This window comes from Rhizobium sp. 16-488-2b (assembly GCF_017741815.1).
GTDB lineage: Bacteria > Pseudomonadota > Alphaproteobacteria > Rhizobiales > Rhizobiaceae > Rhizobium.
This window is the reverse complement of record NZ_JAGHMF010000003.1, coordinates 557,957-613,906: the sequence shown is the minus strand read 5'-3', so window position 1 is coordinate 613,906 and position 55,950 is coordinate 557,957. Positions and strand designations below refer to the sequence as shown.

55 protein-coding genes (2 of these 55 only partly in view) are annotated in these 55,950 nt (G+C 63.1%); 23 read left to right on the top strand and 32 right to left on the bottom strand.

Going from position 1 to position 55,950, the window contains the following annotated elements; translation table 11 throughout:
• The 4 genes from J5286_RS04640 to moaB form a co-directional block, all read left to right on the top strand.
• A protein-coding gene (locus J5286_RS04640) for a polyprenyl synthetase family protein (protein ID WP_209189338.1) crosses the window boundary here: on the top strand, positions 1–568 show its 3' portion. 449 nt of this gene lie to the left of the window's left edge; the window shows 568 of its 1,017 coding nt (coding positions 450–1,017); its start codon lies off the left edge, out of view; its stop codon occupies positions 566–568.
• Between the two features lie 129 nt (positions 569–697).
• Positions 698–2,530: a tetratricopeptide repeat protein gene (locus J5286_RS04635; protein WP_209189336.1), complete on the top strand. Its 1,833-nt coding sequence runs from the start codon at positions 698–700 to the stop codon at positions 2,528–2,530.
• 6 nt (positions 2,531–2,536) lie between these two features.
• A complete protein-coding gene (locus J5286_RS04630; protein WP_209189335.1) occupies positions 2,537–3,442 on the top strand; it encodes a 4-(cytidine 5'-diphospho)-2-C-methyl-D-erythritol kinase in 906 nt (301 codons plus the stop codon).
• Positions 3,429–3,974 carry a molybdenum cofactor biosynthesis protein B gene (moaB, locus tag J5286_RS04625; RefSeq protein ID WP_209189333.1) on the top strand — a complete coding sequence of 182 codons (546 nt, stop codon included), beginning with the start codon at positions 3,429–3,431 and terminating at the stop codon, positions 3,972–3,974. Before J5286_RS04630 ends, moaB begins: the two co-directional genes overlap by 14 nt.
• A gap of 4 nt (positions 3,975–3,978) precedes the next feature.
• Here moaB and J5286_RS04620 read toward each other — a convergent pair whose 3' ends face one another.
• Positions 3,979–4,497, bottom strand: a complete 519-nt coding sequence (locus tag J5286_RS04620; RefSeq protein WP_047508072.1) for a glycosyl transferase — start codon at positions 4,495–4,497, stop codon at positions 3,979–3,981.
• Between the two features lie 141 nt (positions 4,498–4,638).
• Between J5286_RS04620 and J5286_RS04615 the strand changes: the two genes are divergently transcribed.
• Both J5286_RS04615 and rnhB read left to right on the top strand, forming a co-directional pair.
• Entirely contained in the window at positions 4,639–5,796 is a 1,158-nt protein-coding gene (locus J5286_RS04615; protein ID WP_209189331.1) for a PA0069 family radical SAM protein, read from the top strand.
• 165 nt (positions 5,797–5,961) lie between these two features.
• Positions 5,962–6,633: a ribonuclease HII gene (gene rnhB, locus J5286_RS04610; protein WP_209189329.1), complete on the top strand. Its 672-nt coding sequence runs from the start codon at positions 5,962–5,964 to the stop codon at positions 6,631–6,633.
• 98 nt (positions 6,634–6,731) lie between these two features.
• Here rnhB and J5286_RS04605 read toward each other — a convergent pair whose 3' ends face one another.
• From J5286_RS04605 to J5286_RS04555, 11 genes are all read right to left on the bottom strand, one after another.
• Complete coding sequence (locus J5286_RS04605) at positions 6,732–7,223, bottom strand: F0F1 ATP synthase subunit B (RefSeq protein WP_018898619.1); 492 nt, start codon at positions 7,221–7,223, stop codon at positions 6,732–6,734.
• A 3-nt stretch (positions 7,224–7,226) separates the two neighbouring features.
• A complete protein-coding gene (locus J5286_RS04600; RefSeq protein WP_018898618.1) occupies positions 7,227–7,865 on the bottom strand; it encodes a F0F1 ATP synthase subunit B in 639 nt (212 codons plus the stop codon).
• A 78-nt stretch (positions 7,866–7,943) separates the two neighbouring features.
• On the bottom strand, positions 7,944–8,171 hold the full coding sequence (locus J5286_RS04595; RefSeq protein WP_015338972.1) for a F0F1 ATP synthase subunit C: 228 nt from the start codon (positions 8,169–8,171) through the stop codon (positions 7,944–7,946).
• Between the two features lie 69 nt (positions 8,172–8,240).
• Positions 8,241–8,993 carry a F0F1 ATP synthase subunit A gene (locus tag J5286_RS04590; RefSeq protein WP_018898617.1) on the bottom strand — a complete coding sequence of 251 codons (753 nt, stop codon included), beginning with the start codon at positions 8,991–8,993 and terminating at the stop codon, positions 8,241–8,243.
• Between the two features lie 75 nt (positions 8,994–9,068).
• Positions 9,069–9,413, bottom strand: a complete 345-nt coding sequence (locus J5286_RS04585) for an AtpZ/AtpI family protein (RefSeq protein WP_018898616.1) — start codon at positions 9,411–9,413, stop codon at positions 9,069–9,071.
• A 282-nt stretch (positions 9,414–9,695) separates the two neighbouring features.
• A complete protein-coding gene (locus J5286_RS04580; protein WP_245205350.1) occupies positions 9,696–10,772 on the bottom strand; it encodes a cell wall hydrolase in 1,077 nt (358 codons plus the stop codon).
• A gap of 303 nt (positions 10,773–11,075) precedes the next feature.
• Positions 11,076–12,974, bottom strand: a complete 1,899-nt coding sequence (locus tag J5286_RS04575) for a potassium transporter Kup (protein WP_018898614.1) — start codon at positions 12,972–12,974, stop codon at positions 11,076–11,078.
• Between the two features lie 18 nt (positions 12,975–12,992).
• Positions 12,993–13,970 carry a magnesium/cobalt transporter CorA gene (gene corA, locus J5286_RS04570; protein WP_018898613.1) on the bottom strand — a complete coding sequence of 326 codons (978 nt, stop codon included), beginning with the start codon at positions 13,968–13,970 and terminating at the stop codon, positions 12,993–12,995.
• A gap of 417 nt (positions 13,971–14,387) precedes the next feature.
• Positions 14,388–15,554 (bottom strand): iron-sulfur cluster carrier protein ApbC, encoded by a 1,167-nt coding sequence (gene apbC, locus J5286_RS04565; protein WP_209189327.1) that lies wholly within the window; start codon positions 15,552–15,554, stop codon positions 14,388–14,390.
• A 514-nt stretch (positions 15,555–16,068) separates the two neighbouring features.
• Complete coding sequence (locus J5286_RS04560) at positions 16,069–16,800, bottom strand: helix-turn-helix transcriptional regulator (protein ID WP_209189325.1); 732 nt, start codon at positions 16,798–16,800, stop codon at positions 16,069–16,071.
• Positions 16,801–17,040: 240 nt separating this feature from the next.
• Complete coding sequence (locus tag J5286_RS04555; RefSeq protein ID WP_209189616.1) at positions 17,041–17,829, bottom strand: IclR family transcriptional regulator; 789 nt, start codon at positions 17,827–17,829, stop codon at positions 17,041–17,043.
• Positions 17,830–17,949: 120 nt separating this feature from the next.
• On the opposite strand from J5286_RS04555, the gene J5286_RS04550 reads away from it, so the two are divergent.
• The 5 genes from J5286_RS04550 (at position 17,950) to J5286_RS04530 (ending at position 22,048) form a co-directional block, all read left to right on the top strand.
• Complete coding sequence (locus J5286_RS04550; protein ID WP_209189323.1) at positions 17,950–18,720, top strand: SDR family NAD(P)-dependent oxidoreductase; 771 nt, start codon at positions 17,950–17,952, stop codon at positions 18,718–18,720.
• Positions 18,720–19,637 (top strand): 2-dehydro-3-deoxygalactonokinase, encoded by a 918-nt coding sequence (locus J5286_RS04545; protein ID WP_209189321.1) that lies wholly within the window; start codon positions 18,720–18,722, stop codon positions 19,635–19,637. Before J5286_RS04550 ends, J5286_RS04545 begins: the two co-directional genes overlap by 1 nt.
• A 24-nt stretch (positions 19,638–19,661) precedes the next feature.
• Complete coding sequence (locus J5286_RS04540; protein ID WP_111561825.1) at positions 19,662–20,294, top strand: 2-dehydro-3-deoxy-6-phosphogalactonate aldolase; 633 nt, start codon at positions 19,662–19,664, stop codon at positions 20,292–20,294.
• 4 nt (positions 20,295–20,298) lie between these two features.
• The gene (locus tag J5286_RS04535) at positions 20,299–21,186 is read left to right on the top strand and encodes an SMP-30/gluconolactonase/LRE family protein (protein ID WP_209189319.1); all 888 of its coding nucleotides are present in this window, start codon (positions 20,299–20,301) and stop codon (positions 21,184–21,186) included.
• A gap of 256 nt (positions 21,187–21,442) precedes the next feature.
• Positions 21,443–22,048 carry a PRC-barrel domain-containing protein gene (locus J5286_RS04530; RefSeq protein WP_209189315.1) on the top strand — a complete coding sequence of 202 codons (606 nt, stop codon included), beginning with the start codon at positions 21,443–21,445 and terminating at the stop codon, positions 22,046–22,048.
• Positions 22,049–22,140: 92 nt separating this feature from the next.
• Here the strand turns inward: J5286_RS04530 and J5286_RS04525 are convergent, their stop codons facing one another.
• Together J5286_RS04525 and J5286_RS04520 are read right to left on the bottom strand one after the other, a co-directional pair.
• Entirely contained in the window at positions 22,141–23,499 is a 1,359-nt protein-coding gene (locus J5286_RS04525; RefSeq protein ID WP_018898601.1) for a putative bifunctional diguanylate cyclase/phosphodiesterase, read from the bottom strand.
• 124 nt (positions 23,500–23,623) lie between these two features.
• On the bottom strand, positions 23,624–25,342 hold the full coding sequence (locus J5286_RS04520) for a response regulator (RefSeq protein ID WP_209189313.1): 1,719 nt from the start codon (positions 25,340–25,342) through the stop codon (positions 23,624–23,626).
• A 180-nt stretch (positions 25,343–25,522) separates the two neighbouring features.
• On the opposite strand from J5286_RS04520, the gene mutL reads away from it, so the two are divergent.
• From mutL to J5286_RS04500, 4 genes are all read left to right on the top strand, one after another.
• Positions 25,523–27,403, top strand: a complete 1,881-nt coding sequence (mutL, locus tag J5286_RS04515) for a DNA mismatch repair endonuclease MutL (protein WP_209189310.1) — start codon at positions 25,523–25,525, stop codon at positions 27,401–27,403.
• An 84-nt stretch (positions 27,404–27,487) separates the two neighbouring features.
• Positions 27,488–27,718, top strand: a complete 231-nt coding sequence (locus J5286_RS04510) for a DUF2093 domain-containing protein (protein WP_047508114.1) — start codon at positions 27,488–27,490, stop codon at positions 27,716–27,718.
• A 60-nt stretch (positions 27,719–27,778) separates the two neighbouring features.
• Complete coding sequence (locus tag J5286_RS04505; RefSeq protein ID WP_018898597.1) at positions 27,779–27,991, top strand: hypothetical protein; 213 nt, start codon at positions 27,779–27,781, stop codon at positions 27,989–27,991.
• A gap of 91 nt (positions 27,992–28,082) precedes the next feature.
• Positions 28,083–28,829 (top strand): phosphodiester glycosidase family protein, encoded by a 747-nt coding sequence (locus J5286_RS04500; protein WP_245205522.1) that lies wholly within the window; start codon positions 28,083–28,085, stop codon positions 28,827–28,829.
• A gap of 226 nt (positions 28,830–29,055) precedes the next feature.
• Here the strand turns inward: J5286_RS04500 and J5286_RS04495 are convergent, their stop codons facing one another.
• The 7 genes from J5286_RS04495 to J5286_RS04465 all read right to left on the bottom strand — a co-directional run bounded on the left by J5286_RS04495 (position 29,056) and on the right by J5286_RS04465 (position 35,764).
• Entirely contained in the window at positions 29,056–29,397 is a 342-nt protein-coding gene (locus tag J5286_RS04495; protein ID WP_209189306.1) for a YciI family protein, read from the bottom strand.
• A 317-nt stretch (positions 29,398–29,714) separates the two neighbouring features.
• On the bottom strand, positions 29,715–30,755 hold the full coding sequence (gene lpxK / locus J5286_RS04490) for a tetraacyldisaccharide 4'-kinase (protein WP_209189304.1): 1,041 nt from the start codon (positions 30,753–30,755) through the stop codon (positions 29,715–29,717).
• A 106-nt stretch (positions 30,756–30,861) separates the two neighbouring features.
• On the bottom strand, positions 30,862–31,575 hold the full coding sequence (locus J5286_RS04485; protein ID WP_209189302.1) for an HAD family hydrolase: 714 nt from the start codon (positions 31,573–31,575) through the stop codon (positions 30,862–30,864).
• A gap of 118 nt (positions 31,576–31,693) precedes the next feature.
• Positions 31,694–33,013, bottom strand: a complete 1,320-nt coding sequence (waaA, locus tag J5286_RS04480; protein WP_209189300.1) for a lipid IV(A) 3-deoxy-D-manno-octulosonic acid transferase — start codon at positions 33,011–33,013, stop codon at positions 31,694–31,696.
• 157 nt (positions 33,014–33,170) lie between these two features.
• On the bottom strand, positions 33,171–33,416 hold the full coding sequence (locus J5286_RS04475; RefSeq protein WP_026283020.1) for a DUF4170 domain-containing protein: 246 nt from the start codon (positions 33,414–33,416) through the stop codon (positions 33,171–33,173).
• A gap of 68 nt (positions 33,417–33,484) precedes the next feature.
• On the bottom strand, positions 33,485–34,279 hold the full coding sequence (locus tag J5286_RS04470) for a 3'(2'),5'-bisphosphate nucleotidase CysQ (RefSeq protein ID WP_113200540.1): 795 nt from the start codon (positions 34,277–34,279) through the stop codon (positions 33,485–33,487).
• A 138-nt stretch (positions 34,280–34,417) separates the two neighbouring features.
• The gene (locus J5286_RS04465) at positions 34,418–35,764 is read right to left on the bottom strand and encodes a TldD/PmbA family protein (RefSeq protein WP_209189299.1); all 1,347 of its coding nucleotides are present in this window, start codon (positions 35,762–35,764) and stop codon (positions 34,418–34,420) included.
• Between the two features lie 118 nt (positions 35,765–35,882).
• Between J5286_RS04465 and J5286_RS04460 the strand changes: the two genes are divergently transcribed.
• Positions 35,883–37,691 (top strand): monovalent cation:proton antiporter-2 (CPA2) family protein, encoded by a 1,809-nt coding sequence (locus tag J5286_RS04460; RefSeq protein WP_209189298.1) that lies wholly within the window; start codon positions 35,883–35,885, stop codon positions 37,689–37,691.
• On the opposite strand, the gene J5286_RS04455 is transcribed toward J5286_RS04460, so the two are convergent.
• The 4 genes from J5286_RS04455 to J5286_RS04440 are packed head-to-tail and all read right to left on the bottom strand — an operon-like array spanning position 37,688 to position 41,580.
• Complete coding sequence (locus J5286_RS04455; protein ID WP_209189297.1) at positions 37,688–37,963, bottom strand: type II toxin-antitoxin system TacA family antitoxin; 276 nt, start codon at positions 37,961–37,963, stop codon at positions 37,688–37,690. The two genes, J5286_RS04460 and J5286_RS04455, sit on opposite strands and share 4 nt — an antisense overlap.
• A gap of 23 nt (positions 37,964–37,986) precedes the next feature.
• On the bottom strand, positions 37,987–38,895 hold the full coding sequence (locus J5286_RS04450; RefSeq protein ID WP_112944549.1) for a patatin-like phospholipase family protein: 909 nt from the start codon (positions 38,893–38,895) through the stop codon (positions 37,987–37,989).
• Between the two features lie 23 nt (positions 38,896–38,918).
• Entirely contained in the window at positions 38,919–39,479 is a 561-nt protein-coding gene (rsmD, locus tag J5286_RS04445) for a 16S rRNA (guanine(966)-N(2))-methyltransferase RsmD (RefSeq protein WP_112944550.1), read from the bottom strand.
• Entirely contained in the window at positions 39,460–41,580 is a 2,121-nt protein-coding gene (locus J5286_RS04440) for a pseudouridine synthase (protein WP_209189296.1), read from the bottom strand. Before J5286_RS04440 ends, rsmD begins: the two co-directional genes overlap by 20 nt.
• 89 nt (positions 41,581–41,669) lie before the next feature.
• Here J5286_RS04440 and J5286_RS04435 point away from each other — a divergent pair, with 89 nt between their 5' ends.
• A complete protein-coding gene (locus J5286_RS04435) occupies positions 41,670–42,101 on the top strand; it encodes a nucleoside deaminase (RefSeq protein ID WP_209189615.1) in 432 nt (143 codons plus the stop codon).
• Between the two features lie 262 nt (positions 42,102–42,363).
• Here J5286_RS04435 and J5286_RS04430 read toward each other — a convergent pair whose 3' ends face one another.
• Positions 42,364–42,993: a hypothetical protein gene (locus tag J5286_RS04430; protein ID WP_209189295.1), complete on the bottom strand. Its 630-nt coding sequence runs from the start codon at positions 42,991–42,993 to the stop codon at positions 42,364–42,366.
• 137 nt (positions 42,994–43,130) lie between these two features.
• Positions 43,131–46,031: an isoleucine--tRNA ligase gene (gene ileS, locus J5286_RS04425; RefSeq protein WP_209189294.1), complete on the bottom strand. Its 2,901-nt coding sequence runs from the start codon at positions 46,029–46,031 to the stop codon at positions 43,131–43,133.
• 309 nt (positions 46,032–46,340) lie between these two features.
• Between ileS and J5286_RS04420 the strand changes: the two genes are divergently transcribed.
• Entirely contained in the window at positions 46,341–46,751 is a 411-nt protein-coding gene (locus J5286_RS04420; protein WP_209189293.1) for an Xre family toxin-antitoxin system antitoxin, read from the top strand.
• Positions 46,752–46,753: 2 nt separating this feature from the next.
• Positions 46,754–47,191 carry an RES family NAD+ phosphorylase gene (locus J5286_RS04415; RefSeq protein ID WP_209189292.1) on the top strand — a complete coding sequence of 146 codons (438 nt, stop codon included), beginning with the start codon at positions 46,754–46,756 and terminating at the stop codon, positions 47,189–47,191.
• A 53-nt stretch (positions 47,192–47,244) separates the two neighbouring features.
• On the opposite strand, the gene mctP is transcribed toward J5286_RS04415, so the two are convergent.
• Together mctP and J5286_RS04405 are read right to left on the bottom strand one after the other, a co-directional pair.
• Positions 47,245–48,720 (bottom strand): monocarboxylate uptake permease MctP, encoded by a 1,476-nt coding sequence (gene mctP / locus J5286_RS04410; RefSeq protein ID WP_209189291.1) that lies wholly within the window; start codon positions 48,718–48,720, stop codon positions 47,245–47,247.
• Positions 48,710–48,907, bottom strand: a complete 198-nt coding sequence (locus J5286_RS04405) for a DUF3311 domain-containing protein (RefSeq protein ID WP_018898575.1) — start codon at positions 48,905–48,907, stop codon at positions 48,710–48,712. Before J5286_RS04405 ends, mctP begins: the two co-directional genes overlap by 11 nt.
• A 308-nt stretch (positions 48,908–49,215) precedes the next feature.
• On the opposite strand from J5286_RS04405, the gene J5286_RS04400 reads away from it, so the two are divergent.
• The 3 genes from J5286_RS04400 to J5286_RS04390 all read left to right on the top strand — a co-directional run bounded on the left by J5286_RS04400 (position 49,216) and on the right by J5286_RS04390 (position 51,953).
• Positions 49,216–50,223 (top strand): helix-turn-helix domain-containing protein, encoded by a 1,008-nt coding sequence (locus J5286_RS04400; protein WP_209189290.1) that lies wholly within the window; start codon positions 49,216–49,218, stop codon positions 50,221–50,223.
• A 170-nt stretch (positions 50,224–50,393) separates the two neighbouring features.
• A complete protein-coding gene (locus J5286_RS04395; protein ID WP_209189289.1) occupies positions 50,394–51,038 on the top strand; it encodes a LysE/ArgO family amino acid transporter in 645 nt (214 codons plus the stop codon).
• A 6-nt stretch (positions 51,039–51,044) separates the two neighbouring features.
• Positions 51,045–51,953: a DMT family transporter gene (locus J5286_RS04390; protein ID WP_209189288.1), complete on the top strand. Its 909-nt coding sequence runs from the start codon at positions 51,045–51,047 to the stop codon at positions 51,951–51,953.
• Positions 51,954–51,957: 4 nt separating this feature from the next.
• Here J5286_RS04390 and J5286_RS04385 read toward each other — a convergent pair whose 3' ends face one another.
• The 3 genes from J5286_RS04385 to chrA form a co-directional block, all read right to left on the bottom strand.
• Complete coding sequence (locus J5286_RS04385) at positions 51,958–52,944, bottom strand: bifunctional riboflavin kinase/FAD synthetase (RefSeq protein ID WP_245205344.1); 987 nt, start codon at positions 52,942–52,944, stop codon at positions 51,958–51,960.
• 58 nt (positions 52,945–53,002) lie between these two features.
• On the bottom strand, positions 53,003–53,851 hold the full coding sequence (locus tag J5286_RS04380; RefSeq protein ID WP_209189287.1) for a TIGR01459 family HAD-type hydrolase: 849 nt from the start codon (positions 53,849–53,851) through the stop codon (positions 53,003–53,005).
• 118 nt (positions 53,852–53,969) lie between these two features.
• Positions 53,970–55,385, bottom strand: coding sequence for a chromate efflux transporter (chrA, locus tag J5286_RS04375; protein WP_209189286.1), 1,416 nt, complete (start codon positions 55,383–55,385; stop codon positions 53,970–53,972).
• A 418-nt stretch (positions 55,386–55,803) separates the two neighbouring features.
• Between chrA and groES the strand changes: the two genes are divergently transcribed.
• Positions 55,804–55,950, top strand: partial view of a co-chaperone GroES gene (groES, locus tag J5286_RS04370; RefSeq protein ID WP_018898571.1) — the beginning only. It continues 150 nt past the right edge of the window; 147 of the gene's 297 nt are visible here — the first part of the coding sequence; its start codon is at positions 55,804–55,806; its stop codon lies off the right edge, out of view.

Sequence of the window (55,950 nt, the reverse complement as noted above, 5' to 3'; positions counted from 1 at the left end):
GTCGGCGGCCTGCGTGATCGCCGAAGGCGAAGTGCTGCAGCTTTCCGTCGCCAAGAACATGGAAACCACCGAGGACGACTATCTCTCGGTCATCCGCGCCAAGACGGCGGCGCTGTTTGCGGCCGCTGCCGAAGTCGGCCCGATCGTGGCGGATGCCGGCAAGGCCGGGCGCAACGCGATGAAATCCTACGGCATGAACCTTGGGCTGGCCTTCCAGCTGGTCGACGACGTGCTCGATTACGGCGGCAAGGCTGCCGATCTCGGCAAGAATGTCGGCGACGACTTCCGCGAAGGCAAGATCACGCTTCCCGTCATCCTCGCCTACCGGCGCGGCACCGAGGAAGAACGCGCCTTCTGGCGCAAGGCGATCGAGGGTGGCGAAAGCAACGATCAGAACCTCGAAAAGGCACTTGGCCTGATCACCAAGTACGGAACGCTGAACGATACCATTGGTCGGGCGATCCATTATGGCACGATTGCACGCGATGCACTGGCGCCGCTTCCCGATACGGCATGGAAATCCGCACTGATGGAAGTCATCGACTTCTGCATCGAGCGCGTCAATTAACCGACGATCATTGGTCCAAGGCTGATTTTCTTGCGGGGTCGCTTCAAAAAAGCCATCCTGTCGTGAATCAGTCTTTTCAACTGATTTTGCAGTCGACGCTGGTGGGCTGTTCTCACGAAAGGTTTTCTAATGCGGCGGAAATTTGCCATACGTCTTCTTTCGAGCGCGTCGCTTGCGGCAGTTCTGTCGCTGAGCGTGCTCGGCGGCGCCAATGCCGAAGACGCGGCCAAGAAGGACGACGCCAGCGCGACCGTGATCTTCGATCCTGACAGCGTCAACACCTTCTCCGGCGCATTGCTTGCTGCCCGCACCGCCGATGTCGACCACGACTACGAAACGGCGATCGAGCTTTACAAGAAGGCCTTGCAGATCGAGCCCGGCAATCCGGAGATCCGCCAGCGCCTGATGATCTCGCTGCTGCTCAATGGCGACATCAAGGACAGTGTGCGCTACGCCAACGAGTTGAAGAACGATCCGAGCATCGAGCGGCTGTCGACCATCGTGCGCGGCGCCGACGCGATCCGCCGCGGCGAATACAAGACGGCCGAGAGCGCGCTGAAGACCACCGGCCCGACCGATCTCGACCGCGTCATGAACGACCTGATGGCCGCCTGGGCGCGACTTGGCGCCGGCAAGGGCAAGGATGCACTGTCGCAGGTCGAGAAGCTGAAGGGGCCGGAATGGCTCGCCATCTTCCAGAATTACAATGCCGGCGCAATCGCCATCGTCAACGGTGACGTGCGCTCTGCCCGCAAGCACCTGAACGACGCCGTGCTCGACAAGGATGGCGCCGCCACTGCGCCCGACACCTTCATGCGTGCCATCATGGCGCTCGCTCGCCTGGAAGCGACGCAGGGCAACAAGCAGAAGGCGCTCGACACGGTTTCGGTCGGCGACAACCTGCTGCCCAACTACGCGCCGCTCAACGCGCTGCGCCAGAGCATCACCAATGACGAAAAGCAGGTGCAGCAGATCACCACCGCCAAGCAGGGTGCGGCCGGCGTGCTGTTCTCCTTTGCCGGTGCGCTGAACCGCGATGGGGCGGAAGACATCGTCTCGCTCTACCTGCAGATCGCCCGCGCGCTCGATCCTGACAGCGCCGACGCGCTGGTCATGCTCGGCGGCCTCGCCGAGAAGCAGAACCAGCTGGATCGCGCCATCGCGCTCTACAAGGAAGTGCCCGACAATTCGCCGATGAGCCGCATCTCCGAACTGCAGCTCGGTCTGGCTCTTGCCGAAGGCGGCAAGGTCGAGGAAGCCCGCACGCATCTGCGTGGTCTGATCCAATCGGATCCGAAGGATATTCGCAGCTACCTCGCCTATGGCAGCGTTCTCTCCGACGCCAAGGACTACAAGGCGATGGCCGAGAACTACGACAAGGCTGTCGAGGTTATCGGGCCGCTGCCGGGCAAAAACACCTGGACTGTCTTCTTCCAGCGCGGCATCGCCTATGAGCGGCTGAAGCAGTGGGACAAGGCCGAGCCGAGCTTCCGCAAGGCGCTTGAGCTGAACCCGAACCAGCCGCAGGTCTTGAACTATCTCGGCTATTCCTGGATCGACATGAACAGGAACCTCGACGAGGGCCTGGAGATGATCAAGAAGGCCGTGGATCTGCGCCCCGACGATGGCTACATCATCGATTCGCTCGGCTGGGCCTATTTCCGCCTCGGCAAGTTCGATGACGCCACCGAGGAGCTGGAGCGCGCGGCACAGATCAAGGCCGGCGACGCGACGATCAACGACCATCTGGGCGATGCCTACTGGCGCGTCGGGCGCAAGCTTGAGGCCGTCTACCAGTGGAACAGGGCGCTGGGCTCGGAGCCCGAGGCCGCCGAGATCCCGAAGATCAAGGACAAGATCGCCAACGGCCTGCCTGCCGTGACCGACGACGCCAAGACCGTCGACAAGAAGATGCCCGATCCGGCGCCAGTCGGCCCGAAGCCGGCCGACAAGAAGACCTGATCATCCATGGCTGACACAGGCTTCGCCGACGGCGTTGCGATCAGCGAGCATGCCTTTGCCAAGATCAATCTGGCCCTTCATGTCACGGGCCAGAAAAGTCACGGTTATCATCTGCTCGAAATGCTGGTGACTTTTACCCGCTGCGGCGACCAGCTTGAATTTGCAGCCGCCGCGCATGACGAATTTCGCATTTCCGGACGCTTCGGCGACGCGCTCACGGGCGACGGCGGCACCAATCTGGTGCTGAAGGCGCGCGATGCGCTGCGCCTGGCTGTTCTCGACGCCGGCGGAACGGCGCCACCAGTGATGATCCATCTGCGCAAGGACCTACCGATCGCCTCCGGCATCGGAGGAGGCTCTGCGGATGCTGCCGCCACGCTGCGCGGGTTGATGCGGCTCTGGAGTATGCCCCTGCCCGCCGCGACGCTCGACGCGATCGCCATCGAGCTCGGTGCCGACGTGCCGATGTGTCTGGCGAGCCGACCGCTGATTGCACGTGGGATCGGCGAGCGGATCGAGACGGTGCGCGACATGCCCGTTTTCCCGATGGTGCTTGCCAATCCTCTGAAGGCGGTTTCGACACCGGATGTGTTCCGCAGGCTGGATCGCAAGACCAATGGCGCGCTTGCCATCGCGTCGGGAATATCATGGCTTGAGGCGCTGCGCGCCATGCGCAATGATCTCGAACGGCCGGCACGCGCAATACTGCCTGAAATCGCCGAGATCTCGGATATGCTGCGCGATCAGGGCGCGCTCTTCGTGCGGATGTCGGGATCGGGCGCGACGTGCTTCGGCATATTCGCCAACATGGACGAAGCGGAAGCCGCGGCGCGTGCGCTTCACGGCAAGCGGCCGGACTGGTATTTCGAGGCAACCGAAACATTGGCGGGAGACGATGATGACAGGCGTTGACGACACGCGTCCGTTCATTCCGGTGGGATTTGCCGTGCTGACGGTTTCAGACACGCGCACCCCCGCCGACGACCGCTCCGGCGATACGCTGGCGGCGCGCATTTCAGAGGCCGGACACAGGCTGATCGCGCGGGCGATTGCGCCCGACGACAGACAAGTGATCGCCGCGCAGGTGCAGGCCTGGACGGCGCAATCGGATGTCGACGTGATCATTACCACCGGCGGAACCGGCTTTACCGGCCGCGACGTGACGCCGGAGGCGCTGGAGCCACTGTTCGACAAGCGCATGGACGGCTTTTCGGCCGTCTTCCACCGCATTTCGCAGGACAAGATCGGTACATCCACCGTGCAGTCGCGCGCGACGGCTGGGCTGATCGGCACCACCTTCGTCTTCGTGCTGCCGGGATCGCCCGGCGCCTGCAAGGACGCGTGGGACGGCATCTTGAAGGCGCAGTTCGATTATCGCCACATGCCGTGCAATTTCGTGGAGATCATGCCCAGGCTCGACGAGCACCTGAAGCGCGGCGCTTAAAAAACTAGTTCCGCGCCGAACGCGCGACCCAGGACGGGATAAGCTCGGCCGATAGCTTGCGCAGCTTCTGCCCCTTAACGAATTCCGCCAGCTGCATGCCGCTGCGCGCCGTCGCCAGCGCATGTTTCTTCGGCAGCAGCAGGCCAAGTTCCAGCGGCGCCAGACGGCGCAGGCGCTGATAGAAAGGCCGGCGATAACCGCGCGACGCGGTGAAGCGGGCGGGCAGCTTGTTCAGCGCCACATATTCGGCGATCTCGTCGATCCAGCCGCTTTGCGGGCGGGCGCCTGGCTCGACGAATAACAGCCATTCGCCGCGCGCCGAGCGCAGTATGTCCTTGATATCCCAATGCTGATGGAAGCGGCAGCCGGCGGCGTCCGCGACCTTGGACGAGCCATCGCGCGAGCCGTGGTCGAGCACCACCACATCGCTCACCAGCCCCTCCACGGCACCAGCAACCAACACCGATAATGTCTGCGCCAGCTCAGGTTCCTGATCCCGGCATTCCAATACGACAGTCAACATTGCTCATTTATAGTGCGACGCACAAAACATTACCAGCGACAGTTTTCCAAATTTGTTCTTGCATTGTTCTCATTTCGGCGATAGGAATTTAATCACCAGAACGGATGGGGACGACGAGTCTTCCATCGACGGAGAAACCCGATGAACGAACAGTCCCTTGCAGGGCAGGCCGCATTCGCGCCTGCCAATACGGCGGATATTGCCGACGCGATGATCGTTTCTTCCGGCCTCAGAATCGAGGTCGACCGCCGGCGTGGCCGTGGTGCGGGGCTGAACCCGAGCGGGCGCTTCGAACCGCAGCGCCGCGAAGGCTTCGACGATGGCTGGCAGACGCTGGAAGAGCTGCCGCCGTTCAAGACCGAGGTACAGATCGAAAAGCCGCGTACGGCAATCACCCGCAATGAATCGCCGGATATTCCCTTCGACCGTTCGATCAACCCCTATCGCGGCTGCGAGCACGGCTGCATCTATTGCTTCGCACGGCCCACACACGCCTATATGGGCCTGTCGGCGGGGCTGGATTTCGAAGCGCGGCTGTTTGCCAAGCCGGATGCGGCCAAGCTTTTAGAGCGCGAACTCGCCAAGCCCGGCTACAAGCCGCGAGTGATCGCCATCGGCACCAATACGGACCCGTACCAGCCGATCGAGAAGGAGTGGCGGATCATGCGGGATATCCTTGAGGTGCTGGAGCGGGCGAACCATCCTGTCTCGATCGTCACCAAGTCGGCACTCATCCTGCGCGATCTCGATATCCTGCAGCGCATGGCGGAGAAAAACCTGGTGCGCGCCTCGCTGTCGGTGACGACGCTGGACCGCAAGCTGGCGCGGACGATGGAGCCGCGCGCCTCAACCCCGTCGAAGCGGCTCGATGCGCTGAAGGCGCTGAGCGACGCCGGCATTCGCACATCTGTGATGATGGCGCCGGTCATTCCAGCGCTGAACGACCACGAGATCGAGCGCGTGCTCGATGCGGCGCATGCCGCCGGCGCCACGGAAGCCGGGTATGTGATCCTGCGTCTTCCATTGGAGGTCTCGCCGCTGTTTCGCGACTGGCTGCTGCAGCACTATCCCGACCGCTACCGGCACGTCATGTCGCTGGTGCGCTCGATGCGCGGCGGCAAGGATTACGACGCCGATTTCAGCAAGCGCATGAAGGGCGCCGGTCCCTATGCCTGGCAGATCGCCCGGCGCTTCGAGATGGCCACGAAGCGGCTCGGCATGACCCGCCGGAGCATGCCGCTGCGCGACGACCTCTTCGTGCCGCCAAACGGCAGCGGCGTGCAGCTGTCGCTGCTCTAGTTTTGTAGCATGTCGTTGTCGCAAAACCGCTGCACACTTTTGCGCGACATGCTCTGACATTCCCTTACGGACGGCTGACCCTGGCCTTCCGTTCTCAAGTCCCCGGCCCGCCGCCCTGATCCGGGGACTTGCAGGAAATCGGGTTGGCGTGCGAAGTTCAGCCGCATGAAACGTCGCACGCCACCCGATTCTCCCATGCTTTTCGAAGATGTCCCGCTGCTTCCGGATTTCCGGCTGGAGCTGAAGGCGCGCAAGGCCGGCCACTGGCCGGTCGCCGGCGCCGACGAGGCGGGGCGCGGGCCGCTGGCGGGGCCAGTCGTTGCCGCCGCCGTCATTCTCGATCCCAAGCGTATTCCCGATGGCCTGAACGATTCCAAGCAGCTTTCCGCGCAGAGACGAGAAGAGCTGTTCGAGCAGATCCTTGCCACCGCGACCGTCGCGATCGCCTCATCCAGCTCGCGCCGCATCGACGAGACGGATATCCGCAAGGCGAGCCTGGATGCCATGCGCCGCGCGATCCTGAGCCTCTCCATCCCGGCAAGTTATGTACTGACTGACGGGCTGGACGTGCCCCCGGGACTCGATTGCCCCGGCCAGGCCGTCGTCAAGGGCGATGCCCGCTCCGTGTCGATCGCCGCCGCGTCCATCGTCGCCAAGGTCACGCGCGACCGGATGATGACGCGCGCCGACCTCATCTTCCCCGCCTATGGTTTCGCCGCGCATGCGGGCTACGGCACGGCACGCCACCGCGCCGGCATCGACAGCCATGGCCCCTGCCCGCTGCACCGCATGAGCTTCGGGCGGCTCAAACAGTTCCTGGTCACCGACGGCGAGTAGGCGACACCTCGCACGTCGTTTCAGCGTTACCGCGACAACATCTCCAAAACGCAAAAAGCCCCGGCGAACCGGGGCTTTGAAATGCGACAGGACCGATCTCAGTTGAGGCGGGTCTTTACCTGGCCGAGGGCGTTGCCGAAGAGTTCGGACTGAACCTTGGCATCGGCCTTCTTGACGAGAACCGTTTCAGCGGCGGCGATGGCGAGGTCGACGGCTGCGGAACGAACCGCCTTCATCGCATCGGCTTCGGCCTGCTTGATCTTCGCTTCCGAAACCGCGGTGCGGTTGGCGACGAATTCCTCGGTCTTCTTCTTGGCTTCGGCGGTGAACATTTCCGCTTCGCGCTCGGCGGCTGCCAGGATATGGGCAGCTTCCGCTTCGGCTTCCTTGCGCTTGCGCTGATATTCGGCCAGCAGGTGCTGGGCCTCTTCACGCAGACGCTTGGCTTCCGACAGCTCGTTACGGATCTGATCGGCGCGGTCGTCGAGCGACGTCGCCATCATGCCGGGAACCTTGAGGTAGACGACCAACGCCAGGAACAGGACGAGACCGACGAATGCGAAGAATGTTGCGTCCAGTGCAAATTCCATCGATCAAGCTCCCTTCTTGGCCGCGGTAACGGCGGACGTGACTTCAGCCTTGGTGGCGGTGCCACCGATCAGCTGCTCGACGACGGCCTTTGCCGTTTCCTCGGCGATCGTGCCGACGTCTGCAAATGCCTTCGCCTTGATATCGGCGATGTGGCCTTCCGCAGCCTTCAATTTTTCGCCCAGAGCGGCTTCAACCGCGCGGCGGTCGGCCTCGGCCTTGAGCTTGGCGGCGTCGCGCGCTGCCGTGCCGATTGCGTTCGACTTGGCGCGGGCTTCTGCGAGTTCGGCTTCGTAGGCAGCGACGTCTGCGTCTGCCTGCGCCTTCAGGCGTGCAGCCTCATCGAGGTCCTGGGCAATGCGCGTGTGGCGCTGCTCGAGGATACCGCCGATGCGCGGTGCAATGACCTTTTGCATGAGCACGAAGAAAATGACGAAGGTAATCGCCAGCCAGAGCAGCTGGGACGCATACGTCGAAGTATCGAAAGGCGGGAAAACACCGCCATGGTGTTCGGCTGGCACGCCGGTCTCGGTATGAACCTCGCCTGCGGCCGGGGCAGCATGCGCGTCTGTACCGGTCGCTGCACCAGTTTCTGCGGTTCCCGCCGGGGCTTCTTCAGCGTAAGCCGGGGTCACAAAAAACATGCTCACCTCCAGGTGTACTGCAAATACAAAGGATCACGGCTCGCTGTTCGCAGGCCGTGATCCCTCAGTGCGCCGAAATTAAACGGCGAACAGCAGAAGGAGAGCGACGAGCAGCGAGAAGATGCCCAGAGCTTCCGTAACGGCGAAGCCGAATACCAGACGGCCGAACTGGCTGTCAGCGGCAGACGGGTTGCGCAGGGCGCCCGACAGGTAGCTGCCGAAGATGTTGCCGAGGCCGAGAGCCGTACCGGCCATACCAAAGCAAGCGAGGCCTGCACCGATGAATTTTGCTGCTTCCGCGTCCATGTTGTACTCCTTTGAAATGGTTGTTGCGGCGAATTGACTGACGCCCGCGGGCGTCAATGTCGGTATCCCTTAGTGGCCACCCGGATGGATCGCGTCGTTGAGGTACATGCAAGTCAGCACCGCAAAGACGTAAGCCTGGAGGAAGGCGACGAGGAACTCGAGACCCGTCAGGGCGACGGTCATGATGAGGGGAAGAACGGCGCCACCGATACCAACAGCACCCATGGCTCCAAGCGAGGCAACGAAGCCCGCGAACACTTTAAGGGTGATGTGACCGGCCAGCATGTTGGCGAAGAGACGAACGGAGAGCGAAATCGGACGCGACAGGAACGAGATGATTTCGATGGCGACGACCAGCGGCAGCAAGATGCCGGGAACGCCCTGAGGCACGAAGACATTCAGGAAGTGGAAGCCGTGCTTGTAGAAGCCGTAGACCAGAACCGTGCCGATGACGAGCAGAGCAAGAGCAAAGGTGACGATGATCTGGCTGGTGATGGTGAAGAAGTATGGGAACATGCCGAGCAGGTTTGCGGTCAGCACGAACATGAAGAGCGAGAAGACCAGCGGGAAGAACTTCATCCCCTTGGATCCGGCGCCTTCCTTCAGCATGCCCGCGATGAACTCGTAGGACATTTCGGCGACCGACTGCGAGCGGCCCGGCACGATGGCGCGGTTCGACGTCGAGAAATAGAGGAAGCCGGCGGCCACGGCAGCGGACGCCGCCATGAACAGCGAGGCGTTCGTAAACGAGAAATCAATCCCGCCGATTTCGATCGGCACAATCTTCTGGATCAGGAACTGATGAGTCGGATCGTTAGACACCGCTTGTTCTCTCTATATCTTATACCCGCACGAGACGGGATTATTGCACTGGATCGAACGCCTGAACGTTCCGCCCTATTTCCGGTCGCTTTCGCGCATATCGAGATCAGGTTTCGCAACCTTGCCCGCAGCGCGCATCACGTTCAGCACGCCGGCACCAAATCCAAGAAGAAGAAGTACGATCAATCCCCAAGGCGCAGTGCCGACAAAACGGTCGAAGAGATAGCCCAGGACAGCGCCGACCACGACTGCGGAAATGAACTCGCTCGAAAGCTTCATCGCCTGGGCGTAGCCCTTGCGGCTTACCTCGGCGCGGGCCTCGTCGGCCTCGTCCTTCCCCGCCTCGATGCGCTTGGTCGCGAGTTCCGCTCCCAGTTGCGCACGGCGCTTTTCCAGACTCTCCTCGCGGTCATCCGCCATCGTGCTCTCCTCCGCCTGCCGCCGTCCGCTACGCCGCTACCCCGGTTTACCGGACAACGACCCCAAGGCTGAAGAACCTTCCGGCCCGCTTTGAAGTCGCGCGCAACATAGTTTTAGCAAAATCCATAGTCAAGGCGTAGCAGGCCGATGTCCAGCCATAAAATAAGCGATCAAAAACATATGGTTAGATCGATACGGGCGGGTTGTGGCGGAATCGGGGGAAAGAATCCGCGGGCAGACGCGGCAATAAGGCGCGAAAACGCGCCTTTTACCGGGTTTTTGTCAGCTCCAGCCGCCGCCATAGGTGCGGTAGAAGACGTGCAGACCGATGCGGCCGACCTTTTCCATGGTCTTTGCCCATTTCGGGCGGACGTAGACGGCGTGGTAATGGGTTGCGGAGCCAACCTGGGGCAACCAGATGCGGCCGGCGGTGACCGCCATCGCCACATCGCGGGCGATTCTCCAATGGGCCTGCGAGTTCACGCGGTCCTTGATGTTGTCGCAGGCGAAGGAGAACTGGCAGCGGTTGCGCCAATCCTCGTTCTGATAGACGACGCCGCAGATGGTCTTCGGATAGGCCGGGTTGCGCACGCGGTTGAGGATAACCTGGGCGACGGCCGCCTGACCCTTCACGGTCTCACCACGCGCCTCGAAATAGATGCCTGACGCCAGACACTGCTGCTCGGCGGGAGAAAAGACGCTGGCCGGCAGGATGCTGGCCGCCCAGGCGTGATCCTTAGGCCCGATCTGCGGCACGAAGCGGCCATTGTCGGCTTTCTCCGTCAGGATCGAATCGAAGGGGGACTGGCGGGCGTAATCGGGAGCGGCAGGCGCAAACGCGGTGGCGAGCACGTCGGACTTGTTGCTGGTGACGAGATCGGCCAGCATCGGCGAGATGTCGGCTGCGGGCTTCGGCGGCTGCTTGCGATAGAAATTGGTGGCGATCTCGATTTCCTTGCCGCGGATCTTCGGCTTCACGAAGGCCGACTTGTCCTTCAGATTGAAGGTCGGCTGAAACAGAAGACGGGTCCGCTGCAGGATCGAGCCGGCGGAGAAATCCTTCGGCGGCTGCACTTGCTCGACGGCGACCACCCTGCCCTTCTTGGTGGCACGGTTGACGCGGTCCTCATCGGGCGTGTCTTCGTGGCCCTTGTTCTCGGCGGTGAAGGCGACCTTGCGGCCATCGGGCAGCACCATGCCCGCGCCGGATGCGATGGCACCGGTGACAGCTGGATCGGCAAATGCGAGCTCGGCCTGGTGGATGGAGCCGGCGGGCGAGTTTGTCAGCACCATGCGCCAGTTCTCGCGGCCCTGGTCGAGGCCGGCCAGAAGGGCCGCCAGATCGGCATGCGAGGCCATGGTGGGAAATGCCAGCCACGCGCAGACGCCGAAGAGCGCGGGGGAACTCCATCTTTGCAGCAAGGGGCGCAGCTTATCAAAGCGGCGCGGCGCACCAGGGGTGCGTGATTTGCCAGGGACACGACTATTTCGACGCAACACCAGACTCCGGCATGGGACGCATGAACATGCCGATAAAAATGTCTCATTAACCTTGATGCTTGGTTAATGCAGTGCTCCGAATTCATACAGCGAATGCTTATAGAGCCTGAAACGCAAAAGCCCGGCGCGAGGCCGGGCTTTCGAGGGGATGGGCGGGCACCGTCAGATGATGACGTGCGAGCCGAGCTCGACCACGCGGTTGGCCGGCAGGCGGAAATAGTCCGACGGGTTGGCGGCGGCGTTGGCGAGCGCGATGTAGAGGCGGTCCTGCCAATAGGGCATACCCGACTTCGCATCCGGCACCAGCTTGCGGCGGCCGAGATAGAAGGAGGTCGACATGATGTCGAACTTCAGCCCGGTCTTGCGCAAGGTCGCCAGCGCCTGCGAGACGTTCTGCGATTCCATGAAGCCGAACAGAAGCTCGACGCGCGAGAAGCGCTCGGAGATCTGCTCGACCTTGTAACGATCGGCGCTCGGCACGCGCGGCTTGTTGACCGTGCGGATCGTCAGGATCACGTTCTTGTCGTGCAGGACGTGGTTGTGCTTCAGATTGTGAAGCAGTGCCGCGGGTGCGGATTCCGGATCGCTTGTGAGGAAGATCGCGGTACCGGGCACATGGGCGGGCGAGTGGTCGCTCTTGCGCTCGATCGAGGAGATGAACGAGGCCAGCGGAATATCCGTGTGCCGGGTCTTTTCCATCAAAAGCGCCGAGCCGCGGCGCCATGTCCACATGACGACGACGAAGGCGGTGGCGATCAAGACAGGGATGTAGCCGCCATCGTGGATCTTGATGAGGTTGGCGCCGAGGAAGATCATTTCCAGCACGAAGAGCGGGGCCAGCACGGCGGTTGCCGTCAGCACCGACCAGTTCCAGCGGACGCGGACGAACTCGAAGGCCATGATCGACGTCACGACCATGGCGCCGGTGACGGAGATACCATAGGCCGTCGACAGCGAATCCGACGAGCCGAAGGAGATGACCAGGAAGATCACGCCAAGGAACAGCAACAGATTGACCGACGGCACGAAGATCTGCCCGGTATTGGTTTCCGAGGTGAAGAGGATTTCCATGCGCGGCAGGAAGCCGAGGTTGATCGCCTGGCGGATCAGCGAAAACGCGCCGGTGATGACCGCCTGGCTGGCGATGATGGTGGCGGCGGTGGCGAGGATAACGGCCGGCAGCAGCGCCCACTTTGGGAACATCAGGTAGAAGGGGTCCGACATGGCATGCGGGTTGCCGAGCACCAGTGCGCCCTGGCCGAGATAGTTGAGCGTCAGCGCCGGGAAGACCAGCACGAACCACGCCCACTGGATCGGGCGGCGGCCGAAATGGCCGAGGTCGGCATAAAGCGCTTCGGCGCCGGTCAGCGTCAGGAACACGGCGCCGAGCACGATCACACCGAAGAAGCCCTCATGCATGAGGAAGCTCACGGCATAATAGGGATTGAAGGCGGCGAGGATGCCGAAATCGTCTGAGATATGCGAGATGCCGACGACGGCGAGCACGATGAACCAGAGCGCGGTGATCGGCCCGAAATAGCGCGCCATCGTTCCCGTGCCGCGCGATTGCACGGCAAAGAGCACGGCAAGGATGGCGACCGAGATCGGCACGATATAGCTGCTCAGCTGCGGCGCGACGAGCTTCAGACCTTCGACGGCCGAGAGAACCGACAGCGCCGGCGTAATCATCGCATCGCCCAAAAAGAGTGCGGCGCCGACGAGGCCGAGCATCATCAGAAGCGCGGTGTGGCCATTGGCGGTCTTCAACAGAAGCGCCAGCAGCGACAGCGTGCCGCCCTCGCCTTCGTTGTCGGCGCGCAAGAGAAGCAGGACGTATTTGATCGTGACGATGATGGTCAGCGCCCAGATCATCAGCGAGACGACACTGATGACCTCGAAACGGGTGAGACCATCGGCGGCGACGGGCTTCAGCGCTTCGCGGAACGCGTAGAGCGGGCTGGTACCGATGTCACCGTAGACGACGCCGACAGAACCCAGCGCAAGATAGAAGAGCTTGCGCGGGCTCATATTCTGGTCGTGTGAATGGCTGTCTGCGGACATGAAACAAAAACAGGCTCTTCAGAGCCAGCCTTTCCAACGGAAGAAGAAGAAGGGAATAACGGCGGAAACCAGCATCAGCCCGAGCGAATAGGGATAGCCCTGGGCGAAATGCAGTTCCGGCATGAATTCAAAATTCATACCATAGATGGAGGCGACCAGCGTCGGCGGCAAGAAGACCACCGATGCGATCGAGAAAATCTTGATGATCGAGTTCTGTTCGATATTGATCAGACCCAGCGATGCATCGAGAAGGAAGGTGATGTTGCCGGCGATATAGGACGAGTGCTCGTTCAGCGACTGGATATCGCGCGAGACGGTGCGGCAGAGTTCCTTCGTCGCCCGGTCCTGCTGCACGGCCGGAACGTTGTAGAAGAAAGTCATCAGCCGCGACATGGAGGCCAGGCTGTCACGCACCTTGCTGACGAGGCGCTGATGGGCGGCGATATCGCGCAGTTTCTCCTCGAGATAGTTCGAGGGCTTGCGGACCTTCTTGGCGCGATCGCCGAAGACGTGGGTCGAGAGGATATCGATGCGGGCGACCGAGATTTCGAGAATTTCCGCCGTGCGATCGATGATGGTCTCAAACAGCTTGGCCAGCAGCGAGGCGCCGTTGCGCCAGTGGGCTGGAATGCGATGAAGGGCTGCGATGAAGAGCGCGAAGGACTTGGGCTGGGCGTAGCGGATGGTGATCAGGCGCTTGCCGGCAAGGATGAAGGCGACATCGGTCAGGACGGGGGCATCGGTCTCGGCCTTCCAGACCAGGGAGGCGGTCATGAATACCGCGTCGCCTTCGGTATAGAGACGGGCTGAGGGCTCGATGTCCTTCAGGTCCTCGCGGGTCGGCACTTCGATGCCGAGCGCCTTCTCGACATAGGCCTCTTCCTCGCGCGTCGGCTCGATCATGTCGATCCAGACGATATCGTCGCGCATGGTCTCGACCTTGGTGAGATCACCGAGCTCGACCGATTGGCAATTGGAGCAATAGGCAGTGATCACCGGGCGCGTCTCCCGTGATCCAGGGCTGTAAGGGCCATTGCCGTTCGCATCAAAAAACCTTCCGCGAAGCGCCAGAAAAAGCGGCGCTCAAGCTGCAAGTCTTCGAGATTAACGAAAGCGGCTGAAGAATGTTCATCAATATCCCGTCATAGCCGGCCGAAGCTCGGGTATGCACTATGCTCAACCGCATCGCAGTCACCAATCCTTCGATCGACAAGAGAACTCCGAACATGCAGCTGGCATTCGCCGCTGCAGGGCTGGCTATCATCGAGCATTCGCACACGCCGCCCTCATGGCGACGGCGCGCCATATGACGGAAACCCACGCAAGAATCAAGACATCTTACGTGAACTGCGTTGTTTGATCACATTTTGCCCGCAATTGGGAGTCTAGCCGCACGCCCTGAAACGGCACACTTTACTCGAATACGATCGCGGGAGCGGCACGCTGCGGCTTCTGCTCGAGCTGCGCCCAGACCTTGGCGGCGATGTCGCGATAGATGCCGGCGACAATGCCGTTCGGCTCGCTGGCGACCAGCGGGGTGCCGGCGTCGGAGGCTTCGCGGATGTTGATCGTCAGCGGCACTTCGCCGAGGAAGGGCACGCCGATGCGGTCGGCTTCGGCGCGGGCGCCGCCATGGCCGAAAATGTCGTAGCGCGCGCCGGTATCGGGGGCGATGAAGTAGCTCATATTCTCGACGATGCCGAGAACCGGCACTTCCACCTTCTTGAACATGTTCAGCCCCTTGCGGGCATCGATGAGTGCCAGGTCCTGAGGTGTCGAGACGATGACGGCGCCGGCGAGCGGCACCTGCTGGGCCATGGTGAGCTGCGCGTCGCCGGTGCCGGGCGGCATGTCGACGACGAGAACGTCGAGCTCGCCCCAGGCGACTTCGCGCAGCATCTGCATCAGCGCCGACTGCACCATCGGGCCGCGCCAGATCATCGCGGTTTCCTCATCGACGAGGAAGCCCATCGACATGACCTTGAGACCGTAATTCTCCATGGGATTGATAATACGGCCATCGGTCTGCGTCGGGCGGCCGGAGATCTGCAGGAGGCGCGGCATGGACGGGCCGTAAATATCGGCGTCGAGAATGCCGACGCGCAGGCCGTTTGCCTGCAGGCCGAGCGCAAGGTTGACCGATGTGGTGGACTTGCCGACGCCGCCCTTGCCGGAGGCGACGGCGACGATGGCACCGATCCCGGGCACGCCGATCTTGCCGGCACGCTGCTGCGGCTGCGCGTGTGCGTGGCCTTCATGCCCATGGCCGGCATGGCCGTGACCAGCCTGGGGTGGCGTGCGGGCGGTGGCAGCGCCCGATGGCGCGCCCTTCTTGTCGGCGGTCAGCGCGACCAGCGCGCCCTTGACGCCGGGCATTTCCTTGATGACGCGCTCGGCGGCGAGCCGCAGCGGCTCCAGCTCCTTGGCGCGCTCGGCGGGGACGGTAATCGAGAAGTAGACCTTGCCATCCGAGATGAACACATCGGAGACCATGCCGAGCTCGACAATATTATGTTCGAGATCGGGGCCGCGCACCGTTGCCAGCGTTTCCAGCACCTGTTCCTTGGTGACTTCAGTCATATCGTCCTCACACCCTTATCTGGCTCTGTAGATAGAGGAGCGCGAAGTGATCGCCAAACAAAATCGGTGCTAGGCAAAAACCTGGGAAGAAGGGGGGAATCTCCAAAGGAGACCGCTGAGCCATCAAGTCCGCCGGGCTTTCGCCCTGATAGCACAACGGTCACCCAAGTGGATAAGGGGTTTCTAGGGCGTCAGATCTGAAAGACCAGTCAGAATTAAGGGAAAAATGCATCAGCTCGCGCTTATAGGCCGGGAGGCGTATCCCAAAAACAACAACCCGCCGCTCGATGTCCAGCGCACAGGGCTGCCGGGATCGAGCGGCGGGTGAAGGTCGCGCCTTTACTATGGCGTCGTTGCCAAGTCCCCTCTGGACCGCTGACAATTAGGAAGCAGGAAGCGTGCCAACTCGAAATAGGGCGAATTCGGCGGAAACCTCAGCGAAAGAGCCAGCATTCGCCGATGCCCCGGCGCATTTTTTGGGCTGGTGCGACAATAGCGCACACTATTTGGGCAGCTACTTGATCAAGCCGATGCGCAATGCCTTGGCAACCGCCTGGGTGCGATTGACGGTGTCGAGCTTCTTCGTGGCACGGTTGAGGTAGTGATTGACCGTGTGTTCGGACAGGCCAAGAATATCGGCGATCTCGACGCTGGTCTTGCCGGCGGCGGTCCAGTTGAGGCAATCGATCTCGCGGTCTGTCAGGGCATCGACCACCCTGTTGTCGAGCGCGCGAATCTCGGCCAGCCTGTCGAAGACATGCGTCGAGATATAATGAAGCTCCAGCATCTCCTCCGGCGCGAAGGGCTCGCGATCGCCGGAGAAGGAGACTGCGCCGCGGGCGCCCGAGGGATCGTGCGTCGGGAAATACGCGCAGCGCATCATCCGGAAGCGCTCGAATAGAGCCGTGACGATGCCCGACTTGCCGTCCGATCGATCCAGCTTCGCCTTCGACAGGTCGTTGAAGAAAGGCACGGTCGACGAGCGCAGCTTGCCCATGACAGGACTGTTGGTCAGCAGCGCCTCATGATCATAGGCCGAGAGCAGTTCGGCCGGCCAGTTGGTGATGACGGTGTTGCTCTGCAGGTCGCGCGCCGTGGCCGAAGGCAGATTGAGCACCATGAAGGCGCGAACCCGGTAGGCTTCCGTCAGCCTTTTCATGAAACGAAAGATATCGAACTGGGTGTTTAATCCCGATACCTCATTTACGTATACGTTCACGGAAGTCTGGTGCGGCAAAGGGTTCATGGTGTCATCAGCTCAAAAAATCAGGAACGTCGTAAGTGGCCTGCTCAAATCGCATGCCGACGGCGGCATCGCCGTCAATATAGCCTACGGCACTACACCCCAAGACTGGGGATTGACAACTGCCAATTGTGACGATTCTTCACAAAATCACAATATGCCCAAGCACTGAAAATGAGCATATTTCTGTACGAAAGGTGACGAAACGCCTCTGGATTTGACGATTGTCAAATTTGCCGTGTATCAGCGGCGGGGGCCAAGCCCGATCCGCATGCCGCTCATGATGCTCTCGGCGGTTCGGCGGACGGGCAACGCCCACTCCTCCAAGCGCTCAAATGTCAGCCGATAAGCCGGTCCGGTGACGGAAACGCCGCCGACGAAAGACAGGTCCTCGGAATAGACGGGGGCGGCCACGCAGCGGATGCCGACCTCGTGTTCCTCGCGGTCGAAGGCATTGCCAGAGCGACGGATGTCGGCGATCTCGCCGCGGAGCGTCTCCGGCGTCAGCGTATTATCCGTGAAGCGCTGGAACGAGACGCTTGATATGATCGCGTCCAGCCGATCATCCGGCAGCGCCGAGAGCGCCGCCTTGCCGACGCCGGTGCAATAGATGGGCGAGGCATTGCCGATCTGCGAATACATCCTGACCGGCTGGCTGCCCTCGACCTTGTCGAGATAGATGACGGAGGCGCCGCGCAGGACCCCGAGATGCACGGTCTCGCCGGTCAGCTGCTGCAGGGCGTTGAGATGCGGCTCGGCGATCAGACGGAATTCGTTGCGCGCCCAGCTGCGCGAGGCGAGATCGAGGAGGCGGAGGCCGGGTGCGTAGCGCCCGTCCGCCAGCACTTCCAGCAGGCCTTCCTCGGTGAGATGGCCAAGCTGACGATGCAGCGTGCCGCGGGGCTGGCCGGCGACCGCAAGAATGTCGGTGAAACGCATTGGGCTGTCGGCGTGCGTGACGATATCGAGCAGCACCATCAGCTTGCCGAGCGTGCCTGTTTCGCGTTTGTCCGCAGACTCATTTTTATCCATGATGTCGCCATCAGTCGCGCCCATGCTGGCCCTCATGCCTTGACAGAGACCCAAGGCTAATCCGATAATTCCATATAGTCAAATTGAGTTCTGAATAATGGAACCATCGGGAGGGTAGTGATGGCGGAGCTTGAAGCGCAATATCCCGAATTCAGGGATCGAAGCGTGGTGGTGACGGGCGGCGGCTCCGGCATAGGTGCTGCCATCGTCGAGGGGTTCGCGCGCCAGGGCGCCAAGGTCTCGTTCATCGACATCGCCGAGGAAGAAAGCCACGCTCTGGTCGACCGCCTGTCGCGCGACAGCCTGCACCCGGTGCGCTTCCACCATGCCGACCTGCGCGATGTCGCGGCGATCCGTGCGACCATCGAGGCGATCGTTGCCCATTCCGGCCCGATCGGCGTGCTCGTCAACAATGCCGCGCGCGACGACCGGCATGATTTCGATGAGGTGACGCCCGAATACTGGGACAACAATCAGGCGACCAACCTGCGGCACGTGTTCTTCGCGGCGCAGGCTGTGGCGCCATCGATGCGCGAGGCCGGCGGCGGGGCGATCATCAACATGTCGTCGATCGCCTTCATGCTCAACATGCCCGACTTCCCGGCCTACACGACGGCGAAGGCGGCGATCATCGGGCTGACGAAGAGCCTGGCCGGCAAGCTCGGCCCCGACAACATCCGTGTCAACTGCATCCTGCCGGGCATGATCGTCACCGAGCGGCAGATGAAGCTGTGGCTGACCGAAGAAGGCATCGCCGGCATGATCGAGCGGCAGTGCATCAAACGCGTTTTGCAGGCCGACGCCATTGTCGGACCCTGCCTGTTTCTAGCATCCGACGGCGCCTCCGCGGTGACGGCGCAGTCCCTTATTGTCGATGGAGGCATTTTCTGATGGCAACACCCCGATATATCGCGGTCGACTGGGGCACGAGCAGCTTCCGGCTGTGGCTGATCGGCAGCGATGGCAGCGTGCTGAATGAAAGCCGCAGCGACGAGGGCATGACGACAGCGGCCAAGATCGGTTTCGCCGAGGTGCTGGCCAAGCATCTCGCCAAGGTCGAGGCGCCCGACGATATCCCCGCCATCGTCTGCGGCATGGCCGGCGCCAAGCAGGGCTGGGTCGAGGCCGGTTATGTCGACGTGCCCACGTCGCTTTCGGCGATCTTGACCGGCGCCGTGCCGGTACCCGGCCAGAGCCGCGACATCCGCATCCTGCCGGGCCTTGCCCAGCGCGACCGGGCATCGCCCGATGTAATCCGCGGCGAAGAAACCCAGCTTCTCGGCGCGCTTGGCCCTGACAGTACGGGCGCGCAGGCCGTCTGCATGCCCGGAACGCATTCCAAATGGGTGCATGTGCAGGAAGGCGAGGTCATCGGCTTCTCCACCTTCATGACCGGCGAACTCTTCGACGCGATCACCAAGCACACGATCCTGTCGCATGCGGTTGCCGGCGCCGAGCAATCGCCGGCCGACAACTCCGCCTTCAAGGCATCGGTCTCGACCGCCTTCCGCCAGCCGCAGATGGCGACCAACCTGTTGTTCACGGCGCGCTCCGGCCAGCTGCTGCACGGCATGACCGCTTCGGCGGCGCAGGCACGGATTTCGGGCACGCTGATCGGCCTGGAGATATCGGGCGCGCTGGCGGATGCCGCGAACGACACGCCGATCGCGCTCGTCGCCTCCGGCCGCCTGCAGAAGCTTTACGAGACCGCCTTCAAGGCGCTCTCGCTCAACGTCACGACCATCGATGCCGATACGGCGGTGCTTGCCGGCCTTTCGGCCGCCGCAAACGCCATCTGGCCCAACTAAGCCCAATCAAGAAAGAACAGAGCGATGAACCGCATCCCCTTCCCCGCCATGAAGCGCCCGCTGATCGCCATCCTACGTGGGATCAAGCCCGAGGAGACCGAAGGCGTCGTCGGCGCACTGATCGAAAACGGCCTGACCGCGATCGAGATCCCGCTGAATTCGCCAGAGCCGTTCAAGTCGATCGAGATCGCCGCCAAGATGGCGCCCGCCGACGTGCTGATCGGCGCCGGCACCGTTTTGACGACCGAGGCGGTGGATAATCTCCACAATGCCGGCGGCAAGCTTCTGGTGACGCCGAATGTCGAGCCAGACGTGATCATCCGCGCCCGAAACTACGGCATGGTGACGATGCCCGGCGTCTTCACGCCCACCGAAGCGCTTGCCGCGGCGCGCGCCGGCGCCACCGGGCTGAAGTTTTTCCCGGCCAGCGTGCTTGGCCCATCCGGCATCACGGCGATCCGCGCCATCCTGCCGCCGGAACTGACGATCGCGGCCGTCGGCGGCGTCTCCGACAAGAATTTCGCCGAGTACACCAAGGCCGGAATCCTGGCCTTCGGTCTCGGAACGAGCATCTACAAGCCGGGAATGACTGTCGCTGAGGTTGCCGAGCGCGCCAAGGCAACCATTTACGCATACGACGCAGCAGTGGGAGCTTGAGCGTATGACCGACATTCATGAGTTCGCGGGGCGGACCCTTTCCAGCACCAATTCGGCGCTGGGCGAAGGACCGACCTACGATCCCGATACCAATACCATCTGGTGGTTCAACATTCTCGGCAAGGAATTGCACGAGCTAAACCTCTCGACCGAAGAGAAGAAGGTGCACACGCTGCCTGTCATGGCGAGCGTGCTGGCGCGGATCGACGCCAAGCGGCAGCTGCTCGCGACTGAGCAGGGCCTGTTCGTGCGCGATATCGAAAGCGGCGGCCTGACATTTTACGCGGCGCTCGAAAACGACCGGCCGGAAAACCGCTCCAATGACGGACGCATGCATCCCTCGGGCAGCCTGTGGATCAGCACGATGAGCAAGCGTGCCGAAACCCAGGCCGGTGCGATCTATCATGTGGCGCGCGGCAAGGTGACGAAGCTCTTCGGCGGCATCACCATTCCAAACTCGATCTGCTTTTCGCCCGATGGCTCTGTCGGCTATTTCACCGATACGCATCTCAGCCGGCTGATGCGGGTGATGGTCGACCGCGAGACCGGCCTGCCGACCGGCGAGCCGATCGTGCTTGTCGACAGCATGGAAGAAGAGGGCGGGATCGACGGCTCGGTGGTCGATGCTGACGGCTATATCTGGAACGCGCGCTGGGGTGCCGGCACTGTGGATCGCTACAGCCCCGACGGCCTGCGCATCGCCCGCTACAAGGTGCCCGCGGCACAGCCCTCCTGCCCCGCCTTCATCGGCCCGGATGCCGACCGGCTGGCGGTCACCACCGCCTGGGAAGGCCTCGACGACGCGGCCCGCGCCAACCAGCCGGATGCCGGCGCCCTGCTTGAGCTCGGCGTCAGTGTCCGCGGCGTTTTCGACGCGGCCTATATTCTCTGAAGCATCTTCCAGGATGTGTTTTCAAGGGCGTCCCTCGGGGCGCCTTTTTGCGTTGCGAGCGCGCGACAATCTTTCGTCCACGCTGTCCCAGCGCCGGAAAAGTTCCGAAAATTCCGTCAGTTTCTGCGTGTATTTTTCTGGGAACCATTAGCCAACCCATTCATTTACTTCACGAACCGGCCGAGCTGACACAGCTCTCGCTAGAAGAGAAAAGCGCGGCCAGAGATCACCCAAGGACACTGAAAGTAGGTACGATATGACACGCAAACTTCTCACCACCGTTGCCGCTGGCGCCCTGTTTGCCACGGCCTTCGCACCGGTCGCTTTCTCGCAGAGCGCGACCCAGCCGGCCTCGCCGAGCGCACCGTCCATGTCGGCACCGGCCGACCCGGCAGCGCCGAAGCCGGATGCCATGAAGCCGGCAGGTGATGCCGCCCAGGCGCCCGCACCGGCCGCCACCACCGATACCGCACAGGCGGGCGGCGGCACCTATCTGACGGAGCAGTCCGCCGACCAGGTCAGCGCCAACACCTATATCGGTCAGGCCGTCTATAACGGCACGAACGAAAGCATCGGTAACGTCAACGACCTGATCATGAAAAAGGATGGCGGCCTTGTCGCAGCCGTGATCGGTGTCGGCGGCTTCCTTGGCATCGGCGAAAAGAACGTCGCCGTGCCGATGGAAAAAATCACCGTGGCCCAGAACACGACGGATGGCAGCGTCAAGCTGACGACCTCGGAAACGGCCGAAACGCTGAAGGCAGCGCCGGAATTCAAGACGCTGCAGATGCAGTCGGCTGAAAAGGCCCCGGCTCCGGGTGCGATGGACAACACCGCAACCGGCTCAACGACCAACAAGTAAACACTGCATCGTTAGTCGCAGTGCATGCGTAACCGGTGGCGTCCGAGAGGGCGCCATCGGCTTTTGTGCTTCTATTTCTCGATTTGCGGCGCTTACGCCATAGCCCGTTCGCCGGTGTCGTATTCGTTCTCGTGCAGGAACCTGAGCGTCGCGATGGCGTCGGCGGGTTTGCCGAAATAGTAGCCCTGCCCCATGCCGCAGCCGAGCATGCGCAGTTTCGCGGCTTCCGAATAATCCTCTATGCCTTCGGCGACGACTTCGAGATCGAGGCCTTCGCACATGGTCAGGATCGCCTTGATGATGTGCTCGGAGGCGCGGTCTGAATTGATACGCGAGACGAAGGCGCGGTCGATCTTGATCTTGTCGAACATGAAATCGCGCAGGCGGCCGAGGCTGGACTGGCCGGTGCCGAAGTCATCCAGCGAGATGCGCACGCCGGCTTGTCTGAGGTCGGCGATGATGCGGTTTGCGGTATCGGCCGAGCCCATAACGGCGGTCTCGGTGATCTCGAGCTCGAGGCGGTGCGGATCGAAGCCGACGCGGCCGAGGATGGAGAGCACGTTGGCGCTGGTGCCGGGGTCCATCAGCTGCGCGGATGAGAGGTTGAAGGACAGGAACATCTCGCGCGGCCAGGAAAGTGCCGCTTCGGCCGCCTTGCGCAGCAGTGCTTCCGAGAGCGCATCGATGAAGCCGCGTTCTTCGGCGAGCGGCACGAAGACGCCGGGCGAGACGAAGCCGAGATCCGGATCGTTCCAGCGGGCCAGCGCCTCAAAGCCGAGGACCTGGCTGGTGGCGAGCGAGACGATCGGCTGGAAATGCACGTCGATGGCATCGGAGATGATGGCGTTTCTCAGCGCCTGCTCAAGCTGCGTGGCGCGCTTCATTTCCTGCGCGATCTCGCGCGAATAGACGGTGATCTGGCTGCGGCCGCGGCGCTTGGAGCGATAGAGCGCGGTCTCGGCGCTCTTCAGCAGTTCCTCGAACTCCTCGCCCGCGAAGGGATAGATGGCGAAGCCGAAGGAGGCCGAGAGGCGGACGTTGCGGTCGCCGAGATCATAGGGCGCCGAGAGGACCTCGCGGATCATCTGGCCGAATTTCTCGGCGCTGGCGCGCTCGAAGACTAGCGGCAGGACGAAGGCGAATTCGTCGCCGTCGTGGCGCGTGACGACGGCACCATCGGGAATGCAGGCTTTCAGGCGGTGGGCGACCTGGCAGAGAATTTCGTCGCCGGCGGCCGAGCCGAAGAGATCGTTGATCGGCTTGAAACTATCGAGATTGGCGATGCCTATCGTAAACGGTGCCGGATCGTCGGCGCGTTCGGCCGAGATCTGGGCAATACGGTCGCGCATGCGATAGCGATTTCCGAGCCCGGTCAGCGGGTCAGTATAGGCCATCGTCTGAAGCTCGTTCTGGCTCACCGGCGCCAATGGCATATCCGCCAACATCATCATTCTGATCCAGAGCTTCCCCAATACCCGGCAGAATGGCGGGCAAGTCTTAAAAATTCGATATTCGACAACCCTGGATCATCGTGAATTGCCTCCCAAGAATTGGGGAGTTGACCGCAATCAGAGCCTAAATTGAGGCCCGCTGTGCCTCGGGCTGCATGAATTTCTGGAAAACCGTTTCCAGAATATCCGGGCTGACCGGCTTCATGATCACGTCGTCCATGCCGGCATTAGCGCATTCGGCGCGGTCACGCTCGAAGGCCTGGGTGAGCACACCGATAATGGGGGTGCGGGGTCCATCGCCTTCCACCTGGCGGATCAGGCGGGCGGCCTCGAAACCGTTGAAGCCCGGCAGCGAGATATCCATCAGCACGATCTTCGGCCGGTGCTCGGTCCACATGCGTACGGCTTCGTCGCCGGTGGCGGCGATGCGGTAGCGGTAGCCGAGACCTTCAAGGATCTGCGAGAAGACGATCTGGTTGATATCGTTGTCCTCGGCCACCAGCACATCGAGCTCGAGCTGATCGTCCGACGTGGTGATCTCCCAGTCGCTATCGATCCGGTCGGCCATGGCGCCGCGATTGTTGCGGTTGAAATGGCGAGCGATCTGGAAGGTGAGCTCGGTGGAGATCTGGAAGCCATCCATCACCAGCGACGAGATACCGTACTGCTCGGCAAGCTCAAGGCAGCGCATGCCCATCTGGTTGTCGATGATGACGAGATCGAGCGACAGGCCGGCCGACGAGGCGATCTCCAGAAACTGCTCCTGCTCGTCCTCATTACGAACCGAGCAGGCCTCGAAGCCATATTTGGCAAGCGTTCTCAGCGCCGCGGTCTCGGCGGCGATATCGCCGGTGACGACAAGGATGCGGCGGCCGGAGAAATTCTCGGGCACGATGGCTTCCATGGCTGCCGGCTCGCGGCGCTCGCTGTCGTCGTTCATCGGAACATAGGCGCGGCGATAGGTGCTCTTGGCCGATGTCGTGACGCTCGAAGCCTTTTCGAATTCCTCGAGATCACTCCCCTCGCGCGGCAGGTCCTGCATGGTCGAGACGAGGAAATAGCGTCCCGGCTTGCCGATGCGGTGCTTGCGCGAAATGATCTCGCGTTCCGACCCATCGCGGGCGATCTGGCGTTGGCGCACGACCGACATCTCGCCGGTTTCAAGAACGTGGCGATCGCTTTCCTCGAAGCGCGCTGCGACTTCGGGCGAGAAAAGCTCGATGCTCCTGCGGCCCAGCACTTCGTCGGCCGTCGTCTGGTACTTCTCGCAAAAGGCGACGTTGACGGCGACGTAGACGAGGTTGCGGTCCTTGACGAAGAGCGGGAATGGCAGATTGTCGAGAATATCCTCGGTGAGCTGCACGCGCTCGAGATCGAGCCGCCACTGCTCCTCGCGCTTCTTCACTTCAGAGATATCGGAGATGACGCAGACGCCAAAGCCATTGGGGAGCCGGCGCTTCTGGAAGCCGACCCAGCAATCGTTGCCGTAGCGCTCGACCGCTTCGTAGCGCTCGCGCCAGTGCGTCGCGATCTTCTGCGACAGCCAATCCTCGCGGCTGAGCGCGCCCTGCTTGCCAGCCGAGCGGCTGCGGATGCCGGTCTCGTAGACAGCGCCGAGAAAATCGCGAAGCCGCGTTCCGGGCTGCAGGAGATCGGCACAGATCGGAAAGAAATCGAGCACCTGCCGGCTGGCAAAGACGATGTGATCGGTCTTGTCATAGACGATGAAGGCGGAAGACAGGCTTTCGCAGACCGCGTCGAACAACGCCGCCTGGAGGCCAGCCGCGGTTTCAACCGCGCCCTCCTGCGGGGCTGTGTCCGCTTGATCGCGACCGGCACTCATACTTACGCGTCCTACATCTGTCCGAATGGATTGTATTCTCGGCGGGGTACTATCGGCAAAATGCCAGTTTTGTCTTAAGGCGTGCTTAACATTAAGCAGCGGAATCCCAGGGTTTGGACAAGCCCCGAGATCGACGTTTTCACCCTTCCCTATCCCCGTCGAATCCGCGAAAATGGCGGCATGTCGATCAAGCAGCTTTCCGAAACGCTCATCAACCAAATCGCCGCCGGCGAGGTCATCGAACGGCCCGCGAGTGCGGCCAAGGAATTGATCGAGAACGCGCTCGACGCAGGTGCGACGCGCATCGAGATCGCCACCTCCGGCGGTGGCAAGAGCCTGCTGCGCGTCACCGACAACGGCTCGGGCATGGACGAGCGCGATCTGGAGCTTGCGGTGCGCCGGCACTGCACCTCGAAGATCACCGATACGCTCGACGATATCAGCACACTCGGCTTTCGCGGCGAGGCACTGCCCTCGATTGGCTCGGTGGCGCGGCTGACGATTTCGAGCCGCCGCCGCGACAGCGATGGCGGGGCGGAGATTGCGGTGGCGGGCGGCAAGCGGCAGCATCTCAGGCCCTCGGCGCTCAATCCGGGCACCATCGTCGAGGTGCGCGACCTGTTTTTCGCGACGCCGGCGCGGCTGAAGTTTCTGAAGACGGAAAAGGCCGAGGCGGCCGCGATCACCGAGATCGTCAAGCGCATGGCGATCGCCTTCCCGCAGGTGCGCTTCGTGCTATCCGGCACCGACCGCACGACACTGGAATTTCCGGCGACCGGCGAGGACCATCTGGCGCGCATGGCGCAGATCCTCGGCAAGGATTTCCGCGACAACGCGATCGAGATCAATGCCGAGCGCGAAGATGTGACGCTCACGGGCTTTGCCGGCGTGCCGACCTTCAATCGCGGCAACGCGGCGCATCAATATGCCTTCGTCAACGGCCGTCCGGTGCAGGACAAGCTGGTGCTCTCGGCAATCCGCGGCGCCTATGCCGAGACGATCCCATCGGGACGCTACGCGGTGGCGGTGCTATCGATCGGGCTCGATCCGGCGCTCGTCGACGTCAACGTGCATCCGGCCAAGTCCGACGTGCGCTTCCGCGATCCGCAGCTGGTGCGCGGGCTGATCGTCGGCGCGATTCGCGAGGCGCTGGCGCGCGACGGCAGCCGGGCGGCGACCACAGGCGCCGACGGCATGCTGCGCGCCTTCCGCCCCGGCTTCCAGCCGAACGGCTACCGGCCGCAGCAACAACCCCAACAACCATGGAGCGCCGAGACTTCACCGTCACGGCCTTTCTCCGCCGCCGCTACCGGTTCGTCGGCCTATTCCTCATCCTATCAACGCCCTGTTGGTAACGGCTTCGGCGAGCGGCCGCAGGCCTCCTTCGATGGACTAACCATGCCGACGGCACGGGCCGAGACCGCGCAGACTTCGTCCTGGACGGCGCCACCGCCCGCCTCCGAGGCGGAGGCACCGTCGCGGTTCCCGCTTGGCGCGGCGCGCGCGCAGCTGCACGAGAACTATATCGTGGCGCAGACCGAAACCGGGCTCGTGATCGTCGATCAGCATGCGGCGCATGAGCGGCTGGTGTTCGAGGCGATGCGCAAGGCGCTGCACTCCAAGCGGCTGGCATCGCAGGTGCTGCTGATCCCCGAAATCATCGACCTGCCGGAAGAGGATTGCGACCGGCTGATGCAGTTTTCATCGGAATTCGGCGAGCTCGGCCTCGGCATCGAGCGCTTCGGGCCGGGGGCGATCGCGGTGCGCGAGACGCCGGCAATGCTGGGCGAGGTCGATGCATCCGGGTTGATCAGGCAGCTGGCCGACGAGATCGCCGAATGGGATACGGCCTCGGGGCTTTCGGCCAAGCTCGAATATGTGGCGGCGACCATGGCCTGCCACGGATCGGTGCGCTCCGGGCGGCGGCTGCGGCCGGAAGAGATGAACGCGCTGCTCAGGCAGATGGAGGTGACGCCGGGCTCCGGGCAGTGCAACCACGGCCGGCCGACCTATATCGAGCTCAAGCTTTCCGACATCGAGCGGCTGTTCGGCCGGAGCTGAAAACGCTGGCAATGGCGGCTGTGGCGGGTTATGGCAATCCGATGACGGCCTCGTTTTGAGGATTGGCTTTAAGGATTGGAGCGCATGAACTTGTTTGAAGGAAACGGAAACCGCGAAGCGAAGATACGCTATCTCGATGCGGATTTTCAGATCCTGTCGCCGGGTTCGTACGTCGTCTGCGCCATGACGGGCAAGCAGATCCCGCTCGACGAACTGCGCTACTGGAGCGTCGCCCGTCAGGAGCCCTATGCCGACGCCGTCTCCTCCTTCGAGGCCGACAAGCGCGCCGGCGTGCTGCCGAACCAGAAGCGCTAGCCGCAAGCCTGACCGCTTTGGCGAGACGGTCGAAGCCGTGCCTCGGCCATGGAGAAAACAATGATCAAGATCCTCGCATTGCTGCACAGCGCCGTCGGCCGGGATTGGCAGACTCCTCCCAAGGAGATGGGACTGAAGACCTTGTACGAAGCCGAAGCGCAGGGCTTCGTCGAGATCCGCGGCGAATTCCAGAAGCGGCAATTCCGCCTGACGCCAATGGGCTTCCAGACCGTCGAGCGCGACCGCCGGCGCCTGGAAGCGCGCAAGAGCTAAACCGGGGCCACCGCGACCTTTCTCACACCGCAAAGGACGAGAACTGGTGCCTATCCGTTCATCCGCCCTGCTCTCCGCCGCCCTCACCGGGATGGCCATTCTGCTGGGTGCTGCATTCGGTTCCGCGGGCTTCGCGCTTGCCGGCCCCTGCGCGCCGGAAACGGTCGAGAACACCAACTACGTGATCTGCACCGTCGATCCCGCCAAGGCGGATCTGCGTCTCTTCTGGAAGGGCGACGAAGGGGCGCCCTACCGTTCCTTCCCCGGCATCGCCGATGCCATGACCGCCAAGGGCAAGACGCTCGTCTTCGCGCTCAATGCCGGGATGTACCACGAGGATTTCTCGCCGATCGGGCTTTATGTCGAAGATGGCCAGGAGTTGCGGCCGGTGGCGAGCGTCAAGGCACCCAAAGCGAGCGGGCCGGTGCCGAACTTCTACAAGAACCCCAACGGCATATTCTTTATCGGTGACAAGGGCGCGGGCATCCTGCCGACCTCGACGTTTGAGAAGCAGCGTCCCGATGTCAGGCTTGCCACGCAGTCGGGGCCGATGCTGGTGATTGCAAACAAGATCAACCCGATCTTCATCGTCGGCTCCACCGACCGGACGCGGCGCAGCGGGGTGGGTGTCTGCGCGGATGGGATGGTGCGCTTTGCGGTCAGCGACGATCCGGTCAATTTCCACGATTTCGCGCGGCTGTTTCGCGATCACCTGCAGTGCGCCGATGCGCTGTTTCTCGATGGCGGGGGTGGTGCGGGGTTCTATAGCGCGGAATTGGGGCGCAGTGATTTTTCCTGGCATGGCGGGTATGGGCCGGTGTTTGGGGTGGTGGAGTAGGCCGGCTTGCCGCGAGGCTGGAGCCAGGATTACCCCCCTCTGCCCTGCCGGGCATCTCCCCCACAGGTGGGGAGATCGGCCAGCGGTGAGGTCTACGCCAAACAATGAAGGTTGAGCGAGCGGGCAAGCCCAGCCAATCTCCCCACCTGTGGGGGAGATGTCCGGCAGGACAGAGGGGGGCGCCACACGGCACAACACCGCCTCGTCTCCACGGCATGACAGCGCCCTAATGAAACGCCCGCACCTCGACAGGAGCGCGACAAGCGATGGCAGCCTTGCGGCCCCAGGCCAGCGCCTCGTCCATGCCATCCGCCTCCAGCACCCAGAAACCGCCGACATGCTCGCGGGTCTTCAGATAGGGACCGTCGTTCACCGACACATTTCCATCGGCATCGGCGCGCAACGACTTGGCGGTGTGCGCCCGATGCAGGCCGCCGACGAAGAGCCGGATGTCGGCCGCGACCATTTCGTCGTTCAGCGCATCGATCGCCCGATGCATCGCCTCGTCTTCCGAGACGGCGGGGTCGTAGTCGTCAGGGTGGTGAATGGCTACCAGATAGCGGGGCATGACGTCTCCTCCATGTTGAACCTATTGTAGAGACGATTGGGGATGGCGGCATCCGACATGTTTTGTGGTGTGGGGGCTGATGAGGCTGGCGTGGCGCAACGGTGCCCCGGGCAGGCGTGGAGCGAGGATTACCCCCCTCTGCCCTGCCGGGCATCTCCCCCACAAGTGGGGAGATTGGCTGGGCGTGCCCGCTCGCTCGACCTTCATTGTTTGGCGTAGACCTCAACCGCGGGTCGATCTCCCCCCTTGTGGGGGAGATGTCCGGCAGGACAGAGGGGGGTGCCCCGCGACACAACGGTCGCTCAGACGGACGTCCCCTACCCCGCCGCCTTCTCCTTCAGCCGTCGTTCCCTGCAGGCATCGAGCGCGCGGTCGATGATCAGGCTTGGCGCCAGATGGTCCTCGAAGGTCATTTCCACCTCGATGACCCGGCACTTGGAGGCCAGTGTCTCGGCCTTGCCGTGATGACCCGTGAGGCGCACGAAGTCCTTGGAGGTGGTGACGATCTGGAGGTCGTCGCGGGCTGCGGTTTCGAGGATGTCGTCGATCTCGTCGTCGGTCAGGTGCTCGTGATCGCCGAAGGAGCGGCGGGCGACGGTTTCGGCGCCGATGCCGTCCACCGTGCGAAAGAACTTCGAGGGATCGGCGATGCCGGCGAAGGCGAGCACCCGGCGGCCCTTCAGGTCGGCGCCGTCGGAGACGGTGACGGTGGCGGTGAAATAGGGCTTGGCGGCGCGGGCCGCGATGCGCACGATCTGGTCGGCGGCGGCACCCGCGCCGACCTTCAAAAGTGCTGTTGCGTAGCGCAGCTGCAACTTGATCGGCGCGCGCACCGGGCCACCCGGAACGATGTGACCGTTGCCGAGGCCGCGCGTGGCATCGATGACGAGCAGCGCGTAGTCGATGGCGAGGCGCGCGCTCTGGAAGCCGTCATCCATGATGATCAGGTCGGCGCCTTCCTTGACGAGGCGCCTGGCGCCCTCTACCCGGCGGCGGGAAATGACGGTGAGCGCCTCGCGGGCGAGAAGCAGCGGTTCATCGCCGACGGCCACGGCGCGGTGGTGGCCGGCATCGACCACGGTCGTCACATCGAGCGAGCCGCCATAGCCTCGGCTGAGGAAGCCGGGGGTCAGACCCTTGGCCTTGGCGGCACGGGCAATCGCGATCGCGGTCGGTGTCTTGCCGGCGCCGCCGACGGTGAAATTGCCGACGCAGATGACGGGCACAGGCACGGAAGCGCGCTTGGCGTTGACCATGCGGTAGCCGGAGATACGGCCGTAAAGAAAGGAGATCGGATAAAGCGTCCAGGCGCGCCAATCGGCTTTCGTCCACCAGAACGGTGGCGCTTCGGATACCATCTTTGCCGTCCTGCCTTTCGCGCCACCGGCCCGCTCAACGCGGACGTCACCCCTAACCGGGCGAAAAGAGAAGGCAATTTTCAAGAAAAAGCAAGCCTTTGGTCGATCAGGCGAACTGCAGGTCGGGCAGCAGCCCTTCGAGTTCGGTGATATCGTTGAGGCAATGATCGCTGGCGGCGGCGAGCGATTCCCGCGATCCGGTGCCGGTCAAAACAGCGACCGTCAGCCCCACCTTGGCGTTGCGGCCCATGTGCAGATCGTGGTTGTTGTCGCCGACGACAGCGACTTCCGAGGGGTCGAGACGGGTTGCCGCGCAGAAGCCGAGCACCATGCCTGGCTCCGGTTTGGTGCCGTGGCCGCTGTCGTAGCCGGCGACGTAATCGATGTAATCGGCAAAGCCGAAGCGCTTGGCCGTCTGGCGGATCGAGCGCTCATTGTCGCTGGAGGCGACGCCGAGCTTGAAGCCGCGCGCATGCAGGCGCGCGAAGAAAGCGGCGAGATCGGTGACCGGCACGGAGAAATCGGCGGCATGCGCAAAGAGTTCGTCGAGCCTTACCGTCAGCTCGTCGACCGGGACCGTCGAGCCGGCGGCGACGAGGCCATCCGAAATCTGGCGCGTATTGCCGGCGGCGAGCAGGCTGTCGGGAACGATGTGGCCGGTGACGGGATCCATGCCGCAGGCAAGCAGCAGGCGGTCGGCCAATGCAGCGTCGTCCCTGGCGGCGATGCGTGCCAGCTCGCGGTTCACGGGCAGCCAGCTCTCATCGTAGTCGAGAAGCGTGCCGTCCTTGTCGAACAGGATACCCTTGATCGCCTGCATAGCCTTGTCCCTAGCTCTAAAGCGCCTCGCGATCTTTCAGATTCGCTCGTTGCGCTTTAGCTGTTTGTTTTACCGCATGTCGTTATCGCAAAACCGCTTCACTTTTGCGCGACATGCTCTAGCGTTGCGCCGCCGCCTTCGGCAGCAGTCTGGCCTTCACCGTCAGCGGGTTGATGTAGGGCTCGAGACCCTTCATCGTCGCCGTCAGCGCACCGCGCATTTCTTGCACGGCGGCGGCTCCGGCCTCGATCATATTGCGGCGCGCCGGGTCGTTGGTCAGCAAATAATGCACGCCTTTGGCCAGCATCTCGGTGTCGCGCACCATGCGGGCGCTGCCACGGCGGGCGAGGCGCTGATAGGCCTCGCGGAAATTCTGGACGTTACTGCCCGACAGCACCGCGCAGCCGAGCATGGCGGGCTCCAGCGGGTTCTGCCCGCCCTCGCCGAACAGCGAGCGGCCGACGAAGGCGACCTCAGTCATGCGCAGATAGAGCCCCATCTCGCCGATCGTATCGCCGAGGAAAACGTCGATATCGGGTGTCAGCGCATCGTCGCGGGTGCGGCGGGCGACTTTCAGCCCCTGCTTGACCAGCTCCGCCTCGATCGCATCGGCGCGCTCGGGATGGCGCGGCACGATGATCGTCAGCTGGCCGTTGCGCTCCTTCAGCGTGCGGTGCACGATGCCGGCGGCCTTCTCCTCGCCATCGAAGGTGGAGATTGCCGCCCATGTCTTGCGGTCGCCGACCTGCTGCTGGTAGCGGGCGAAGGTGGCGGGGTCATAGGACGGCGCGTCGGTATCGACCTTGAGATTGCCAGACATCAGCACCTGGCGAGCGCCCAGATCGCGGAAGCGCTCGGCATCGACATCGGATTGGGCGATGACAAGCGCCAGGTTCTCGAACAGCGCCTCGGCCAGCGCCTGGCGGCGCGTCCAGCGGGCGAAGGAGCGGTCGGACATGCGGGCGTTGACGAGGATCTGCGGAATGCGACGGCGGCCGAGCTCCATGACGGTTGCCGGCCAGATCTCGGATTCGGCGATCAGCGCGCAATCGGGCTGCCAGTAATTGAGGAAGCGGCTCACGGCGGGCTTCAGGTCGAGCGGCACATATTGGTGGATGACTTCGTTGCCGACGCGCTCGGCGGCGAGCTTGGCGGAGGTGACGGTGCCTGTGGTCAGGATGACGTGGACGTCGCGGCGACGTATCTCGCGGATAAGGGGAATGACGGCGTTCATTTCGCCGACGCTTGCGGCGTGGAACCAGACCAGCGGGCCGGCCGGGCGATCGGCGCTCGCGTAACCGGAGCGCTCAAGCCGCCTAGCCCTGTCTTCCTTGCCCTTGGCGGCGCGATAGGTCAGGTAGCCGCCGACGAAGGGCGTGATCAACGTCCCAACCGCCTGATAAGCGCCCAGCGCCAAACGCGCCATGCGGCCGCTCATATAACACGTCTCCGATCAACGATGATCGACATCAACCCATTCCCAAATATCATTGCGGCCGAAATGACCGATCAGTTTGTTCAGAATGCGTCAACAACCACCCCTATGCCCGGATAAGGCAGGCGGCTGGGTAAAACAGGGCCGCAAGGGCCGAAAATTATTTGCCGGACTTGTCTTCGGGATCAAGCAAGCGGTGCATATGGACAATAAAATAGCGCATGTGGGCATTATCGACGGTCGACTGCGCCTTGGACTTCCAGGCCGTCAGTGCAGATGCGTAATCAGGGAAGATGCCGACGATATCCAGGCCAGAGAGGTCGCGGAACTGCACGTCATCGAGACTTTCCAGTTCGCCGCCAAACACGAGGTGCAACAGTTGCTTCTTTTCACCGGACTTGGTCATTTCAGTCACTTCCTTCATCTGCTCCTCCGCCGTTTCATCTGAGGGATTTTGACGGAAACGTCAACTGCTCAGCGCGCGGCGATAGGGGATAGAAATTCATTCAACAGCGGCTCGGAGCCGGCGCAAAGCTCGCCGTGTCTCACATCCGCGCGGTTATAGGTCAGCGCCGTTCCGTCGAGATTGACGAGACGGCCGCCTGCCCTTTCCAGAATGAGATCGGCGGCGGCCAGATCCCAGTCATGGGAATTGCGCTTCACGAAGGTGCCGTCGATCGCCGCATCGGCCACCATGGCGACGCGATAGGCAAGAGAGGGCACGTGCTTGACGCGCTCGATCCTGCTGCGCAGCGGCTCTTTAAAGCCGTTTAGCACATCCTCGGCAATGGCGAAGCGAACGGGCGGCTTCGGCTCCGATACGCGGATCGGCAGGCCGTTCTTCAAGGCGATGCCACCGGCGACCGCTTCATAGAGTTCATCGAGTGCCGGCGCGTTGAGCACGCCTGCCACCGGCCGGCCCTTGTGGACGACGGCGACGCTGACGCACCAGAGCTTCTGGCCGGCGAGGAAGCCGCGCGTGCCGTCGATCGGATCGATGATAAAGAGCGTGTCGCGCGACAGGCGATCGGCGCTATCCTCGGTCTCCTCAGATAGCCAGCCGTAATCCGGCCGGGCGGCGCGCAGCAGGGTTTCGAGGATTTCATTGGCGGCGAAATCGGCGGCGCTGACCGGCGAGCGGCCCTCGTTCTTCCACCAGACCTCCGGCGACTGGTTGAAATGGCTGAGCGCCACGGCACCCGCCCGCTTTGCAGCGTCGGCGATCAGGTCCAGATCGCTCTGCCAGCGGGCATTGTCCACGTCGCTCATCCCAAGTTCCAATCCGTCAGCGGCTAGAGCATGTCGCGCAAAAGTGTGAAGCGGTTTTGCGATGAAGACATGCGGTAAAAGAAAGACCTAAAGCGCAACGAGCGAATCTGAAAGATCGCGACGCACTTTAGCCCGCGATCACCGTCCGGCCAGCGTCATTCCCTCGATCGCGATGGTCGGGGCAGCTACCCCGTACTTGCGGTCGATATCGTTGGCAGGCGTTACCCGCATGAACATCTCCTTGAGGTTCGATGCAATGGTCACTTCCGAAACCGCGAAGGTCAATTCACCGTTTTCGATCCAGAAACCGGTGGCGCCACGGCTGTATTCGCCGGTGATCATGTTGACGCCCTGGCCGATCAGCTCGGTGACGTAGAAGCCGTTGCCGACGCCGCGGATCAGGTCCTCGGGCGAGATATCGCCGGGCTCAAGCGCCAGGTTGGTCGAGGCTGGCGTCACGGCATTGCCGCCGCGCACGCCACGGCCGTTGGTTTCCATGCCGATCTCGCGGGCAGTCGACGTCGAAAGGAACCAGTGCTTCAGCACGCCGTCCTCGATCATCACCATGCGCTCGCCGGAAACACCTTCGCCATCGAAGGGGCGCGAGGCGGGGCCGCGCACGATCATCGGATCGTCGGTGATCGAGAGGCCGGATTTCAGTACCTGCTCGCCCATCTTGTCGCGCAAGAAGCTGGTCTTGCGGGCAACCGATGCACCGTTGATGGCGCCGGCGATGTGGCCGACGAAGCCGCGGGCGATACGCGGATCGAAGATGACGGTGACGTTTTTGCCGGTATCGACCTGGCGCGGTTTCAGGCGCTTGACGGCGCGCTCGCCGGCGCGACGGCCGATCTCGGCGGGATCGTCCAGCTCGGAGAAATAGATGCGGCTGTCGAAATCGTAGTCGCGCTCCATGCCGGTGCCCTCGCCGGCGATGACGCTGACGGAGCGGCCGAAGCGCGAGCCCATGTAGCTGCCTTCAAAGCCGTGCGAGGTGACAAGCACCATGCCGCCGCGACCGGCCGAAGCGCCGGCGCCCGAGGAATTGGTGACGCCATTGACCGCAAGGCCGGCTGCTTCCGTTGCAAGCGCTGCCTCGCGCAGCTGATCGGCGGAGACCTCGGTGCTGTCGAGCAACTGCAGGTCTGGATAGGATTTGGCGAGCCGGCTCTCATCGGCGAGGCACGCGAAGGGATCTTCCGGCGAGACCTTGGCCATGGCGACCGCGCGCTCGGCGAGCACCGACATGTCGAAGCCCGGATTGGCCGAAACGCTGGCGACACGCTTGCCGACAAAGACGCGTAGCGAAAAATCATCGCTCTCGGAGGATTCGGTTTCCTCCACCTTGCCGAGCCGCACGCTGACGGATTGCGAGCGAGAGCGGACGACCACCGCATCGGCGGCATCGGCACCCGCCTTCTTGGCGAGATCGATCAGCTGGCTGGCGCGGGAGAGAAGCGTCGAGGAATCAATTTCAGAGGACATGGTTTGGCCTTTCCTTCGCGTTCCATTTATTGTGCGCTACGGAAAGCATCAAGGCCGACAGTGCCGATTCTTTTTCGCGCTGCTTGCGCAACCATGACCATTGAAAGAAGCTTAGCTGATGTCCGAGCCCAACGCCCTCTTCACCGAAACGATCCTGCTGCTCGGCGGCACCGTCGTTTCGGCCCCGATCTTCAAGCGGCTGGGGCTTGGAACGGTACTCGGCTATCTCGCCGCCGGCGTGGTGATCGGCCCGATTTTTCACGGGCTGACGGATGGCGAGCAGATCCTCAACGTCGCCGAGCTCGGCGTCGTTTTCCTGCTTTTCATCATCGGGCTGGAGCTGAAACCGAGCCGTCTCTGGCAGATGCGGCGCGACATCTTCGGGCTAGGAACGGCGCAGGTGATCCTCACGGGGCTGGTGCTGACGGCGCTCGCTGATCTCTCCGGCCTGCTCGACTGGCGCGGCAGCATCATCGCCGGCTTCGGGCTGGCGCTGTCTTCCACCGCGTTTGCCATGCAGATCCTTGAGGATGACGGCGATGTCAGCACGCGTTATGGCCAGCGCTCCTTCTCCATGCTGCTATTCCAGGACCTCGCCATCGTGCCGCTGCTGGCGCTGATCAACATTCTCGACACCGGCAAGGGCCACGGCACGCCGATCGTCGACTTCGGGATCGCCATCGGCGCCGTCGGCGCGATGATCGTGATGGGGCGCTATCTGCTGACGCCGCTGTTCCAGATCATCGCCAGCACCGGCGCGCGCGAGGCGATGATCGCGGCAGCACTTTTCGTCGTCATGGGATCGGCGGCGCTGATGCAGATGGCCGGGCTATCTATGGCGATGGGGGCGTTTCTGGCCGGCGTGATGCTGGCAGAATCCTCTTATCGGCACGAATTGGAAGCGGATATCGAGCCCTTCCGCGGCGTGCTTCTCGCCATCTTCTTCATCGCCGTCGGCCTGTCGCTGCAGCTCGACGTTCTCTGGGACAACGCGCTGGTCATCCTCGTCACCGTGCCTGTCGTGATGGCGGCGAAGGCGCTGATCATATACGGGCTCTGCCGGCTGACCGGCTCCGATCACAATGACGCGATCCGCATCGCCTTCCTGCTGCCGCAGGGTGGGGAATTCGGCTTCGTCTTGTTTTCGACGGCAGGCGCCTCGTCGCTCATGCCTTCGAGCACGGCGTCTCTCCTGATCGCCATCGTGACGCTCTCCATGGCGCTGACGCCCATCGGCACCAAGCTTGCCAGAAGGCTCGAGAGCAGCGAGACGAAGGAGACGCTGGAAGAGGATTTCGAAGGTGCCGGCGCCGACGTGCTGATGATCGGCTTCTCGCGTTTCGGCCAGATCGCGGCGCAGATCCTGCTCGCCGGTGGTCGCGCGGTGACCGTCATCGATACCTCCGCCGATCGTATCCGCCAGGCCTCGTCCTTCGGCTTTCGCATCTATTTCGGCGACGGCACGCGCAAGGACGTGCTGCGGGCGTCCGGCATCGACCACGCCAAGATCGTCGTCGTCTGCACGCAGAAGCGGGAAGTGACCGACAAGATCGTCGAGCTAGTGCAGGCCGACTATCCCGAAGCCAAGCTCTTCGTGCGCTCCTACGACCGCGTCCACTCGATCGCGCTGCGCAACCTCAATGTCGACTACGAACTGCGCGAGACGCTGGAATCGGGCTTGCTGTTCGGCCGCCGGACGCTGGAAGCACTCGGCATCAGCGAGGCCGCCGCCTACGAGATCGGCGAAGACATCCGCCGCCGCGACGAACAGCGACTGGTGCTGCAGGTCACCGAGGGACTGCAGGCAGGCCGCGACATGCTCTACTCGCAGCCGGTCAAGCCGGAACCGCTGGTCAAGCCGAAGCGGACGATGGATTTCTCGCAGGACCCGCTGGCGGGAACGGGGGATGCGGTGGCGGATGCTTAGTCCTGCCAGGGCTTTTCCACGCGCATGAGCCGTCGAAAACCATCATTGCATGGCGGCTGATCCAAGATTTGGAGATAGTGGTCGTAGCTTGAGGCCGAGACCAACGCGACCGGGCAATCGGCAAGGGCATCCTCGGCGACGCGCTGCGCGGCATCGACTATGAACTCGGCGCCTGTCTGCCCACGTAGCTTCGCGGCGCGGTCGATCAGTGACCAGACGTCGTCGGACGCTTTCAATGTGACTGTACGCATTGGTGGGTTCGCGTTGCTCATGACGCCCTCCTACGCGGACGTTATCACAGCCGCTCGGATCTCGCATGCGCCTCGATCGCCCCATCCAGCGCATATTTCAGCTCGTCCTTGACGCCTTGGGACATGGCCAGCACTTCGCGGGCCTTCAAAAAATCCATGACGCCGGTGCGGCCGACGGCGGGGCGGAGGAAGATGTGGGGGGGCTGGATGCGGAGTTTGAGGGTAATCGCCGTCTGCATCATTAACTGGCCGGAGCCGAAGATGCTCTCCATGCGGTTCGGGATATGGGTGCCGTCGCCCTCGGGCGCGCCGACGACATCGATGCCGATGACGATATCGGCGCGGTCCATCAGGCACTCATAGGGAACGGGATTGCTGATGCCGCCGTCGATCATCACCCGGCCATGCAGCCGGACCGGCATGAAGACGGCGGGGATGGCGGAAGAGGCTGCGAGCGCCGGAAACAGCTGGCCTTCGCTCACCAGCACTTCTTGCTGGCCGTAATAATCGGTGGCGGTCACCGTCATCGGGATCGGCAGATCCTCGAAGCGATCGGGGAGATCGGCGGGCAAGAAGGCCTTCAGGATACGTTCGAGGTTGAACTGGCCGATGCGCACGCCGTTCGCCACCGCATCACGCACCGTCTGCGGGCGAAGGCCCCAGAGGCGGCTCACCACGGCGGTCTTGTTGCCGACGGTCATCAGCGCATGTTCGCGGATTGCCTCGCCGGTCATGCCGGCCGCCATGCCGGCGCCCATGATGGCGCCGATCGATGAACCCGATATCGCCACCGGGCGGATACCGAGCTCGTCGAGCGTTTCAATGACGTGGATGTGAGCGAGGCCGCGGGCACCACCGCCGCCGAACGCAATCGCGATACGCGGCGACGCGCCGGAGGCGACATCTTCGAGAGCAGGGAACGCGGAACTGGTCTTTTCGGCCTGCTGTGTCACCCTTTACCCCCGATAGCCGCTACCTACTCCGGCTGGTAGCGGTAGAAATGCACCCTGGTATCGCCGAAAATCCGGCTTTCCAAGAACAGATAGGAAGGATCGACCGAAACGGCAACGTCGGCGCGCTCCTCAAGCACGGCAATCGCGCCCGGAAACAGCCAACCACCCCTCGCGGCCGCAGCCATTGCCTTTTCGCCGAGACCCTTGCCATAGGGCGGGTCGGCGAAGAGGAACTGGAACGGCTCGAGATTGCCGACGCTGCCGAGATCGGTCGCGTCGCGTCTCAGGATGCGCGTCTTGCCGTGCAGGCCGAGCGCATCGATGTTCTCCCAGAGCAGCCCCCTGCCCTCGACGCTGTTTTCAACGAAAAGCGCATGGCGGCAGCCGCGCGAGACGGCTTCCAGACCGACCGCGCCGGTGCCGGCAAAGAGATCGAGTATCCGGGTGCCATCGACGCATTCCGGATAGGCATGGCTCAGAATATTGAACAGGCTCTCACGCGTCCGGTCGGCAGTCGGCCGGATGTCGTTGGATTTAGGCACGGCGAGCGACCGTCCGCGAAACTCACCGCCGACGATCCGCACCGCGTCCTATTCCCTTGCCTTTTGGTCCACCACGAGACGGCCCGCCCGAGGGCTTGCCACCGCCACCGGGACGATCGCCCGAGGGCTTGCCCGAAAAACTCTTCGCACCCGGCTTGGAGCCACCGGGCTTGCCGCCAAAGCTCTTGCCACGCGGCCCGTCACCACGCGGCTTGTCGCCGAAGGGACGATCGCCTCTCGGGCGCTCGCCCTGGGGACGGTCGCCACGTGGCCGGTCGCCATACGAACGCTCGCCGGCCGGACGCTCGGAGCGAGCCTCGCCGGAGAAACGGTTGGCGCGGGGACGCTCGTCGCCCTCTTCGCGCGGACGGCGCGGCTTGTCGCCGAACGGCCGATCGCCACGTGGCGGACGATCCCCGAAAGGCCGATCGCCACGTGGTGGGCGGTCGCCGAAGGAACGGGGACGGTCGTCGCCGTCTTCACGCGGACGTCGGTCGCCGCGAGGCTTTCCTGCGAATGGGCGGTCGCCGGCTGGCCGGTCACCACGGGGAGGACGATCACCAAAAGGCCGATCGCCGCGTGGTGGGCGGTCGCCGAAAGAGCGCGGACGGTCGCCATCCTCGCGGGGCTTGCGCTCGCCACGCGGCTTGTCGCCAAAGGGACGGTCGCCACGGGGTGGGCGATCACCATAAGGCCGGTCGCCGCGTGCCGTGCGGTCGCCGCCGGAGCGGTCACCGCGATCACCGAAGGAGCGGTCGCCACGGGGACGGTCACCGAAGCCGCGATCGCCGCGCTTGCGGTCGTCGTCGCGGCTCACATCGCTGGAGCGGATCCATTCGCCCTCTTCGTCGCGGGCGCGGTTGATCTGCACGCGCGGACCTTCGTCGTAGCTTGTCGGCTGCGGCTTGGAACGGCCGGGCTTTTCGCCACGGCGCAGAGCCGTCTGGGCGTTCTTCTCGGCCTTGGCGGCTGCCTTTTCGCCGAGCGGACGGGCGCCTGGCGCCATCCAGACATTGGCATTGCGGCGGCTGCCGAGCGCGGGACGCTTCGGGCCTTCATCCTTGCGGTCGCCACCACGGCTTGGGCCACGGTCGCGATCGCCGCCACGGCGGTCGTCGCGTTTATCATCGCGCTTGGTATCGAGGCGGCTCAGCGCGCGTTCGCGCTTGTCTTCCGGCTTCCACGAGCGCTCGCGGCGCTCGGGCCTGGCGTCGGCTTCCTCTTCCTCGGTCACGGCGGGCGCGTTGTAGATCGGCGCGTCGAAATTGGCCTTGGCGTCCTCGATCAGGCGCGGGCCGAGCTGGTCGCGCAGGGTGCGGCCACGCACTTCGATCACCGCACGCTCGGGGATATCGCCGAGCTGGAATGGGCCGTAGGAGATACGGATCAGGCGGTTGACGTCGAGCCCAAGCGCGCCGAGCACGTTCTTGATTTCGCGGTTCTTGCCTTCGCGCAGGCCCATGGTGAGCCAGACGTTGGAGCCCTGCACCTTGTCGAGCGTCGCCTCAATGGCGCCATAGAGCACGCCGTCGACAGCGATGCCGTCCTTCAGCTTGTCGAGCGCTTCCTGATCGATCTCTCCGTGGGCGCGCACGCGGTAACGGCGTAGCCAGCCTGTCGTCGGCAGCTCCAGCGCACGCGCAAGGCCCCCGTCGTTGGTCAAGAGCAGCAGACCTTCGGTGTTGATATCGAGACGTCCGATCGACATGACGCGCGGCAGATCGTCCGGCAAGTTGTCAAATACGGTCGGGCGGCCTTCCGGATCGGCATTGGTGGTCACCAGGCCGGCGGGCTTGTGGTAGAGCCACAGACGGGTGCGCTCGATGCCGCGGATCGGCATGCCGTCGACTTCTATTCTGTCGGTCAGCGTGACGTTGACGACGGGCGTATCCAGCGGCTTGCCGTTCAGCGTGACGCGGCCATCGAGGATCATGCGCTCGATATCGCGACGCGAGGCAACGCCGGCGCGCGCCATCACCTTGGAGATGCGTTCCGCCTTGCTGTCGCTCGTCACGTCGGACACGGCATCCGCCTTGTCAGCCGATTTTGCGAACTTCCTTGCGGGCTTCTCGCCCGATTTCGCGCCGGTATCGCGCGGGGATGGCTTGCCACCCGGCCGTTTTGGCTTGTCTTTGAATGTCATTTGTTGTTTGCCTGCCTTTTGGGGCCTTCTATCAGTTCGCGCCCCTGCGGTTAAGTGGAAATTGTCGGATCGTGAAGACAAATCAATTTATGGAGCTGGCGCTTGAGGAAGCGCGTGCCGCGGGCGCGCGCGGCGAGGTGCCTATCGGCGCGGTCGTCGTCCTCGACGGCATCGTAATCGCCTCATCCGGCAACCGCACCCGCGAGCTCAACGACATCACCGCGCATGCCGAAATTGCTGCCATCCGCATGGCCTGCGAGGCGCTCGGCCAGGAGCGGCTGACGGGCGCCGACCTTTATGTGACGCTGGAACCCTGCACCATGTGCGCGGCGGCCATCTCGTTCGCCCGCATCCGCCGGCTCTATTATGGGGCGGAGGATCCGAAGGGTGGCGGGGTGGATAGCGGGGTGCGGTTTTACGCGCAACCGACATGTCATCATGCGCCGGAGGTGTATTCGGGGATGAGCGAGGTGCAGGCGGCGGAGATCCTGCGGGGGTTCTTTCAGGGGAAGCGGGATTAGGGGCGCTTCGCGCGCTCAGGGGAGGTTTTACCGTGCGGTACCCCCCTCTGCCCTGCCGGGCATCTCCCCCACAGGTGGGGAGATTGGATGGGCGCAGCCGCTCGCTCCACGTTGATTGGTTGGCGTAAACCTCACCGCAAGTCGATCTCCCCCCTTGTGGGGGAGATGTCCGGCAGGACAGAGGGGGGTGCCACACGGCACAACACCAGCATCAGTGCCGAACGAAACTCAGAAAGCGGGGGATTAACCCTCGCCCAAAACCTTACTGCAGCAAGTTCCACCACTGCTTGCCGGAGCCGGCGACCGCGGCTTCCTTTTTCTTCTTCTTCATCTTCTTCAGCTCAGGCTCGCCGAGATCGTCGAGCTTGGCGGGATCGTCGATCTGGCGGTATTCGGTCGGCGGATCGGAGATGTAGCGGCGCTGGTCGATGTAGGCGCCCTTCTGGATGGCGCGGGCTTCTCGGAAGGCCTTGGCCTGGGCTTCCGTCGTGCGGCGGCCGCCTTCGACCTCGTTGTTGGCGAGCGGCGACTGGTAGCCGGACTTGTCGCTGTTCTCGTCGGCTTCCTTGACGAGGCGGGCGCGGGTTTCCTCAGGCGATTCGACCCACTGCGGATTGTCCTTGCTGGCGATCGATTCCTGCGGCGCGACCAGGTTTTCCTTGTCGCCGGCCTTCGGAACCACGAGGCCGGGACGCGGATTGTACTTCACGCCCTTGTTCTTGGGCTCGGCGCCGGTCAGCGAGGTGGACTGGCCAAGGTCATCGGTCAGCTGCTGAAATGCCGTCTTGTCCGTGCCGTAGCGGGGGCTGCTCGTGCAGCTCGACATCATCGCAGTGCCTGCCATCGCAACAGTCAGGCATGCGCCCAAACGGAACCAACGCTTCGATAACATGAAAACCCTTCCAGCCATGCCGGTGCAGTCAATGCTAAACCGGACATCCTCCCCGTGACGGAAAAATCCGGCCAATTTCAGGCAGCTTTTACCGGATGAACCGCGATAGCGCAATTCATCCGGTAACTTTCTTCGGTTTATGCCGCAAGTTCGCGCAAAGCGGCAGCATCGCGGGCCGAGACATCGGGATACTCGGGATCAGAGCCGACATCCGTCGTGATGCGCCACGAGCGGGCGCACTTCACACCTTCGGCAAGCTTCGGCTCGACGCTGACGCCGGCCACTTCAGGCAGACGGAACGCGTCCGACGGGCCATCGTTGCCCTCGATGACGATGCCCGAGGTGATGCAGATCTCCTCGAAGTCCTGACCTTCAAGCGCCTTCAGGAGCTCGGCGTCGGCGATGTGGACGACAGGGGCTGCTTCCAGCGAGGAGCCGATGCGCTTGTCCTTGCGCTCGATTTCCAGAGCACCGGTGACGACCGTACGGACGGCGCGGATCTTCTTCCACTTCTCGGCCAGCGCCTCGTTCCTCCAGCTGGCCGGAACTTCCGGGAACTGCTCAAGGTGAACGGAGACGGCACCGGGGTTGCGCGACAGCCATGCTTCTTCGGTGGTGAAGGGCAGCATCGGGGCGAGCCAGGTCACCATACAATCGAAGATGTTGCGGATGACATGCAGGCTGGCGCGGCGGCGCAGGCTCGAGGGCGCGTCGCAATAGAGCGCATCCTTACGGACGTCGAAGTAGAAGGCCGAGAGCTCGACATTGGCGAAATCGATCAGCGCGCGGGCGATCTTCTTGAAGTCGAAGGCGTCGTAGTTATCGCGCACCAACTGGTCGAGCTCGGCCAGGCGATGGAGCATCAGCTGCTCCAGCTCCGGCATTTCGGAAACCGCGAAAGTCTCGCCCTTGTCGTGCGCCAGCGTGCCGAGCATCCAGCGGATGGTGTTGCGCAGCTTTCTGTAGGCGTCGACATTGGTCTGGATGATCGTCTTGCCGACGCGCAGGTCGTCGGCATAGTCGGAGGTCATGACCCAGAGGCGCAGGATGTCGGCGCCGGCATCCTTCATGATCTCCTGCGGCGAGGTGACGTTGCCCTTGGACTTCGACATCTTCTCGCCCTTCTCGTCCATGGTGAAGCCATGGGTGAGAACGGCGTTGTAAGGCGCGCGGCCACGGGTGGCGGCCGATTCCAGCAGCGACGAGTGGAACCAGCCGCGATGCTGGTCGGAGCCTTCGAGATAGAGATCGGCCGGCCACTTAAGGTCCGGGCGGTCTTCCAGCGTAAAGGTATGGGTCGAGCCACTGTCGAACCAAACGTCGAGGATGTCCATGACCTGGGTCCACTTGGCATGGTCGTGACCGTTGCCGAGGAAGCGATCCTTGGCGCCTTCGGCGAACCAGGCATCGGCACCTTCGACGTCGAAGGCTTCGAGGATGCGATTGTTGACCTCTTCGTCCTGCAAGACGTTGCCGTCCTCATCGGCAAAGACGCAGATCGGAACGCCCCAGGCGCGCTGACGCGAAAGCACCCAGTCCGGACGCTGCTCGATCATGGCGCGCAGGCGGTTCTGGCCGGCAGCGGGTACAAAGCGGGTGTCGTCGATGGCGTTCAGCGCACGGGTGCGCAGCGTCGTGCCGTCCTTGAGGTCCTTGTCCATATAGACGAACCACTGCGGCGTATTGCGGAAGATGATCGGCTTCTTGGAGCGCCAGGAATGCGGATAGGAATGCTTCAGGCGGCCACGGGCAAAGAGAGCATTGCGCTCGATCAGCGTCTTGATGACGCGCTCGTTGGCATCGCCCTTCTTGCCGTTGTCGTCCATGACGCGTGCGCCCTCGAAGCCGGGGGCGTCAGCGGTATAGGTGCCGCTGTCGTCGACCGGGAACGGGATGCGCGTGTCGATGCCGCGGGCCTCGAGTTCCTTCGCACCGGACATCCAGGCCTCGAAGTCTTCGCGGCCATGCGAAGGGGCGGTGTGAACGAAGCCGGTACCGGCGTCATCGGTGACGTGGTCGCCGGCAAGCAGCGGCACGTCGAATTCATAGCCGCCGCCGAGGCCCTTGAGCGGATGGGCGGTCGTGAGTGATGCCATCTCGTCGGCTGAGAGGCCGCGCAGGCGCTTGAAGGTGAGCTTGGCCTTCTTTGCGGACTCTTCGGCCAGCGCGTCAGCGAAGATCAGCTTCTCGCCAGACTGCGGGCCGAAGTCGTTTTCAGCAGCCGTGATCTCATAGAGACCGTAGGCGACCTTCGGCGAGTAGGCGATGGCGCGGTTGCCGGGGATCGTCCACGGCGTTGTCGTCCAGATGACGACATGGGCATCGGCCAGCTCGCCTTCGCCACCCACGACCGGGAATTTCACCCAGATCATATCACTCTCGACGTCGTGGTACTCGACCTCGGCTTCTGCCAGCGCCGTGCGTTCGACCACTGACCACATGATCGGCTTCGAGCCGCGATAGAGCTGGCCGCTCATGGCGATCTTCAACAGTTCGCCGGCGATGCGGCTTTCGGCGTGGAAGTTCATCGTCAGATAGGGATTGTCGAAGTCGCCTTCGATGCCCAAGCGCTTGAACTCGTCGCCCTGGATCTTGATCCACTTTTCAGCGTAAGCGCGGCATTCCTTGCGGAACTCGATCATCGCGTCGGCCTGCTTGAGGTCGGGCTTGGCCTTGCCCTTGGCGCGGTAGTTCTCTTCCTCGATCTTCCACTCGATCGGAAGGCCGTGGCAATCCCAGCCGGGAACGTAATTGGCATCGAAGCCGCGCATCTGGAACGAGCGGTTGATGACGTCCTTCAGGATCTTGTTCAGCGCGTGGCCGATATGGATGTTGCCGTTGGCGTAGGGAGGGCCGTCGTGGAGGACAAATTTCTCGCGGCCGGCGGCCGACGCGCGCAGCTTCTTGTAGAGACCCATCTCCTGCCAGCGGGCGACCGTTTCCGGCTCCTTCTGCGGCAGGCCGGCGCGCATCGGGAAATCGGTTTCGGGGAGATAGAGGGTCTTGGAGTAATCGATCTTTTCGGCTGTATCGGTCATGTCTGGCAATCGTCTCTTCTAGCGATCGTGCTTTACGCCTCGCAAACGGGCGCAACGGACTTGGAAATATCGTGGTGGCGGAAGCGCTCTGAGGTCGAGCGCCGAAAACCCGGACCTTCCGGCCGCTTAGCGCGCGCGGAAGGCCGGGCCGATAATTCGTATCGTGATCGCCAGCCGGAATGTGTTCATCGCGCCGGTTCATAGGCGCTTTTACAGGGAAAAGGAAGAGGAGATCGACCGTCGGAAGGCTGCATTTGCAGTCTGGCCATTTGCGCTTATATTTATGGGCAAATGGCACAGGAGGCTTCGATGGTGAGTAGCGCAGCGCAAGCTCGAGACGACTCTACGCTGGCGCTTGTGGAGACGGCGAGCGGAAGCAAACAACCACGGTTTGATAGCGGCTCGATCGAGACGCTGAAGAACTACGGCTTTTCGATGGATGAGATTTACCGGTTTGTTGCGCCGCGCCGGACGCTCGCGCGACGGCTAGAACTGGGCGAGCCGCTAACTCTTGCCGAAAATGACAGCGCGCAGAGACTTCTACGCGTCAGTCAACATGCCGATCGTGTTTTCGGGGAGCGTGAGAAGGCCCAACGCTGGCTTCGCAAACCCAGCCGAGCCCTGAACGGGGTCGTGCCTTTTGACCTGTTACAGTCAGAAACGGGAGCACGGCTCGTCGAAGAGGAGCTAATCAGGATCGATCACGGGATCTATATCTGACCGTGTATCTCTGGCGAATATCGAAACACGTTGACTTGAGCGGACGGGGCGGCCTGCTTGCATCGGGCCGCTGGAATTTCGCTGGCCTACCTGTCGTCTATTGCTGCGACCATCCGTCAACAACACTTCTGGAAGTCATCGTTCATACGGACCCTGAGGACATTCCATCCGAATACACGCTCCTGAAGATCAATTGCCCCGACAATCTCCCGACAAGGAGACTGGACGATCGTGACGTCGATCTTTCTGATCTGGACGCCACACAAGAATTCGGATCGGCTTTGCTGCTAGAGAAAGAGGCATGCCTTCTCGACGTGCAGTGCGTGATCATGCCGGAGGCGCGCAATGTGCTGATCAATCCCCTGCATGCGCGAGCCGGTGAGATCATCATCGAAGACGTCAAGACATATCCGTTTGACAGCCGACTACTTCGTTCCTGACTTCATAGCGTGAGGGCCGCGGCGTCACCCGCAGCCCTCCCCTCACAACACGCTCAAGCCCGAGCCACAGCCTTGCCCGGCACCACCGCATTCACCACCACCGCGACGATGATATTCACCGCCAGCGCCAAGAGGCCGATGTAGATCGTGAACGAGGTCTCACCCATCGTCACCGGCTGCAGAGGTTTCCAGCCATTAAGCCAGACCAGATAGGTGCCTCCGAAGAAGCCGACGAACCAGCCGGCAAGCAGGCCGGGGGCGCGGAACCAGTTGGTATAGAGGCCGAAGACCAGGGCCGGGAGCGTCTGCAGGATCCAGATGCCGCCGAGAAGCTGGAGGTCGAGGGCGAATTGGGTGGGGAGGAAGATGATGACCAGAAGCGCGCCGACCTTGACGACCAGCGACGTCATCTTCGCGACCTTTGCTTCGCCCGCATCCGTTACTTGTGGGTTGACATAGGCTTTCCAGAAGTTGCGGGTGAAGAGGTTGGCGGCGCCAATACTCATCACCGCCGCCGGCACCAGCGCGCCGATGGCGATGGCGGCGAAGGCGAAGCCGGCGAACCAGCTGGGGAAGAGCGTCTGGAACAGCGCCGGTACCACGTCATTGGCGCTGTCGAGCTTGAGGCCGGCGGCGTGGCCCATGTAGCCGAGCAGCGCCAAGAGGCCGAGCAGCAGCGTATAGGCGGGCAGCAGCACCGCGTTCTTGCGGATGGTGTTGCCGCTGTTGGAAGCGAAGATGCCGGTCAGCGTGTGCGGATACATGAAGGCCGCGAGTGCCGAGCCGAGCGCCAGCGTCGCATAGGCGACATACTGGTTGGAGCCGAGCAGCAGGCTGCCGGAGCCCTTGGCCTGGAAGGCGGCGTCGGCGGAAGCGAAGACATTGGCGTAGCCGCCGAGCTTCGAGGGGATCAGCGCCACGGCGGCGATCACCACGATATAGATCATGATGTCCTTGACGAAGGCGATCAGTGCCGGCGCCCTCAGGCCCGCCGAATAGGTGTAGAGCGCAAGCACGATGAAGGCGATGGCGAGCGGCACCTCGCCATGCAGGCCGAGCGCCTTCAGCGCCGCCGTCATACCGACGAGCTGCAGGGCGATATAGGGCATGGTGGCGATGACGCCTGTTGCCGCGACCGCAAGCTCCAGCCCGCGCGAGCCATACTGGCCATGGACGACGTCGCCCGCCGTGACATAGCCGAAGTCCCGCGCCCGCTTCCAGAGCACCGGCATGACCATGAAGACGAATGGGTAGACCACGATCGTATAGGGCAGCGCGAAGAAGCCGTAGGCGCCGACGGTGTAGACGAGTGCCGGAACAGCGATGACGGTGTAGGCGGTGTAGAAATCGCCACCAACCAGGAACCAGGTGATCCAGGTGCCGAAGGAGCGGCCGCCGAGGCCCCATTCGTCGATATGCGCCATGGTCTCGGGTCGGCGCCACCGTGAGGCGACGAAGCCCATGACGGTGACGAGGACAAAGAAGAAAATGAAGACGCTGAGCGCCGTGATGTTGAGATCAGTCGTCATTGCGCATGCTCCGGTAGGCGATCCAGGTCAGGAAGGCGGTGATCGGCACCCAGAGGAGCTGATACCAGTAGAAGAAGGGGAAGCCGAAAAGAACCGGATCGTGGAAATTGTAGAAGGGGACCCAGAGCAGCCCGATATAGGGAATGATGAGCAGCCAGCAGGCCGCCGTTCCAAATCTTTTGTCCATGGGGAGAGTGCCTTTCGCGGATCGGGCGCGGCTTATCCGCGTCTTATCAGATAGATGACATATGCCAGCCGGCTCGCTCGGCAAGCATCCTTGCCGCGAAAAAGACACAGTTTGTGCCTGGGCAGGCACGTGTCAGGTGCAGATCCTCCCTCGCCACGCCGCTTTCCTCGCGTGCCTTCACATTCAATTCAAATATTGCTAATATACTATAAGTTGATTTCAATCTGGCGTTACATGGTTCCAGGCGGTGGCTCGTGGCGAAATCGCCGCGCGCAAAGGGCTGTCTGTTTTCAGCGAGAGGGGCGCGGATGCAACATGTGATCGATAGCGACCGTGTCGCGGAGGGCCGTCGGTCGGTCTACCTGCATGAGGTTGTCGAGGCCTCGCCCCTGCCGTTGATCGATCTTTCCCGATCGCGTTTCGACGACGATGATTTTCATGTGCGCTTCAGCGGCCGCCTGCTCGGGGATGCCTATCTCACGCGTTTCGAGGCGAGTTCCGTGGTGCTGGCGCGCAGCGAGAAGGAGATATCCGAGCGCTCCAGCAACATGCTGCTGCTGGCGATGCTGAACACCGGCAGCTACGAGCAGACGTTCGGCTATCATGAAGCGCTTCCGCGCACCGGCCCCGGCGACATTCTGCTGCTAGACCTCGACGGACCGCAGGCGGTTTCCTTCGCCCGACACTCGGTGACCACGTGCGCCTATGTCCCGCGCGGCCATTTCAAGCCGTTTCTCGATGATGCCACGCTGCTCAATCCCGCGCTGCTGCGTCCTGACAACGAGCTCTACGGCCTGCTTGTGGCCTGCTTCTCCGCGTGTTGCGCGATGCAGAAGCCGCAGCCCGCCGCCAGCACGGCGGCTCTCAGCACCCTGACACGGCTGGTGATGATCGCGCAGGGTCTGCATCCGCTTGCGCATGGCGAGCTTCAAGGCTCCGTCCGCGATGCGAGACGGCAGCGGGCGCAGCAGTTCATCGCGCGTCACTATGATGATCCCCGGCTGACCCCGCAGGCGATCGCCGATCATCTCGGTGTATCGGTCCGCTCGCTCAACATGGCTTTCGAACCGAGCGGTGTGGGCGTGGCGGGCTCGATCCTGGCAGCGCGGCTTGATTGGGCAAAGGGCATGCTCATCAATTGCCCGCAGCGGTCCGTTCTCGACGTGGCGCTTGCCTGCGGCTTCAACAATCTGAGCAGCTTCTACCGCAGCTTCGCGCAATCCTTTGGCGCACCGCCTGGGGAATTTCGCCGGATTGCGCAGATCGAGAATGACGATTTCGCGGATCGCCACGACGCGAGGGTGGCAAAGCTGTAGAACACGGCCGGGCGAGCAGACCGGCCACGATCGGCGGTATCCCGCAATGCCACATAGCAGACAGGGTGTTTGAGGGGCTGCACTTGCGGCCGTCGGCGGCGACCGGCGACCGCAAGTGCTGGATGCCCAACTGCGCCCTCGGTTCGATCTCCTTTTTCGAGGGCATGTCCATGGACGTCTTTCCATATCATGCGGCCGGCTCGGGATTTCTGCTCGGCGCCAGCCTGATCTTTTCGATCGGCCCGCAAAACCTCGCCTTGATCAATGCAGGGCTCGCGCGCGACCACATGCTGCTCGTCGCCAGCATCGGCTATGTCTCGGAAATCGTGCTTGTCGGCATCGGGCTGATGGGCTTTCAAGCGTCGCCCGGCGCCCATCCCGGCGCTACGGCGGCGCTGCACCTGCTCGGTATCCTGTTCCTCGTCTTTTACGGCGTCTGCGCCATCCGCCGCAGCCTGCAGCGCACACCGGCGACGGACGACGGCATCGTCGCAAGCTGCCGCACGCGCTGGAACGCCACCGTCTCCATGCTTGCCGTCACCTGGCTCAATCCGCTCGTCTATGTCGAGATCGTGCTGCTCGTCGGCCTTGTCGCATCCGCCTTTGAAACGCGTATCCGCATCTGGTTCGGCGCCGGCTTCCTGCTCGCCTCGGCGGTGCGTTTCTACGGCTGGAGCCTGACCGGGCAGATGCTGCGATCCTGGCTCGGGCATCCGGCGCGGCGACGGCAGTTCGCGATGATCTCGGGCTGCCTGCTGCTCGGCTCGGCAGCGATGCTGGCGGCGCGGGCGGCGCACCGCCTTGTCGTGGTCTGAGCCGCCATGTCGAAGCGGAGCGCCTATGTCTCGCTGATCCTCGCCGCGGCCTTCTGGGGCTTCGGCAACATCGCACAGAAGACAGTACTGACGCATATGGGCCCGCTATCGGCCACCATGCTGCGCTGCCTGATCGGGGCGCTGGTGATGCTGCCGCTGGCGGCCCTCGAGCGCAACGATGTGCGGGGACATGGCGCGGGGTGGACGAAAAGTATCCTGCGTGTTGCGCTGACCTTCACCGTGGCGATCGCGATCCAGCAGACGGCCTATGTCAACGCCACGGTCGTCAATGCGAGCTTCCTGGTCAACACCGCCACCGTGCTCACGCCTGTCGTGGCATGGGCTTCTTTCGGCGAGACGACGCGACGGCTGGGCGTCTTCGCGGCCTGCCTGACGCTTGCGGGCATCGGGCTGATGGCCGATGGGATCGGCGGCTTCGCGGCGCTGAACACGGGCGATGTCGCCTGCCTGGTCTCCGCCGTCTTTTATGCTTTCTGGATGGTGCTCCTCGGGCGCCACGCGCGGCGTTATGGCGGGCCGTTCACGTCGGCCTTCGTGCAATTCGCGATCGCCGCGCTGCTCTTGATGCCGGTGGCGCCGCTGCTGGAGCCGCTGACGGGCGAGATGATGTGGCGGGCGGCACCGGAACTGGCGATGCTCGGCATTCTCTCCACCGCGGCCGCTTTCGGGCTGCAGACTTATGCGCAGCGTCATGTGCCGGCATCTAAGGCGGCGGTGCTCGTCTCCGGCGAGAGCATATTCGGCGCGATCGGCGCTTGCCTCGTCTTGCTGGAGCGGCCGCCTGTAATGGCCTGCGTCGGGGCAGCGCTGATCTTTCTGTCGATCGTCATCGTGACGATCGAGCCGGAGGATCCCGTGGCGGCATTGCTTCAACGCAATGCGGAAGAGGAATGAAGCCCTAAACGAGACCGCAGAGCTTGCGGTCGAGCTCGCTGATCGGCTGGACGCCTGAGAGTACCGCCCTCGCCTCTTCCTTGTCGCGGTTCATCTGCTCCACCAGCGGATCCAGGCCGTCGAACTTCAGCTCCGGGCGCAGGTAGGAGAAGAAGGAGACGGAACAGATCTGGCCGTAGAGATCGCCGGAGAAATCGAAGACGAAGGTTTCGAGCAGCGGCGCGCCATTGTCGGTGACCGTCGGGCGGCGGCCGTAGCTGGCGACCGCGTCATGCATCGTGCCATCCTCGAAGCGGAAGCGGACGGCGTAGATGCCGGGCTTCAACTCGACCTCAGCCGGCAGGCGCATGTTGGCTGTCGGAAAGCCCAGCTGGCGGCCGAGCTTTTCGCCGCCGATCACCTCGGATTCGACCGTGTAGTGATAGCCGAGCAGGCCGGCGACCTCGCTGACCTCGCCTTCCTTCAACAACGCGCGGATGCGGCTGGAAGAGACCACGTCAGCGTTCTCATCGCGAAAGGTGTCGATCAGGGTGACGCCGAAGCCGTATTTATTGCCGGCATCCATGAGGAAGGCCGGGCCACCTTCGCGGCCACGGCCGAAATGGAAATCGACGCCGGTCACGACCTCGGATGCAGCCAGCCAATCCTTGAGGATCGAGTGGGTAAAATCGTCGGCCGAGCGCTGCGAAAAGGCGCGGTCGAACGGGTATTCGATGACCGCGCCGAAGCCCATGGCCTCGAGAATGCGGGCACGCAGCGGCGCGGGCGTCAGCCGGAAGACCGGTGTCTGCGGGTTGAAGACCGTCCGCGGATGCGGCTCGAAGGTGAGCACGAGGGCCGGAACGCCACGCGCCTCGGCGATCTCGAGCGCGCGCTCCAGCACCGACTGATGACCGCGATGGACACCGTCGAAATTGCCGATGGCGACCACACCGCCGTGCAGGTGATCGGGCAAGGGCTCTCGCGTTTCGTTGCGGTGGAAGACGGTCATCGGGCAGACTTTACTGATGCTTCGGGCTTAGGCAAGGCGGCTTCAGGTGCGTGGAGGCTCAGGCCAGACGCGGCATCCACCACTTCGGCGTTGCCTTCTCGCGTTCGAGATAGGCGGTGAGGATCGCCTCGTCGGTCTCGCCGTTCAGCGTGTATTCGGCCGCGTGGATGCCGCCGCTGATATAGAGAAGATCGAGACCGTAATCGAGGGCGCCGCGCACATCCGTCGGCATGCCGTCGCCGATCGCCAGGATACGGTCCATCTTGAGATCGCCACGCATTTCGCGGGCGACCGAGAGGACGGCGTCATAGATCGGCTTGTGCGGCTTGCCGGCGATGCGGGTCTTGCCGCCGAGCTGATCGTAATAGGCGGCCATGGCGCCGGCGCAGGGGATCATCTTGTGGCCGCGCTCGACGATCAGGTCGGGGTTGGCGCAGATCATCGGCACGTCGCGGGCCTGGAAGGCCTTGAGCATGTCGGTGTAATCCTCGGGCGTCTCGGTCTCGTCGTCGAAGAAGCCGGTGCAGACGACGCAATCGGCCTCCTCGGCGGAAACTCGGGTGACGCCGATGCCTTCGATGATGGCAATGTCGCGATCCGGGCCGAGCAGGAAGACCTTCTTCGGGCCTTCCGCGATCAGGCCACGGGTAACGTCGCCCGAGGTGACGATGCGATCATAGGCTTCGTCCTGGATGCCGATGATGCGGAGCTGATCGACGACGAGCGGCGCGATGCGCGGCGAATTGGTGATCAGGACGACCGTCAGGCCAGCCTCGCGCGCGGCCTGCAGGGCCGCGGCGGCCTTCGGAAAGGGCGAAACGCCGTTGTGCAACACGCCCCACACATCGCAGAACACCGCATCATAGTGGCTGGTGATCTCTGCGAAATTCTCGATGCGCTGCGCCATTTCAAAGTCCCGGTTTTCATTCGATGAGGGCTGACATCGCAAAGCCCCGCCGCGATGGCAAGAAATTTTGCAATGCAGAACGATGAAATTCTTGCGACCCGGTGCGCTCCGACGGCCTTCAGAGCAGCAGTTCGGCGCCCTTGATGGCGAGACCGGCAACAGCGCAAAGCCCCAGCACCTTGACCATGCCCATCTTCACGTAGAACAGCAGGACAGACGCGATCACGAAGATCGCCAGCGCCGCGATATCGATCGTGGCCCATTGGGGCCAGGCGAGGCTGACGATGGGAAGGCCAGCACCACGCGACAGAAGCGAGACGCGGCCGACCTCGGCGAAGAGCACATGCAGGCCGAACCAGAGCGACAGATTGAGGATGACGCCGACGACGGCTGATGTGATGGCCGACAGCGCCGCCGACAGAGCGGCATTGTCGCGCAGCTTCTCGACGAAGGGGGCGCCGGCGAAGATCCAGACGAAGCTCGGGACGAAGGTGGCCCAGGCGACCAGCGTGGCGCCGAGCGCGCCACCCATCAGCGGCGCCATGAAGAGCGGATTGCGGTAGCCGGCGAGGAAGCCGACGAAACAGAGGACGAGGACCAGCGGGCCGGGCGTGGTTTCGGCCAGCGCCAAGCCATCCAGCATCTCGCCCGGCTGCAGCCAGGCATAATGACCGACGGCGACCTGCGCGACATAGGTGAGCACCGCATAGGCGCCGCCGAAGGTGATGACCGCCATCTTGGAAAAGAAGATGAAGAGCGCGCCGAAGACATTGGTCTCTCCGCTGAGCGCCTCGGCGATAAAATCGGATGGCGCGTGCAGATTGCGGACGAGAAGCAACGGCGCCTGCCAGATGAGGATCCAGAAGACGAGAACGAGGAGCGGCCGGGCGACGGCATGGGTCGTAAACGTGGGCAGGCGGCGGGGCGATTGCGCTTTGGTTTCCTCGGCCTGCGCGTGGCGGCGGGCATAGCGGTACAGAGCGAAACCCGTGAGGCCGGCGAGGATCACGACGATGGGGAACGGCGCGTTCAGCATAAACAGCGCCAGGAAGGAGGCGCCGGCAATGTAATAGTGTGCGCGGGTTTTCAGCGCGCGGCGCGCAAGGCGCAGCAGCGCCTCGACGACGACGGCAAGGACGGCGGCCTTGAGGCCAAAAAACAGGGCGGGAAGCCAGGTCGTCTCCTGGAAGACGGCGTAGAGGGCGGAAAGCCCCAGCATGACCACGAAGCCGGGGAGAATGAAGAGCAGGCCGGCGAGGATGCCGCCGCGCACGCCATGCATCAGCCAGCCGATATAGGTGGCGAGCTGCTGCGCCTCGGGGCCTGGCAAAAGCATGCAGTAGTTCAGCGCGTGCAGGAAGCGATCCTCGGAGACCCAGCGCTTTTCGTCGACGATGGTCCGGTGCATCAGGGCGATCTGGCCGGCGGGGCCGCCGAAGCTCAGACAGCCGATCCTGGCCCAGACGCGGACGGCCTCGCCAAACGGCACCGATGCCACGCTGTCATCCGCCATCACCGCTCCGTCCACGCTCATATATACCCCCCTTTGCCGACCTCTGCCGGCTGCCCCTGTCGCTCGATATCACCCGTGTCAGGGCTGGACAATCCCGGCCCGGTGGCACGACCGAGACGCCGCTTCCTGTTGGCATTTCGCAAATTCCGGACACGGGTTTATGACAAAGCTCGGTGCCGGAAGATGCGGGCGGCCCCTGCCCTTTCCGGCATTAACCATGGAAGCGTTTTCATGACCTCGACATGCGCGCGGCAGGTTCACAACTTTGCCATCAAACGGCTATAGACACGGGGCGTCGGAAAATTACGACAGCTTCCCTTGACTCCCCAGATGGCCGCTCCTAAATGCAGGTCGCTAGCACTCACCAAGGTAGAGTGCTAACACCCATCCGTGTGGGCCATACCGGCCTGCGAGTGTCATTTGATCGAGGGATTAGACAATGGCAAGCACCAACTTCCGCCCCCTTCACGATCGCGTCGTTGTTCGCCGCGTTGAGTCCGAAGAAAAGACCAAGGGCGGCATCATCATTCCTGACACCGCCAAGGAAAAGCCGCAGGAAGGCGAAATCGTCGCCGTCGGCACCGGC

Excerpts from the sequence above, each read along its gene's own strand:
- J5286_RS04635 (WP_209189336.1), top strand. The coding sequence starts at position 698 with ATGCGGCGGAAATTTGCCATACGTCTTCTTTCGAGCGCGTCGCTTGCG.
- J5286_RS04630 (WP_209189335.1), top strand. The coding sequence starts at position 2,537 with ATGGCTGACACAGGCTTCGCCGACGGCGTTGCGATCAGCGAGCATGCC.
- moaB (WP_209189333.1), top strand. The coding sequence starts at position 3,429 with ATGACAGGCGTTGACGACACGCGTCCGTTCATTCCGGTGGGATTTGCC.
- J5286_RS04620 (WP_047508072.1), bottom strand. The coding sequence starts at position 4,497 with ATGTTGACTGTCGTATTGGAATGCCGGGATCAGGAACCTGAGCTGGCG.
- J5286_RS04615 (WP_209189331.1), top strand. The coding sequence starts at position 4,639 with ATGAACGAACAGTCCCTTGCAGGGCAGGCCGCATTCGCGCCTGCCAAT.
- rnhB (WP_209189329.1), top strand. The coding sequence starts at position 5,962 with ATGAAACGTCGCACGCCACCCGATTCTCCCATGCTTTTCGAAGATGTC.
- J5286_RS04605 (WP_018898619.1), bottom strand. The coding sequence starts at position 7,223 with ATGGAATTTGCACTGGACGCAACATTCTTCGCATTCGTCGGTCTCGTC.
- J5286_RS04600 (WP_018898618.1), bottom strand. The coding sequence starts at position 7,865 with ATGTTTTTTGTGACCCCGGCTTACGCTGAAGAAGCCCCGGCGGGAACC.
- J5286_RS04595 (WP_015338972.1), bottom strand. The coding sequence starts at position 8,171 with ATGGACGCGGAAGCAGCAAAATTCATCGGTGCAGGCCTCGCTTGCTTT.
- J5286_RS04585 (WP_018898616.1), bottom strand. The coding sequence starts at position 9,413 with ATGGCGGATGACCGCGAGGAGAGTCTGGAAAAGCGCCGTGCGCAACTG.
- J5286_RS04580 (WP_245205350.1), bottom strand. The coding sequence starts at position 10,772 with ATGGCCTCGCATGCCGATCTGGCGGCCCTTCTGGCCGGCCTCGACCAG.
- J5286_RS04575 (WP_018898614.1), bottom strand. The coding sequence starts at position 12,974 with ATGTCCGCAGACAGCCATTCACACGACCAGAATATGAGCCCGCGCAAG.
- apbC (WP_209189327.1), bottom strand. The coding sequence starts at position 15,554 with ATGACTGAAGTCACCAAGGAACAGGTGCTGGAAACGCTGGCAACGGTG.
- J5286_RS04560 (WP_209189325.1), bottom strand. The coding sequence starts at position 16,800 with ATGAACCCTTTGCCGCACCAGACTTCCGTGAACGTATACGTAAATGAG.
- J5286_RS04555 (WP_209189616.1), bottom strand. The coding sequence starts at position 17,829 with ATGGATAAAAATGAGTCTGCGGACAAACGCGAAACAGGCACGCTCGGC.
- J5286_RS04550 (WP_209189323.1), top strand. The coding sequence starts at position 17,950 with ATGGCGGAGCTTGAAGCGCAATATCCCGAATTCAGGGATCGAAGCGTG.
- J5286_RS04545 (WP_209189321.1), top strand. The coding sequence starts at position 18,720 with ATGGCAACACCCCGATATATCGCGGTCGACTGGGGCACGAGCAGCTTC.
- J5286_RS04540 (WP_111561825.1), top strand. The coding sequence starts at position 19,662 with ATGAACCGCATCCCCTTCCCCGCCATGAAGCGCCCGCTGATCGCCATC.
- J5286_RS04535 (WP_209189319.1), top strand. The coding sequence starts at position 20,299 with ATGACCGACATTCATGAGTTCGCGGGGCGGACCCTTTCCAGCACCAAT.
- J5286_RS04530 (WP_209189315.1), top strand. The coding sequence starts at position 21,443 with ATGACACGCAAACTTCTCACCACCGTTGCCGCTGGCGCCCTGTTTGCC.
- J5286_RS04525 (WP_018898601.1), bottom strand. The coding sequence starts at position 23,499 with ATGATGATGTTGGCGGATATGCCATTGGCGCCGGTGAGCCAGAACGAG.
- J5286_RS04520 (WP_209189313.1), bottom strand. The coding sequence starts at position 25,342 with ATGAGTGCCGGTCGCGATCAAGCGGACACAGCCCCGCAGGAGGGCGCG.
- mutL (WP_209189310.1), top strand. The coding sequence starts at position 25,523 with ATGTCGATCAAGCAGCTTTCCGAAACGCTCATCAACCAAATCGCCGCC.
- J5286_RS04510 (WP_047508114.1), top strand. The coding sequence starts at position 27,488 with ATGAACTTGTTTGAAGGAAACGGAAACCGCGAAGCGAAGATACGCTAT.
- J5286_RS04505 (WP_018898597.1), top strand. The coding sequence starts at position 27,779 with ATGATCAAGATCCTCGCATTGCTGCACAGCGCCGTCGGCCGGGATTGG.
- J5286_RS04500 (WP_245205522.1), top strand. The coding sequence starts at position 28,083 with ATGGCCATTCTGCTGGGTGCTGCATTCGGTTCCGCGGGCTTCGCGCTT.
- J5286_RS04495 (WP_209189306.1), bottom strand. The coding sequence starts at position 29,397 with ATGCCCCGCTATCTGGTAGCCATTCACCACCCTGACGACTACGACCCC.
- lpxK (WP_209189304.1), bottom strand. The coding sequence starts at position 30,755 with ATGGTATCCGAAGCGCCACCGTTCTGGTGGACGAAAGCCGATTGGCGC.
- J5286_RS04485 (WP_209189302.1), bottom strand. The coding sequence starts at position 31,575 with ATGCAGGCGATCAAGGGTATCCTGTTCGACAAGGACGGCACGCTTCTC.
- waaA (WP_209189300.1), bottom strand. The coding sequence starts at position 33,013 with ATGAGCGGCCGCATGGCGCGTTTGGCGCTGGGCGCTTATCAGGCGGTT.
- J5286_RS04475 (WP_026283020.1), bottom strand. The coding sequence starts at position 33,416 with ATGACCAAGTCCGGTGAAAAGAAGCAACTGTTGCACCTCGTGTTTGGC.
- J5286_RS04470 (WP_113200540.1), bottom strand. The coding sequence starts at position 34,279 with ATGAGCGACGTGGACAATGCCCGCTGGCAGAGCGATCTGGACCTGATC.
- J5286_RS04465 (WP_209189299.1), bottom strand. The coding sequence starts at position 35,764 with ATGTCCTCTGAAATTGATTCCTCGACGCTTCTCTCCCGCGCCAGCCAG.
- J5286_RS04460 (WP_209189298.1), top strand. The coding sequence starts at position 35,883 with ATGTCCGAGCCCAACGCCCTCTTCACCGAAACGATCCTGCTGCTCGGC.
- J5286_RS04455 (WP_209189297.1), bottom strand. The coding sequence starts at position 37,963 with ATGAGCAACGCGAACCCACCAATGCGTACAGTCACATTGAAAGCGTCC.
- J5286_RS04440 (WP_209189296.1), bottom strand. The coding sequence starts at position 41,580 with ATGACATTCAAAGACAAGCCAAAACGGCCGGGTGGCAAGCCATCCCCG.
- J5286_RS04435 (WP_209189615.1), top strand. The coding sequence starts at position 41,670 with ATGGAGCTGGCGCTTGAGGAAGCGCGTGCCGCGGGCGCGCGCGGCGAG.
- J5286_RS04430 (WP_209189295.1), bottom strand. The coding sequence starts at position 42,993 with ATGTTATCGAAGCGTTGGTTCCGTTTGGGCGCATGCCTGACTGTTGCG.
- ileS (WP_209189294.1), bottom strand. The coding sequence starts at position 46,031 with ATGACCGATACAGCCGAAAAGATCGATTACTCCAAGACCCTCTATCTC.
- J5286_RS04420 (WP_209189293.1), top strand. The coding sequence starts at position 46,341 with ATGGTGAGTAGCGCAGCGCAAGCTCGAGACGACTCTACGCTGGCGCTT.
- mctP (WP_209189291.1), bottom strand. The coding sequence starts at position 48,720 with ATGACGACTGATCTCAACATCACGGCGCTCAGCGTCTTCATTTTCTTC.
- J5286_RS04405 (WP_018898575.1), bottom strand. The coding sequence starts at position 48,907 with ATGGACAAAAGATTTGGAACGGCGGCCTGCTGGCTGCTCATCATTCCC.
- J5286_RS04400 (WP_209189290.1), top strand. The coding sequence starts at position 49,216 with ATGCAACATGTGATCGATAGCGACCGTGTCGCGGAGGGCCGTCGGTCG.
- J5286_RS04395 (WP_209189289.1), top strand. The coding sequence starts at position 50,394 with ATGGACGTCTTTCCATATCATGCGGCCGGCTCGGGATTTCTGCTCGGC.
- J5286_RS04390 (WP_209189288.1), top strand. The coding sequence starts at position 51,045 with ATGTCGAAGCGGAGCGCCTATGTCTCGCTGATCCTCGCCGCGGCCTTC.
- J5286_RS04385 (WP_245205344.1), bottom strand. The coding sequence starts at position 52,944 with ATGACCGTCTTCCACCGCAACGAAACGCGAGAGCCCTTGCCCGATCAC.
- J5286_RS04380 (WP_209189287.1), bottom strand. The coding sequence starts at position 53,851 with ATGGCGCAGCGCATCGAGAATTTCGCAGAGATCACCAGCCACTATGAT.
- chrA (WP_209189286.1), bottom strand. The coding sequence starts at position 55,385 with ATGAGCGTGGACGGAGCGGTGATGGCGGATGACAGCGTGGCATCGGTG.